This is a genomic window from Bradyrhizobium sp. SRS-191 (genome assembly GCF_024586915.1).
In the GTDB taxonomy this organism is placed as follows: domain Bacteria; phylum Pseudomonadota; class Alphaproteobacteria; order Rhizobiales; family Xanthobacteraceae; genus Bradyrhizobium.
Window position 1 is genome coordinate 56,099 of the sequence record NZ_JANBVS010000023.1, and the last position, 55,395, is coordinate 111,493.

Here is a 55,395-nt window from a genome sequence, read left to right on the forward strand (position 1 = left end):
GCGGCGAGGCCCAGCGGCGCCAGCAGCATGCCGACGCCGACGGGATCGGCGGGGAACATCTCGCCCAGCAAGGTGATCGTCGGCTTGTCGCCGCGCGGCGCGCGTGGCGCCTGCACCGGCCCCTGCTCCGCCTCGCGCCGCGCATAGTTCAGCATCGCACCCGCAAGCACGTCCTTGGCCTCGGCATGGGTCGGCACGCCGAAGCCGGGCACGTCGATGCCGATCACGCGCACGCCGTTGATCTCCTTCGGGAGAATCTGCAGCGGCACGCCGGAGGCGGTGGGAACGCAGAGATTGATGATGACGACGCAGTCGTAGTTCGCAGGGTCCGCGAGCTTGAACACCGCGTCGCGGATGTCCTCGAACAGTTTTCCGGTGACCAGCGTCTCCGAGTTGAACGGGACGTAGCCGACGCTGCGCCGCGCGCCGTAGAAATGCGAGGTGAAGGTCAGGCCATAGACGCAGCAGGCCGAGCCCGACAGCACGGTCGCGGTGCGCCGCATGCGCAAGCCGACGCGCAGCGAGCCGAACGCCGGGCACATGCTCTGCGGCTGGTCATGCGGCCCGGCCGGATAGTCGGCCGCGTAGCGCGCGAGCACCTCGCTCTTGCCGGCCGCCTCGGCGGCCTTCTTGAGCTCGGCCTTGCCGGCGTGGCAGCCAAGCGCCTCGGGCTGCGCCGGCATGACTGCCACCGCGCCGCTCTCCACGCTTACCGCCTGATGGACCACTGCATCGCTCATTGCACGAGATTCCACTACTCAATTCCGCTGCTCAGAACGCACCCATCACACATTGTCGTAGATCACTTCGAGCGAGGGCTTGGCGACCGCCGTGCTGCCGCACATGTCCTCGAGCGTCGCCTGCTCCAGCACCACGTCGCGGCCGACCTCCGAGGCCTTGAACAGGCCGAGCAGGCCGTCCTGCGTCAGGGGATGCGGATGCTGCGGCGGCGCCTCGGCGACGTTGGTCGCGAGCTGCTCGAACAGCGGCGCCCAGGCCGTGCCGGGCTTGCCGATGATCTGATAGCTCGCACTCTTGCGGCGGATGTCGTCATCGGCCGGGATCGAGGCCAGCACGGGGATGCCGACGGCATCCGCAAATGCCTGCGCCTCGCCGGTGCCGTCATCCTTGTTGATGACGATGCCGGCGACGCCGACATTGCCGCCGAGCTTGCGGAAATACTCCACCGCCGAGCAGACATTGTTGGCGACGTAGAGCGACTGCAGGTCGTTGGAGCCGACGATGATCACCTTCTGGCACATGTCGCGCGCGATCGGCAGGCCGAAGCCGCCGCAGACGACGTCGCCGAGGAAATCGAGCAGGACGTAGTCGAAACCCCAATCGTGGAAGCCGAGCTTCTCGATCAGCTCGAAGCCGTGGATGATGCCGCGCCCGCCGCAGCCGCGGCCGACCTCGGGCCCGCCGAGCTCCATTGCGAACACGCCGTCGCGCTTGAAGCAGACGTCCCCGATCTTCACCTCTTCGCCGGCGAGCTTCTTCTTCGACGAGGTCTCCAGGATGGTCGGGCAGGCGCGGCCGCCGAACAACAGCGACGTCGTGTCGCTTTTCGGGTCGCAACCGATCAGCAGCACCTTCTTGCCCTGCTGCGCCATCATGTAGGACAAATTGGCGAGCGTGAAGCTCTTGCCGATGCCGCCCTTGCCGTAGATCGCGATGATCTGCGTGGCCTTCTTCGGCGCAGCCGTCACCGGCGCATCCGGCTCGATCGCGGCCTCGGCACGCAGGGCATCCGTCATCGCAGCCATGTTGGCGCTGATCTTGGTCGGGGCGTTCATGCGGCTGCTCTCCAGTCCAGGACCATCTTGAGACATGACGGATCGTCGAACGCGGTCCGGTAGGCGCTCTCTGCGGAAGACGCTTCCGCGTGATGCGTGATCAGCCCGTCCAGCGACAGCCGGCCGGTGTCGATCAGATTGCGCACCGCGAGCAGATCCTCATGCTTCCATTCGGCGGCGACGCGGATCGCCGCCTCGCGCATGAAGGCCGGCGGATAGGAGAAGGTCAGCGGTGCGCTGTAGAAGCCGGCGAGGATGATCTCGCCCCGCGGCGCCAGACGCGCAATGAGACTGTCGAGCATGCCGGCATCGCCGCTGGCATCGAAGATCAGGCGGTAGTCGCGCTTTTGGTCGTGAGCAGGATCGATGACGCGATAGCCCATGGCGCCGACAGCGCGCTCGGGATTGCTCTCCCACACGACCGGCGGGTCGCCGCCCATCGCCACGATCAGCCGCGCGAGCAGACGACCGAGCACGCCATGACCCACCACGCATTCGGCCTGGCCGTCACCGCCGATCGACAGAGCATGATACGCGGTCGCCGCCAGCGCCATCAGCACGCCGCGCTCGCCGGTCGCCTCGTCGATCGCCACGATGCGTTGGGCTGGAACGGTGAGACGCGAGGCAGCCGCGCCGAACAGGCTCTTGACCTCGCCGAAGCAGCGCGCCGCGCCCGGCACAAACACCCGCTCGCCCTTCCGAAAACCGGAATGCGGTGCAGCCTGCGCGACGCGGCCCACGGCCTCGTAGCCCGGCACGAGCGGATAGCCCATGCCCGGGAACTGCGGCATACGCCCTTCGTACAGCAACCGCTCGGTGCCGGTGCTGATCGCGCTCCATTCGATGTCGACGGTCAGGCAGTCCGGGGCGTCTGCGAGCACCAGGTGCTGCAGCGACAATTGCCTCGGCCTCCCTAGTACGACGGCGATCGCGTCCATTGCCCAACTCCCCGGCGACGCCCGCTTAGTTACGGGTGTCAGGTTAGTCGGACCACACAAAGTGTCAATATAAATTTACATTCCAAGTGTCAGCTTTTCGCGACAATCACGCTGGCGATCAAGGGGATCCGCGTGCGAAGCACTCGCACCTGCGAAAAGCCTGCCAGATTCAGCAGCTCGCGCAGACGGTTCGCGCTGCGCGGCCGGCCCTGCCCCATCGCGCGGAGATAGATCTCGAAATAGGCGCTGACGCCGTCGCTGCCCCCGGCCGCGGCGCGCATCGGCTCGCCGAGCAGCAGCACCCCCTCATCGGGCAACGCCGCCCGCACCTTGGCAAGCAGGTGCGCCACCGCGTCGTCGTCGTGATCATGCACCACGCGAATCAGCGAGATCACGTCGGCGCCGGATGGCAGCGGATCGTCGTAGAAGCTGCCCGGCGTGATCGTCGTGCGATCGGCCAGCCCGGCCTTCGACAGGCGCTCCCCGGCAATCGCTGCGACCCCGGGCAGATCGAACAGCTGCAGTTGCAGCTGCGGCGCTGCCCGCGCGGCGGCGGCGAGGAAGCTGCCGTCACCGCCGCCGACATCGAGCAGGCAGCGATGGCCGGTCAACGGATAGGCTGACAGCACCAGATCCGCGATCATCGGCTGCGACGCCGCCATCAGCGCCGTGTAGGGCGCGACATCGTCGCGCGTGAGCGAGGCGCCGCCATGGTCGAGCGCATAGGGCCAGTAATGCGCGAGGCGACGCTCGCGATCATGGCCGCGCAGCAGCGTCAGGGGATCGCCGAGATCGGCGTAGAGCGCGGCGTGATGCCGGACCATCGCGGCAATACCGGGATTGCCGAGCAGCGCCGCACCGAGCGGCCCGAGGCCATAGCGGGCCGCGCCGCGACGCTCGAGCAACTGCAGGGCGCAGGCGGCCTCGCACAGGCTCTCCATCGACGCGACAGGGATCGCCCCGCGCGCGGCCAGCGCCGCGAGGTCGCGCGGTCCCGCACGCAGCGTCTCGAACAGATCGAGCTGCACGCAGGCGGAAAGCGTCTGCGAGTAGACGAAGCCGGCGCACAGATCGAACAGCTCCGCCGCCCGCCGGCGCGCGATCGGCCGCGTCAACGGAAACGCCGCAGCCCAGCGCTGGAACGCGGCACTCGCCAGCAGCGCATCGCGCCAGCCGCGCCAGCGATCTCCGAAGCTCTCCGGCGCCGGCGTGTCGTGGCGGATCGCGGCGGGCATCGCGCTTAAGGCTCCAACGAGAGAATCTGTGTCTGCGCTGGCTGGCGCGACTGATTGGCTCGAAAGGATCGACAAACGAAGCTGCCCACCCTCCCCTGGAGGGGGAGGGTCGTCGCGCGCAAAGCGCGCGGCGTGGTGGGGTGAGCCCGGAAATAAGTGCGGATGAGGCCAGCGGTTCTCAGTTCTGACTGTCTCCGGTCATGGGGCATCACGAGCACCGCGTGCGCCGATAGTCTGTCACCCCACCCCGGCGCGCATGCGCGCCGCCCCTCCCCCTCCAGGGGAGGGTGAACATCGCACGCGTGGCGGGACGTCAACATCCCGGTCCTGTTCTGATGCTCACGCCGCCGACGCCGCGAGGCGGCGCGGCACCAGGCGCTTGGCTTCCTGCTCCATCAGCATGCGCAGCTCGTGCGCGTGGGCGCAGGGCGGCATGGTGCGGATGCCCTCGGCGACGAGATCGTGCAGATAGGTGACAGCACCGCTGAGGCCATAGCGCAGCACCGCATTGGGCCGCCCGAGGGCTGCATCCTGCCCGACCGGCTTGCCCGCCTCCTCCTCGTCGCTGGCCGCATCACGAATGTCATCGGCGACCTGATAAGCCTCGCCGATGGTCTCGCCGAGCGTGCGCCACGCCTCCGGATTCTCATGACCCGCCGCGGCGGCGCCCGAGACGGTGGCGGCCGCAAACAAGGCGCCGGTCTTCGACCGGTGATAGCGCGACAGGTCGATCTCCGGTTCGCATTCCCAGGCCTGTCCGGCGGCGATGCCATGCGGCACGCCGACGGCATCGCCGATGGTAGCAATGAGCTGCGCCAACCGCAGCGGCGAGCAGCGTGACTTGGCAAGCGTCTGGAAGGCGAGCACGATCAGCGCGTCACCGGCGAGCACCGCGAGCGGCTCGCCGAACGCGGCATGCACCGATGGCCGGCCGCGCCGCAGCTTGGCATTGTCGAAGCACGGCAGATCGTCATGCACCAGCGAGGCGCAGTGCAACAGCTCGATCGCCGATCCCGCCGCGTCCGTCGCGGCCGGCTCGTCGTCGCCGCAAGCCGCGGCCACCGCGTGACAGAGTCGGGGCCGCACCCGAGCGCCCTTGGGAAAGACCGCCGCCTGCATCGCCGCTGAGAGCCGTGGCGGACATCCGGGCCGGTCGGCCAGCGCGACCGCAGCGACGAGGGATTTTTCGATCCGGGCCATCACGTCCATGCCAGCCTCCCCTGCCGCGAGGCCCAAGGTATCGAGGGCTCGCTATGTAAATTTCAGCTTACACCCATACTGTAAATCATGCTAGACATTTCCGGCGTCAAGTCCCGCGGACAGGAGTGCGAGCAATGGCCGATCACCGCGTGATCGTGGTTGGCGCCGGGATTGCCGGCCTCAGCGCTGCGCTCACCCTCGCCGCGCGAGGAGCCGAGGTGACGGTGCTGGAGCGCGCGCCCGCGCCCGGCGGCAAGATGCGGCAGGTCGCGATCGGACCCGCGCGCATCGACTCCGGTCCCACCGTGTTCACGATGCGCTGGGTGTTCGACGAGTTGTTCGACGAGATCGGCACCTCACTCGATGATCATCTCACGCTGACGCCGCTCGACATCCTCGCACGTCACACCTGGACCGATCGCCGCACGCTCGACCTGTTCGCCGACGAGGACCGCTCGGCTGACGCGATCGGCCATTTCGCCGGGCGCGGCGAGGCCGAGGGCTATCGCGCGTTCTGCCGCGACGCGCGCCGCATCTTCGAAACGCTCAGAGATCCCTTCATTCGCACGCCGGCGCCGAGCATGACGCATCTCCTGCGCAATGCCGGCTTCCGCGACCTCACGGCAATCCGTCCGTTCCAGACCTTGTGGAAGGCGCTCGGAGGTTATTTTCGCGATGCCCGACTGCAGCAGCTGTTCGGGCGCTACGCCACCTATTGCGGCTCGTCGCCGTTCCACGCACCGGCGACGCTGATGCTGGTCGCCCATGTCGAGCAGTCCGGCGTCTGGCTGATCGATGGCGGCATGCACGAGCTCGCTTCATGCTTGGCCGCGCTGGCGCGGCGCCACGCGGTCAGCATCCGCTATGACAGCGAGGTCGCCGGCATCGTCACGCAGAGCGGCCGCGCGACAGGTGTCCGGCTTGCCGATGGCGAGCAGATCGCGGCCGATGCCGTGATCGCAACCGCCGATGTCGCCGCGCTGGCGCAGGGCCTGTTCGGGACGGACGCGGCGCGCGCCCTGCCCGCGATCCCGGAGTCGGCGCGCTCGCTCTCGGCCATGACCTGGAGCTGCCTCGCGCGCGCCGACGGCTTTCCGCTCGTGCGACACAACGTGTTCTTCTCGCGCGACTACCGCGCCGAGTTCGACCAGCTGATCGAGCGCCTGATGATGCCGGCCGAGCCGACAGTCTACGTCTGCGCGCAGGACCGCGACGACCAGCCGCGCCAGCCCGGCACGAACGAGCCGCTGTTCGTGCTGATCAACGCGCCCGCGTCAGGTGATCATCATCGCTTCGCTCCCTCGGAGATCAGCCAATGTGCCCGCCAGACCTTCGACCTGTTGCAGCGCTGCGGCCTGAGCATCGCGACGACGCCGGAACTGACCCGCGTGACGACGCCGGCGGATTTCAACCGGATGTTTCCGGGCACGGGGGGCGCTCTGTACGGCCGCAGCTCGCACGGCTGGATGGCCTCGTTCCAGCGGCCGGGCGCGCAGACCAGGCTGCCGGGGCTCTATGTGGCGGGAGGCAGCGCGCATCCGGGACCGGGCGTGCCCATGGCGGCACTGTCGGGCCGGATGGCAGCCAGCAGGGTGATTCTGGACCTCGCTTCGATCGCCCCGTCCCGAAGGACGGCTATGCGTGGTGGTATGTCGACGCGCTGAGCGATGACGGCCGTTTCGGACTCACCATCATCGCCTTCGTCGGCAGCGTGTTCTCGCCGTATTATGCATGGGCGCGGCGACGCGGTCCGGCGGATCCGGAAAATCATTGCGCGCTCAACGTCGCGCTCTATGGCGAGCGCGCGCGGCGCTGGTCCATGACCGAGCGCGGCCGGGGCGCAATCGCGCGCGATCAGTCCCGCTTTGCCATCGGGCCGAGCAGCTTGAGCTGGAACGGCCGCGAGCTGTCGATCGACATCAGCGAGGTCACGGTGCCATGGCCGCTGCCTCTGCGCGGCAAGGTGCGCGTCGTCCCGACCGCGCTGAACCCGGTCGCGTTCACGCTCGATGCCGAAGGACGCCATCGCTGGCAGCCGATCGCGCCGTGCTGCCGCGTGGCGGTCGACTTCGATCATCCGGAGCTGCACTGGCGCGGCGACGGCTATTTCGACCTCAACCACGGCGACGCGCCGCTGGAGCGCGACTTCCAGAGCTGGCAATGGTCGCGCGCCGCAACGCGCACCGGCACGGTGATCTCCTACGACACCGTGGCACGCGCCGGCGCCGACAGGACGATCGCCCTGCACGTCGATCCCGACGCGCAGTTGAGGCGCATTGCGCCGCTGGTCGATACTCCTCTGCGCAAGACATTGTGGCGCGTCGACCGTAGCGCCCGCGCCGATGCGGAGACATCCGTGCGCGTGGCAAGCACCTTGGAGGACGCCCCCTTCTACGCCCGCAGCCACCTCGCCGCCCGCATCCATGGCGAGGACACAGCCATGATGCATGAAAGCCTCTCACTCGACCGCTTCCAGATGCCGATCGTCCAGGCCATGCTGCCGTTCAGGATGCCGCGGCGGGCGGGATGGAGAGGATGACGTTGATAGATTCGCGCCAACGCCACCGGCGCGCGCCACTCGGGTGGTAAACGCTGACTTGAGCGACAAACACTTACTTGTGCGACAAACACTCGCGTTCGCAACAAACAAAGCCGTCGTCCCGGACAAGCCGTGATGCGCGCCAGCGCGTCACGGCGCCGATCCGGGACCCATACGCCGCAGCGGACGTGACGGGCACAAAAGCTAATTGCCAGCGTGCCTCAAACATCTCCCTGGGGGTATGGGTCCCGGCTCAAGGCCGGGACGACAGCGGTGCATGTGGATGCGCCGGGGCCAATGCTGACAATTCCAGAGTGATGCTGCCGTAGTCCGTAGGGTGGGCAAAGGCGCGAGCGCGGCGAAGCCGCGGGCGCGACGTGCCCACCATCAGCATCAAACGTGGGGGACGGTGGGCACGGCGCGCGTGCCGATCTGCACTTACCGCCACCATACCGGCGCGCCTTTGCCCACCCTACGAGGACTTCTCGTGGGCGGCACGTTCCCTCGCCTCGCGCTCGGCGCGCTGGCGGTCGAGGCGGCGGCCCTGCCATTCGAGCACGAGCCAGCCGAGAACGCAGAGCGCGACGACGACGAATTCGAGCAGGCCGCCCATCTCGCTCATGATGTCCTACTCATGAAGCACGTCTCACGCGCTGTTGAGGCCGCCAGACCGTCAAGACGTCCGCGCCGAGCGCGACAATTGTTCACGCCGCTCCAGCCGCTCGAACAGGTCGATGACCCACAGCGCGCGGTCGTGCATCGTTCGTCGGGGCGGGGCGAGCGCATGGGGACGCTGCGCATCGGCTGCGACCACGGCGTCGATCAGGATCCGTGCCTCGGGGCGCAGCGGGGCGAGCGAAGGCTGCGCCTGCAGCAGCGAGACCGCGGCTGCCTTGCCGAGCAGTTGCAGCTTGCGCGACATCGAGACGAAGGCGCGCTGCGACATCGAATCGAACGCGACACGCGCCACTTCGCGGCCGATCTCGGCATAGATCAGCCGCGCGGCGTGAATACCCGGCCGGCAGGTCCACGGCAGGTCGGCAATGCCGGCCGCAGCGCGCGCATAGAACACGTCGGCGACAGCGAGCAGCCGGGCGGTAACGCGACCAATTCGGTCATCGAAGAACGGTGCGGCGCGCCAGGTCTCGACGTCGAGACCGGCCTCACGCAGCCATTGCTGCGGCAGATACAGCCGGCCATTGCGCGCATCCTCGCCGACGTCGCGGGCGATGTTGGTGAGCTGCATCGCAATGCCGAGATCACAGGCGCGCCCGATCGTCTCGGGGTCGCGCCGGTGCATCAGCAGCGACATCATCACGCCGACCGTCCCTGCGACGCGCACCGCATAAGCGAGCACGTCGCTCAAGGTCTCGTAGCGGCGCCCCTGCGCATCCCAGGCAAGACCTTCAAGCAGCGCCTCGGGCAGCCCGCGCGGAATGACGAAATGCGCGACGACGCCGGCGAGCGCCCGATCGACCGGATTGTCGTCTGGTGCGTCATCATAGATCCGGTCGAGCCGCTCATGCAGAACCTCGACGGCATCGACGCGTCGCGCGGGACCGTCGATCGCATCATCGGCCTCGCGGCAGAACGCGTAGAGCGCAATCGCTGGATCGCCGACCGATCGGGGCAAGACCTTCGATGCGGCAAAAAACGTCTTCGATCCGCCCCGCAACATCCGCCGACAGATCGCGATGTCCTCAGCCCAACTCATCGCCGCTCCAGCTCATGCGGCGCCGGTACGAGCTCATCGAGCACGCGCGCCGAGGACAACACGCCGGGCAGGCCTGCGCCGGGATGGGTGCCGGCGCCGACGAGGTACAGCCGCTCGACCTCTTCGCTCTTGTTGTGCGGCCTGAACCACGCGCTCTGCATCAACACCGGCTCGAGCCCGAACGCCGCTCCGCGATAGGACGACAGGCGATGCTCGAAATCGTCCGGCGTGAGCAAACGCGAGGTCACGATCTGGTTTGCAAGATCGGGCAATAGCGATTCGCTCAACGCGGTCTCGATCCGCCTGCGGAACGGCTCGGCGGCAACAGTCCAGTCAATGCCGCTTTCCTGATGCGGCACTGGCGACAGCACGTAGAACGCATCGCAGCCGTCGGGCGCCAGCGACGGGTCGGTCGCGGTCGGCCGGTGCAGATAGAGGCTGAAATCATCCGCCAGCACCTTGCGGCGGAAGATGTCGTCGAGCAGCTCGCGATAGCGCGGGCCGAGCAGGATGGTGTGATGCTCGACGTCGTCGTAGCGGCGCTTCGTGCCGAAATACCAGACGAACAGGCTCATCGAGTAGCGCGCGCGATCGATGCGCGCATCGGTCCAGCGCCGCCGCGGCACTGATGGCAGCAGATGCTTGTAGGTCCAGGCGGCGCAGCCGTTGGACACGACGACGTCGGCCGCGATCGCCTCGCCCGAGGCGAGCCGCACGCCGGTGGCGACACCGTTCCTGGTGGTGATCTCGGCCACGGGCGCCGAGCACCTCACCTTGCCGCCCTGCCCCTCGATGAGACCGACGAGACCCGTCACCAGCGCGCCGGTGCCGCCCATCGCGAAGTGCACGCCCCAGCGGCGTTCGAGATAGGCGATCAGGCAATAGATCGAGGTGGTCGTGAACGGATTGCCGCCGATGAGCAGCGGATGGAAGCTGAGGATGATTCGCAGCCGCTCGTCGCGCACATGCTGCGAGACGAGGCCGTAGACCGAGCGGAAGCTCTGCAGCTTGATCATTGCCGGTGCGATCTTGGCCATGTCGAGCAGCGACAGGAACGGCACGTCGCCGAGCTCCTCAAAACCCTTCTTGAAGATCGCCTCGCTCGCCTTCATGAAGCGCTCGTAGCCATCGACATCGCCGGGCGAGATCCTGTTCACCTCGGCGCGCATCGCAACCGGATCGGCCGAGCAGTCGAAGATCGTGCCGTCGTCGAAGCGGATGCGATAGAACGGCGAGATCGGCTTGAGCGTGACGTCGTCCGACATCCTGCGCCCGCAGAGCTGCCACAGCTCCTCGAACAGGAACGGCGCGGTGACGATGGTCGGTCCGGCATCGAAGGTGAAGCCGTCCTGGCGATGCACATAGGCGCGGCCGCCGGGCGCATCGAGCTGCTCGAACACGGTGACGCGATATCCGCGCGCGCCGAGCCGCACCGCCGTAGCGAGGCCGCCGAAGCCGGAGCCGATCACGACCGCATGCGGCCGGTCTCCGAGCGCAGCCGGAACAGCGGCCTTGATGGTGGAGACGTCGAGCATGGCCAAAGCGTAAATTGAAATTGACGCTTTCGCCAGCCAAAAATGTCAATCTAGTTTGACATTTCCTGCTGCGCTGCGAGCACGCCGGCGCGCTCCGCGGCCGCGACGATCAGCTCCGCGACCCGCGCCGGCTGCTCCTCATGCGCCAAATGGCCAAGTCCATCAAGGAGTTCGAGCTGCGCCTGCGGCACCAATTGGCGCACGCGCCGGGCGACGTCAGGCGTGATGGCGTGGTCGTGCGTGGCGGCGATCAGCAGCAGCGCCGTCTTCAATCGCGGCAGATCGCGCACCAGCGGATTGAGGTCCCAGTTCGCCATCATCTCCAGCGCGGCGCCCACGTGACCGGGGCTGCCGACGAGGCGGCGATACAGCCGCTCGCCATTGGCATCGAGCGTCGAGCCGGTCGCCTTGAGCAGCCGGTGCACCGCCGCCGGATCGCGGCCGCGCCAGGCGAACAGCCGCGGCACAAACGGGTTCAGCGCCATCATCTTGGCGAGCGGCGACAGGAACTGTGCCGCGACGCCGCCGAACGGCAGGTAGGCGCCATTGAGGCTGACGATCAGCTTGGGCGCGATCAGGCCGTCGAGCGTCATCCGGGTGAGGATCGCCGCGCCCGCGGAATGACCGATCGCGATCTCCGGCGAGATCGCGAGCTGCTCGCACAGCGTGGCGAGATCGCGCGACATGCCCGGCAGAGACAGCCGCTGCCAGCTCGGCGTCGAGGTGAAGCCATGGCCGGAGAGATCGGGCGCGATGATCGTGAAGTGCCTGGCCAGCAGCGGCGCGAGATCGCGCCAGGAATGGGTCGCCGCACCCGTGCCATGCGCCAGCAGCGCGACCGGACCCTCGCCCATCACCTGGACGTGCCAGCGTAGGCCGCCGGCGTCGACGAAGCGGCTTGCGTCGCGGTTAGGCCAGGTGCGGCCGTCGATGCTCCAACTCGGCTTGTCGCTCATGCCGACGACCTGTTCGGACGGCGCGCGCCCCCGCGCCGCTGCGGCTCACGCGCCGGCGGCGCGCGCCAGGAAATCATCGTAGCCCGCGATGACTTTATCAAGCTGTTCGAAATGCGGCATCGCCCCGGTTTGCATCACCTGGATGGTCCAGTTCGGCAGCCCCTCGACGGCGTGCTTGCCTTTGTAATCGACGAAATCGCCGCGCACGCCGTGCACCATCCAGACCGGCATCGCCAGTGCCTGGTAAAGCTTCAGGGCATGGGCGCTGAACAGATAGCCGGAGACGAAGGAATACGGCGCATTCTCCGCGCCCGGCTGATGCGTGGTGATGTAGTCGTACTCCAGAAGGCCCTCGTCGATGTCCTTGCGGCCGAAGGTCTTCTGCAGGAAGAAACGGATGCTGGCGCGTGACGTCAGCAGGGTGAAGAAGCCGTGCTTCCACAGCGGCACGTTGAGAATGTTGCGGACCCACGGCATGGCCCGCGTCGCATCCTTATTGCCCGCCTTCTTGGCTGCGGCCTCAGCGCGGCGGTCGAAGCCGGTCGGGCTGACCAGCGCCAGGGTGCGAAACAGGTTGGGTGCCTCGGTGCCGGCGCGAGCCGCGAATTCGCAGCTGAGCGACAGTGCGATCGCATCGATCGCGACATCGCCGTGACGGCGACGAATCTCATTGGCCGCGAGCAGGATCGCATCGGTCATGATGCGCGGCGTGTAGACGCGGTCGGCCCGGTCCGACAGGCCGAAGCCCGGCAGGTCGAGGGCGTAGACCGGACGCATCGTCCGATAATGCTCGAACAGCGGCCTCATCTCGTAGGCGGTCGCCGCCGCATTGACGCTGTGGATCAGCAGCAGCGGCCGTTGCTCGGAAGCTCCGGGAAGATCCTCGCCATAGCAGGTAATGCGGCCGACACGGGCGTCTGTGAGCTCGAAACGCGGCGCCGCCAGCGGCGGCGGCATCGTCACGGCGCGCGAGACCGCCGCAGGGTCACTCTGTGTGGTCGAGGCGACCTGCATGGCCTGCTCCTGTATGATGCATTCGTGTCGAGTGGCGCGATCATCGGCCGCCGAGACGGAGCATAGCGATGACTAGCCGGCTTGTCAGTCGTCGTTGGGAACGCGTCCTGACGCCAGGGGTTCCACGCTGCTCAGGCGCGGCCTGTTTCGGCCATGACGGCGCGCGACAATCGCGTGGCGTCGGCATGAGGAAGCGCGACATAGCGCGCATGCATCGCACCGGCGAGCTGCGCCGCCTTCTCCTGCGGGCGCGGCGAGGAATCGACCAGCACGACCGGGATGCCGGTGAGCGCGAGCTGCTTGGCGGCGACCAGCGCCTCCGCCTCGGCCTCACTGCGGCCGCCACCATTGCGCGCGACATTGCCGCGGCCGTCCGTCATAAGCACGATGGTCGGCGCCTGGCCCTTGGCCTTCACGGCGAGGGCGAGCTCGGTTGCGGCGAAGATCGCGGATGACAACGGCGTGCCGCCGCCGCCCGGCAAGCCGGCGAGGCTGCGCTTGGCGCGCGTCAGCGAGCGCGTCGGCGGCAGCAGCAGTTCGGCCGTCCTGCCGCGAAACGCGATCAGCGCCACCTCGTCACGGCGGATGTAGCATTCGGCGAGCAGCAGCTCGACGGCCCCCTTCACTTCGGCCAGCCGCTGCAGCGCCGACGAGCCGGAAGCGTCGACAACGAAAATGGTCGTGGTGCCGGAGCGCTGCTTGAAGCGGGTGATGCGGATGTCGTCCTTGTGCACGATCAGCCGGCCGCCCTTGCCCGCGCGTCGCGTCCTCCGCCGCAGCGGCTGCCACGGCGCTGCCGCGCGAAGAGTCTCGAGCACGTTGAGGCGCGCGCCGGCCCGCCACTCGCCGCGCCGCGCGCCGATCGGACGGCCGCGCTTCGGGGCCTTCTGCGCGGTGCCCTGCCGGCCGGCGCTGCTCGATCGCGTGCGCATCGCCCGCTCGTCCTGAAGGCGCTTCAAGAGATCGGCGGGAATGGCAGCCTGCGCTGCTTCGAGCACGCGGTCTTCGAGCGGACCGTCATCGCTGCGATCGTCCTCCGCGCTCTCGGCCTGATCGTTCTGCGGCTCCGGCGCCTCGTTGCTATCGGCATCGTCCTCATTGGCAGGCAGCCGCGTGGCGCGTGGCGCCAGCACCAGCCGCGCGGCGCAGGCGATGTGCTGCTCGGCGACGATCGTCTCGCCGTCGAGGGCGGCTGCGATGCGGGCCACACGACAGGCCAGCAACGGCGCGCGCAGCGAGTCGATGCCGAGCGCCACCGCCGTCGTCGTCAGCGCGACGATCGCGTCGTCGGACAGACGGACCTTCGACAGCAGCGCGCGCGCCGCGATGACGTCCGACGATGTGAACAGGCTCTCGCCGAGATCGGCACGGGCGACAATGCCGAGATCGAGATGGCAGGCCAAACGATCCGCCAAGGCAGGCGACACGCGCTCATCATCGATCCCTTCGTCGAGCGCGATCAGGCCGAAGCGCCCCGGCGCGCGCAGCGACAGCCCATCGCGCTCGATACTGATCCAGCCGGTGTCGAGCGCGACGGCGAGATGAGCAACCGTCGATGGCGAGATGCGTTCGGCCATCACGGCGATCAGCACGCCGCCATCAGTCTCGGCGAGCAACCCGCGCTGCATCACCGGACGTCCTGCCTGCAAGGTGGCGGCGAGATCGAGACCGCCCAGCAGGCGATCGTCGGAGATAGACGGCGGTAGCTTACGCAGCTGTACCGACGGCGGTATCAGCTCGCGCAAAAGCTCCAGCCATTGCTCGCGCACGGGACCTGCTCCTGCACGCACCAGCACCGATGCAGAACAGTCGATCGCGGCCAGCGCGGCCGCGATCATCGCATCGGCCCAGATCGCGGCACCGTCGCTCACGGCGCGAACAGCTCATTGAGCGCGCGCTCGACCCGTACCGACGAGCCGGAATCGTCGAGCGGATTGCGCCGGAGACGGTGCCGTAGCGCCATCGGTGCGACCGTCTTGAGATGGCTATCATCGACCGCCTTGGCCCCATCCAGCGCCGCTGCCGCGCGCGCCGCGCGCATCAGGGTGAGCTCGCCGCGTAGACCATCGGTGCCGAGTGCCATGCAGAGGCGTGCGGCCTGCTCCAGCTCGCGATCGGCGACCTTGACCGAACCGATATGCTCGCGCGCGGCGAGAATCCGCTTGCGCTGCTTGGCCTCCTCCTTCTCCCAATGCGCGACGAAGGCCGCGGAATCCGTCTCGAAGGAGTCGCGCCGCTTGATCACCTCGATGCGCGTCGGCAGATCGCCGGGCGTCTTCACCTCGACCGAAAGCCCGAACCGATCCAGCAGTTGCGGCCGCAACTCACCCTCCTCCGGATTGCCGGTGCCGACCAGCACGAGCCGCGCGGGGTGGCGGATGCTGAGACCGTCGCGCTCGACGACGTTCTCACCGGAGGCGGCGACGTCGAGCAGCAGGTCGACGAGATGATCCTCCAAGAGATTGACCTCGTCGATATAGAGAAAGCCGCGATTGGCGCGCGCGAGCAGCCCGGGCTCGAACGACTTCTCGCCATGCGCCAGTGCACGCTCCAGATCGAGCGCGCCGACGACGCGATCCTCGGTGGCGCCGAGCGGCAGGTCGATCACGGGCACGGGCACCTGATGCGCCTTCAGCGCGGCCGGCTTCTTGCCCTTGCCGGCTGGCTTGGAGCGCGCGCGGCATTGCGCGCATTGCGCGGCGGCATCGGCCGGATCGCATTGATAGGGGCAGCCGACCACGGCGCTCATCGGCGGCAAAAGCGCGGCCAGCGCACGCACGGCGGTGGACTTGCCGGCGCCGCGATCGCCGAATGCCAGCACGCCGCCGACCTTGGGATCGACGGCGGCAATCATCAGCGCCAGCTTCATCTCGTCCTGGCCGACAATGGCCGAGAACGGAAAGGCAATTCCCATGAGCGTCCCCTGCATCGCGGCATCTCGGCCGCGTTTGACGGCATGAGACCACAATCAGGGGCCGCTCTTCAACCCGTCAACGGTTAACGGGCGAGGCTCGGCAGATCGAGCCCGTTGGCCTCGGCGCAGGCGATGGCGTCCTCGTAGCCGGCATCGGCATGGCGCATCACGCCGGTCGCCGGATCATTCCACAGCACGCGCTCCAGCCGCCGCGCCGCGTCATCCGTGCCGTCGGCGACGATGACCATGCCGGCATGCTGCGAATAGCCGATGCCGACGCCGCCGCCATGATGCAGCGAGACCCAGGTCGCGCCGCTGGCGCAATTGAGCAGCGCGTTCAGCAACGGCCAGTCCGACACCGCATCCGAGCCGTCCTTCATCGCCTCGGTCTCGCGGTTCGGGCTCGCGACCGAGCCGGAATCGAGATGATCGCGGCCGATCACGATCGGCGCCTTCAATTCGCCGCGCGCCACCATCTCGTTGAAGGCAAGGCCAAGGCGATGGCGGTCGCCGAGCCCGACCCAGCAGATCCGCGCCGGCAGCCCCTGGAACTTGATCCGCTGCCGGGCCATGTCGAGCCAGTTGTGGAGATGCTTGTTATCCGGCAGCAGTTCCTTCACCTTGGCATCGGTCTTGTAGATGTCCTCGGGATCGCCCGACAGCGCCGCCCAGCGGAACGGACCGATGCCGCGGCAGAACAGCGGGCGAATATACGCCGGCACGAAGCCGGGGAAATCGAACGCATCGGCGAGGCCCATGTCCTTCGCCATCTGGCGGATGTTGTTGCCGTAGTCGAGCGTCGGAATGCCCATGGCATGGAAGTCCAGCATCGCCTGGACGTGCCCGACCATCGACGTCTTCGACGCCTGCTCCACCGCCTTGGGATCGGTGGCCCGCTTCGTCTCCCATTCGGCCAGCGTCCAGCCCTTCGGCAGATAGCCGTTGATCGGATCATGCGCGCTGGTCTGGTCGGTGACGATGTCGGGACGGACGCCGCGACGCACCAGCTCAGGAAAGATCTCCGCGGCGTTGCCGAGCAGGCCGACCGACACCGCCTTCTTCGTGGTCGCCGCTTCGGCCATCAACGCCAGCGCCTCGTCCAGCGTGGCCGCTTGGCGATCGAGATAACCGGTGCGCAGCCGCATCTCGATGCGGCTGGGCTGGCATTCGACCGCGAGCATCGAGGCGCCGGCCATCGTGGCCGCCAGCGGCTGCGCGCCGCCCATGCCGCCGAGGCCGGCGGTCAGAATCCACTTGCCTGAGAGATCGCCATGATAGTGGCGGCGGCCGACCTCCACGAACGTCTCATAGGTGCCCTGCACGATGCCCTGGCTGCCGATGTAGATCCAGGAGCCGGCCGTCATCTGGCCGTACATCATCAGGCCCATTTTATCGAGCGCGTTGAAGTGATCGAGCGTCGCCCAATGCGGCACGATGTTGGAGTTGGCGATCAGCACGCGCGGCGCATCGGGGTGGGTGCGGAAAATTCCGACCGGCTTGCCGGACTGCACCACCAATGTCTGATCCGCCTCGAGCTTGCGCAACGACGCGACGATGCGGTCAAAGCTGTCCCAGTCGCGGGCGGCGCGGCCGATGCCGCCATAGACGATCAGCTCGCTCGGCTTCTCGGCGACATCCGGATCGAGATTGTTCATCAGCATGCGCAACGGCGCTTCGGTGAGCCAGCTCTTGGCGCTGATGTCGCTGCCATGCGGCGCGCGGATCACCCTGTCATTGTCGAGGCGTCGGTTCATGGGTCCCTCTCATCCAAGCCTGGGAAACGGATCGCGTCCGAGCAAATCGGCAGCTGCGCGGGCCAGAGCGCCGGCCGCGACGAGCGCTGCGGCCTTCGCCAGATCGTCCGCCATGTAGCGGTCATTCTCCAGCGCCGGCACGTGCACGCGCAGCGCACCGATCACCGCCGAGAGCGCGGCGCTGGTGCCATGCGGCACGCGCAGCTCGATGCCTTGCGCTGCGACCAGCAGCTCGATGCCGACGATATGAGCAAGATTGTCGGCCATGTCATGCAGCCGCCGCGCGGCATGCGCGGCCATCGACACGTGATCTTCCTGGTTGGCGCTGGTCGGCGTGGAGTCGATGGAGCACGGCAGCGCGCGCTGCTTGTTCTCGGCGAACAGCGCCGCCGCGGTCACCTCGGCGATCATGAAGCCGGAGTTCAAGCCGGGCTCCGGCGTGAGGAACGGCGGCAGGCCGAAGTTCAGCGCGGGATCGACCAGCGTCGCAATCCGCCGCTCGCTGATCGCACCAAGCTCGGACAGCGCGAGCGCGATCTGGTCGGCGGCGAAGGCCACGGGCTCGGCGTGGAAATTTCCGCCCGAAATGATTTCGCCGGTCTCGACCAGCACCAGCGGATTGTCGGTGACCGCATTGGCCTCCGTGACGAGCGTGCGCGCCGCCTCGGTCAGCAGATCGAGCGCGGCGCCGGCGACCTGCGGCTGGCAGCGCAGGCAATACGGATCCTGCACGCGCTCGTCGCCCTCGAGATGCGACAGCCGGATGGCGCTGCCGTCGAGCAGCTCGGTGAGCACGCGGCCAGCCTCGATCTGGCCGGGATGACCGCGGAGCGCCTGGATTTCGGGGCGGAACGGCGCCGTCGAAGCCATGGCCGCATCGACCGAGAGCGCCCCGGTGACCAGCGCGGCGTTGAGCAGGTCATGCGCGCGGAACAGGCCGGCGAGCGCATAGGCCGTCGAGAACTGCGTGCCGTTGATCAGCGCCAGCCCTTCCTTCGGCCCGAGCGTGACCGGCGCAAGCCCTGCGCGCTCCAGCGCCTCGCGACCGGAGATCAGGCGGCCGTCGACGAACGCTTGCCCCTCGCCGATCATCACCGCCGCCATATGCGCGAGCGGCGCGAGATCGCCGGAGGCGCCCACCGACCCCTGCTGAGGCACGAACGGCAGCACGCCATGCGCAAGCATCGCCTGCAACTGCTCGATGATCTCACGCTGCACGCCGGAGGCGCCGCGGCCGAGCGAGATGATCTTCAGCGCAATCATCAGCCGGACGACCGGCTCCGGCGTCGCCGGGCCGACGCCGCAGCAATGCGACAAGATCAAGTTGCGCTGGAGCTGTGCGGTCTGATCCGGCGGAATGCGTTTGGAGGCGAGCTTGCCGAAGCCGGTGTTGATGCCATAGACCGGCTCGGCGCCCTGCGCAGCCTTGGCGACGATCGCTGCCGCAGCTTCGACCCGCGGCCAATAAGCGGGAGCCAGCGCGAGTGGCGCGCCCGCGCAGACGTGCAAGAGATCATCGAGGCTGACGCGGCCCGGCGCTGCAACGATCGTGCTCATTGGCCTCTCCACACACGCCGATGCAGCGGATTGAAGCCGATGCGATAGACCAGTTCCGCCGGGCGGCCGATGTCCCAGATCGCGAGATCGCACCATTTGCCGGCGTTCAGCGTGCCGGTCTCCCCCAATACGCCCAAGGCACGGGCGCCTTCGCGCGTGGCGCCGGCGATACATTCATCCACCGTGATACGGAACAGCGTCGCGGCCATGTTCATGGTCAGCAGCAGCGAGGTCAGCGGTGACGAGCCGGGATTGCAGTCGGTCGCAAGCGCGAGCTTCACGCCATGCTTGCGAAACAACTCGACCGGCGGCTTCTGCGTCTCGCGGATGAAGTAGAAGGCGCCGGGCAGCAGGACGGCGACGGTGCCGGCCTTCGCCATCGCTGCGGCGCCGGCGTCGTCGGTGTGCTCGAGATGATCGGCCGACAGCGCGCCGAACCCGGCCGCAAGCGCCGCGCCGCCGAGGTTCGAAAGCTGATCGGCATGCAGCTTGACCCGAAGGCCGAGCGCGGTGGCCGCAGCAAATACGCGCGAGGTCTGCTCCGCGGAGAAGGCGATGTTCTCCATGAAAGCGTCGACCGCATCGGCAAGCTCCGACTTGGCAACCGCCGGCAGCATCTCGTTGCAGACGAGATCGATGTAGCGGTCCTTGTCATCATCGGCCTCGACCGGCAGCGCGTGGGCACCGAGAAAGCTGGTGCGCACGCTGATCGGCCGCTTGCTGCCGAGCGCACGGGCTGCGGACAATTGTCGCAGCTCCGTCGCGGTCTCCAGCCCATAGCCCGACTTGATCTCGATCGTGGTGACGCCTTCGGCGAGCAACGCATCGAGCCGCGGCAGCGCGCTGGCGATCAGCACGCCCTCGCTTGCCGCGCGCGTTGCGGCTACGGTCGACACGATGCCGCCGCCGGCGCGCGCGATTTCCTCATAGCTCGCGCCGGCCAGGCGCAGTTCGAATTCGTGGGCACGGTCGCCGCCATAGACCAGATGGGTGTGGCAGTCGACGAGGCCCGGCGTGATCCAGCGCCCCTCGCAATCGATGCGTTCGGGCGCGTCGGCATCCGTTGGAAACTCGGATTGCGGACCGGCGAAGGCGATGCGCCCGTCGCGGGCGGCGATCACGCCCTGCTCGATGACGCCGAGACCTGGTTGTCCCTCGCGCAAGGTCGCGAGCCGCGCATTGCGCCAGATCCGGTCGAAACGCTCGGCCATGTGGCCTCCCCCCTTCACGAAAGCTTGACGGGCGATATGTCTATACATAAACTCAGCTCTGCCGTCCTGTCCAGCGGGTCTCTCGATCATGGCGTCACTGCACTTCGCATCCGCGCTTCTGCCCCATGGCTGGGCTGAGGACGTGCAGGTCGTCATCGGCAACGGCGTGATCACACAGGTCTCCGCGGGCGTGCCGCCGACCTTCGACGACGAGCAGCACGAGGTCGCGATCCCCGGCATCGCCAGCCTGCACAGCCACGCGTTCCAGCGCGGCATGGCCGGGCTGGCCGAGATCAGCGGTCCCTCGACTGATACGTTCTGGACGTGGCGCGAGACGATGTACCGCTTCGCGCTGTCGATGCGCCCGGAGGATGTCGAGGCGGTCGCCACCTTGCTCTATGTCGAGATGCTCGAGCGCGGCTTCACGCGGGTTGGCGAATTCCATTATCTGCACCACGATCGCGACGGCACGCCCTACGCTGATATCGCCGAGATGGCCGGCCGGATCGCCGCGTCGGCCCAGACCTCCGGCATCGGCCTGACCCTGCTGCCGAGCTTCTACGCGCATGGCGGCTTCGGCGGCGCCGCGCCGCATGACGGCCAGCGGCGCTTCATCTGCGACGTCGATCAGTTCGCCAAGCTGCTGACGGCGTCCCGCAAGGCAATCAGCTCGCTTCCCGGCGCCAATCTCGGCATCGCGCCGCACAGCCTGCGCGCCGTCGCGCCGGATGAGCTGACGGCGCTGCTGCCGCTCGCCGACGGCGGCCCGGTCCACATCCACGCCGCCGAACAGGTGAAAGAGGTCGAGGACTGCCTCGCCTGGTCGAGTCGGCGTCCGGTGCAATGGCTGCTCGATCATCATGCCGTCGATGCGCGCTGGTGCCTGATCCATGCGACGCACATGACATCGGACGAGACGGCCGCGCTCGCGCGAAGCGGCGCGACCGCCGGCCTCTGCCCGGTCACCGAGGCGAGCCTCGGCGACGGCATCTTCCCGGCGCGCGACTATCTGCGCGCGGGCGGGCGCATCGGCATCGGCACCGACTCCAACGTGCTGGTCGGCGTCAGCGACGAGCTGCGCCAGCTCGAATACGGCCAGCGGCTGACGCATCGCGAGCGCAACGTGCTGACATCGGGTCCGGATGCGTCAACCGGCCGCACGCTGTTCGACGCAGCTCTCGCCGGCGGCACGCAGGCGCTGGCGCAATCCCACGCCGGGCTGCAGGTCGGCGGCCGCGCCGATATCGTCACGCTCGATCTGTCGCATCCCTCGCTCGCGGGGCGGACGCAGGATGCGCTGCTCGACGGCTGGATCTTCGCGACGTCGCACGAGGCGATCGACTGCGTCTGGTCAGGCGGCGCCAAGGTGGTCCAGGGCGGCCATCATCGGTCGCGCGAGGCGGCGCGGCGCGGCTTCAACACAGCCGTGCGGAGGCTGCTCGCATGAGCCTCGCCGAGGATCGGACGAAGCCGGGCGCCGGCACGCTCTACAAGACGATCCGGCAGGACATCGAGCGCCGCATCCTCACCGGCGAATGGCCGCCGGGTCATCGCATCCCGTTCGAGCACGAGATCATGGAGCATTATGGCTGCTCGCGCATGACCGTGAACAAGGCGCTGTCGGAACTCGCGCAGGCCGACCTGATCGAGCGCCGCCGCCGCGCCGGCAGCTTCGTGCGTCGGCCGCAATTCCTGTCGGCGGTGCTGAAGATCCCCGACATCCGCGCCGAGATCGGCGCGCTCGGCCGCGCTTACGGCTATGAGCTGATCTCATCGGTGCGACGCGCCGCGAATGCGTCGGATCGCGAGCGCCTCGGTGTGAAGAAGCCGTGCAAGGTGATCGCGATCCGCTGCCGCCACAGCGCAGATAACGTGCCGTTCGCGATCGAAGACCGCCTGATCGACCTCGACGCTGTGCCCGACGCAGCGAAGGCGAACTTCAAGATCGACCCGCCCGGCTCATGGCTGCTGCATCACGTGCCGTGGACCGAGGCTGAGCATGCGATCAGCGCCATCGTCGCCGACGACGCGATTGCCGACGGTCTCCACATCGCCGTCGGCGCACCGTGCCTCGTGATCGAGCGACATACCTGGCGCCAGGGCCAACCGCTCACGGCCGTCCGGCTGGTCTATCCCGGCGAGCAGCACCGCCTCGTGGCGCGGTTCAGGGGCAGCGAATGACAGCTGCGCCAAAACTGAGCACGAGATTTGCACGAGCGGCGACGAACATGGCGCCGAACACGCTGAAACAAATGCGCTCCCTGCAACCCATTCCGACAACTTCTTTCAACAGCAAAGGATGATGACGATGCGCAAATTCGGACTTCTTACCCTGACGGCTGCGCTGCTGGCCTCCACCGCGGCCTTTGCCGACGACGTCAAGGTCGGCATCGGCATCTCCGGCTGGACCGGTTTTGCGCCGCTGACGCTCGCGAAGGAGGCCGGCATCTTCAAGAAGAACGGCCTCGACGTCACCATCAAGAAGATCCCGCAGAAGGACCGTCACCTCGCGATCGCCGCCGGCGACGTGCAGTGCGCGGCGACCACGGTCGAGACCTGGATCTCCTGGAACGCCAACGGTGTCGCCACCAAGCAGATCTTCCAGCTCGACAAGAGCTACGGCGCCGACGGCATGGTCGTGCGCAACGACATCGCGGCGATCAAGGACCTGAAGGGCAAGACGGTCGCAGCATCTGCGCCGGGCACCTCGCCCTATTTCGGTCTGGCGTGGATGCTGAAGAAGAACGGACTGACGGTGAAGGACGTCACCGTCGTCAACATGGAGCCGGGCCCCGCGGCGCAGGCTTTCGTGGCCGGCCAGAACGATGCGGCGATGACCTATGAGCCGTATCTCTCGACGGTGCGCGCCGCCCCCGACAAGGGCAAGATCATCGCCACCACGCTCGACTATCCGATGGTGATGGACACGTTCGGCTGCACGCCGAAATTCCTCACCGAGAACCCGAAGGCCGCCAAGGCGCTCGCCGACAGCTACTACGAGGCGCTCGACATGATCGCCAAGGACCAGGCCAAGGCCTATGAGATCATGGGCGCGGACGTCAAGCAGAGCGGCGAGCAGTTCGGCAACTCGGCCAAATATCTGCGCTGGCAGGACAAGGCCGCGAGCCAGAAGTTCTTCGAAACGGAGTTCAAGACCTTCAACAAGGACGCGGCCGAGCTGCTGCTCGAAGTCGGCATCATCAAGCAGATCCCGAATGTCGAGGATCTGTATGACGCGAGCTTCATCAAGTAGCCGCTGAAGCCTGCTCAGCCGTCATTGCGAGCGCAGCGACGTGTCCGCCGAAGCTCGAAGAGCGAAGGCGGAAGCAATCCAGGAGCCCAGGGTGCCACTCTGGATTGCTTCGTCGCTGAGCCTGTCATCGGGCCGCGCTTCGCGCGGACCCGTTGGCTCCTCGCAATGACGGTGTTGATGCATCAAGCCCAAAACTGCGTCTGTCTTATTTAGAGCTTCCTCGAACGCCCCCGCACCAGCCCACGAAAGCCTTCTCCGTGATCCGTCCTCTCGATCCCGTCAGCGCCAGATCAAGAACCGCTCTCGGCCTCGCCTTCTTTGTGCTTTTCGTCGCGGCATGGTCGCTGGCGACGTTCGGCGGCTATGTCTCGAAGACGTTCCTTGCCGATCCGCTGACCATGCTGCGCGAGGGCTGGGATCTGCTCGTCAAATTCGGCTTCCTCTATGATATCGGCATGACCGTCTGGCGCGTGGTCGGCGGCTTCGTGCTCGCGGCTGCCGTCGCCGTGCCGCTCGGCCTGCTGATGGGTGCCTACAAGCCGGTCGAGGCCTTCCTCGAACCGTTCGTCTCGTTCGCACGCTATCTGCCCGCCTCCGCCTTCATCCCCTTGCTGATCCTGTGGGCCGGCATCGGCGAGTTGCAGAAGCTCTTGATCATCTTCATCGGCTCGGTGTTCCAGATCATCCTGATGATCACGGTCACCGTCGGCAACACGCGGCGCGACCTGGTCGAAGCCGCTTACACGCTCGGCGCCGGCGACCGCGGCATAATCGCCCGGGTGCTGCTGCCTTCGGCTGCGCCCGATATCGCCGAGGTCCTGCGTCTCGTGCTCGGCTGGGCCTGGACCTATGTCATCGTCGCCGAGCTGATCGGCTCCTCCTCCGGCATCGGCCACATGATCACCGACAGCCAGGCGCTGCTCAACACCGGGCAGATCATCTTCGGCATCATCATCATTGGCCTGATCGGGCTGATCTCGGATTTCCTGTTCAAGGCGTTCAACGCCTGGCTGTTCCCGTGGAAGCTCGCATGACCACGCTCGTCATCGATCAGGTCACCCGCACCTTCCCGGCGCGCCAGGGCCACGCGCCGACGCGCGCGCTGGAGCCGGTCGAACTCACCATCGGCAACAACGACTTCGTCACCATCCTCGGCCCCTCCGGCTGCGGCAAGTCGACCCTGCTGCGCATCGTCGCCGGGCTCGATCATCCGACCAGCGGCAAGGTGCTGCTCGACGGCCGCGAGGTCGAAGGCCCCGGCGCCGATCGCGGCATGGTGTTCCAGTCCTACACGCTGTTTCCCTGGCTCACCGTGCGCGAGAACATCGCCTTCGGCCTGCGCGAGCGCGGGGTGCCCGAGGACAAGCGCAATGCGGTGGCCGACCGCTTCATCCAGCAGATCGGCCTGAAGGGGTTCGAGAACCACTGGCCCAAGCAGCTCTCGGGCGGCATGCAGCAGCGCTGCGCCATCGCCCGCGCCCTTGCCAATGATCCAAAAATCCTGCTGCTCGACGAGCCGTTCGGCGCGCTCGACAACCAGACCCGCGTGCTGATGCAGGAGATGCTGCTCGGCATCTGGGAGCGCGACCAGAAGACGGTGCTGTTCGTGACCCATGACATCGAGGAGGCGATCTTCCTCGGCAGCCGCGTGCTGGTGATGAGCGCCCGCCCCGGCCGCATCAAGGCGGATATCAAGATCGACCTGCCGCATCCGCGGTCGTACAAGATCAAGACCTCGCCGGAGTTCGTCGCGCTGAAGGAGCGGCTGGTGGAGGAGATCCGCGCGGAGGCGTTGAAGGTGGCGGCGGAGGCGTGAGAGGCGCGTCTCAGCCGAAGTCAGTGCGGGGATGAGACCCTCTCGCAGCGAAGTTCGCGGAGACATACCCCTCACCTAAGCGAGTATGCCGCTCTGTCCTACATGCCCTCTCCCGCAAGGGGAGAGGGCGCAGTCACGGGCACCGCGCGCTAGGCGATCATAAGCTATCGCGTTCCCAATAGGTGCTGCAGCAAGACTGCGCAATGCAGTGCCCTCGCCCCCAAGCGAAGCGGAGCTTCGCAAGGCGGGAGAGGGCATCGCCAGCCTCTCCGCGAGCTCGCTCGGGTGAGGGCTTCTCTCCGCAAGCGATACTCGTCGACACACAGCCAACCCAGCCTTCAACAAATCAGGCGTCATCCTGACGCCATCTCTGCAAGCCTGCCACGCGCTTCACCCACGGCACCAGGTGAAACCCGCTCATCAGGAGATACATCACCGTCATGCTGCCGAGCGGGGCCCCGGCCGGCATGGCCGAGCAGATCACATCTGCCCGGCCGTCCCGGCCCATGGCGTTCAGCACGGCCATCACCGCGAAGGTCGGCGACGCGGCGAGGCGGAGAGCATCGGCGACATCCGGCATCACGCGCCGCTTGGACAAAAAGAACGCCATGGCTCCACTTCCTTCTGTTAGCGTGCCGCGTATTCGTCGCGCCGCCGCCACCACACGCCCTGCTCGTTGCGCCCCTTCGGCGCGCGGTCGAGCCACTGATAGGCGCCCCACAGGCCGTCGAGACCGCGGGCGTAGCTCGAATAGGTGTGATAGACGACACCGTCTTCGACGATGAACGCGCTCATGCCGGGACGATCGCGCATGAACGTTGCTCCATCCGTGCCGGCCGTGGCGGCGATCTCGGAGACCATCGGCGGCACATCGGACGCGTTCATCGGCGGGCTGGTGCGATAGTTGTACTCGGTGCCGCCCTGGCGCTGCTGCTCCTCGGTGATCGCGACATTGAAGTCGAAGTTGAAATCGCTGCTGGCCGACGACGCCCATGGAAAGCTCCAGCCCATGCGGCTCCTGTAGGCCTTCAGCTTCGCCAGCGGGGCGCGCGACACCGCCCACAGCATCACGTCGTGATTGGCGAGATGCACCTGGAAGCCGTTGAAGCCGTCGGCGATCATCGAGCAGGATGGGCAGCCGGCCTGGAAGTCGGGCCCGAACATGAAGTGATAAACGAGCAGCTGCGAGCGGCCCTTGAACAGATCGGGCAGCGTCGCCGGCCCCTCCTCCGTGTCGAAACGATAGCTCTTGTCGACGCGAACCCATGGCAGTTCCTGGCGGCGTCGCGCCAGTTCGTCGCCGCGGCGCGTAAAGTCCTTTTCCGCCTGCAGCAGATCGAGCCGCGCCTTGAGCCAGTCTTTGCGAGTTCCGATGAGATGCATGGTCATGTCCGTCTCCTTTTGCGTATTGACCGCAACTGAGACTAGGATCGGCGCCGGAGGAGCCGGGAGTGACAAGTTTGGCGGGATTTGCATGGACTCGCTGATCTCAGCAGCGGCGCAGGCGCTCGCCGCGGGTGATCCGCTCGGCGCACTCAATCGCGTTGCGCTGCGCGACGATCCGCTGGCGCTGGCGCTGCGCGGGATCGCGATGGCCAGGCTCGGTGACGTCGTGCGGGCGAAGACGCTGCTGCGTCAGGCCGCGCGAAGCTTCGGTCCGAAGGCGGCGTTGGCGCGCGCCCGCTGCGCGGTCGCCGAGGCCGAGATCGCGCTTGCGGCACGCGATCTGTCATGGCCGACCAAGGCGCTGGCAGAGGCGCGCGAGATCCTGGAGCAGCACGGCGACCGCACCAATGCCGCCTACGCCCGCAGCCTCGAGATCCGGCGGATGGTCCTCATCGGGCATCTCGACGACGCTGAGCGTGGCCTCGCCGAGCTCGACCCCTCGCCGCTGCAGCCGGCGGCACGCACGATCTACGAGCTGATCGTCGGAGGCCTGGCACTCCGCCGTCTGCAGACCAAGACCGCACAAGCCGCGCTGGAGCGCGCCGCGCGCACCGCCCGGCTGTCGCGCAGTCCGGAATTGTATGCGGAAGTCGGCCGGCTATCGGCGAGTCTGTCCGCGCCGGCCGCTCGTCTCATCCAGGAAGGCGAGCAGCGGATGCTGCAGCTCGATCAGGTCGAGGCGCTGTTCCGGTCGGACGCCTTGATCGTCGACGCCTGCCGGCTGGCGGTCCGGCGGGGCAACCGCATCGTGCCGTTGGCGCGACGCCCGGTGTTGTTCGCTCTCGCCCGCCGGCTGGCGGAGAGCGCGCCGGATGATGTCGGGCGATCCGAGCTGATCGCGCACGCGTTTCGCGGCAGGGAGGCCGACGAGTCGCATCGCGCGCGTCTGCGTGTCGAGATCGGGCGCTTGCGTCACCTGCTGAAGGACCTGGCGGACGTCAACGCCACGCGCGACGGATTTGGCTTGCTGCCGGGCGCAGGCAGCGACGTCGTCGTGCTGGCGCAGCCGATCGAGGACGAGAATGCGTCCGTGCTGGCGTGCCTCGCCGACGGCGAGGCGTGGTCGAGCTCCGGCCTTGCGCTGGCGCTCGGCGCCAGCCAGCGCACAGTGCAGCGTGCGCTCGACGCGCTCGCGCTGTCGGGCAAGGTTCAATCATTCGGCCGCGGCCGGGCGCAGCGCTGGACCTGTCCGGTGGTGCCGGAATTCGCGACCAGCTTGTTACTCCCGGCGTGGTCGTCGCTCGACTAGCGTGCGGCCGTCAGCAACGGAATGGATCACCACATGACACGCGCACCTGCAGAGATCATTCGCGAATATGGCCCGTTCGACGACGCAGACCGCGTGAACGGCGTCAGCTTTGACGGCGAGCGGGTGTGGATCGCGACCGGCGGCAGCATCAAGGCGTTCGATCCCGCCGATGGCACGGTGCGCAAGTCGCTGGATGTGCCCTCCCATGCCGGCACGGCCTTCGACGGCCGGCACCTTTATCAGATCGCCGAGGATCGCATTCACAAGGTCGATCCCGTCAGCGGCCGCGTGCTCGCGACGATCCCCGCGCCCTCCGGCGGCGGCGATTCCGGGCTCGCCTGGGCGGAAGGCTCGCTGTGGGTCGGCGCCTATCGCGATCGCAAGATCCACCAGATCGATCCCGCGACGGGACAGATCCTGCGCAGCATCCCCTGCACGCGCTTCGTCACCGGCGTCACCTGGGTCGATGGCGAGCTCTGGCACGGCACCTGGGAGGACGATATCAGCGACATCAGGCGGATCGATCCGGAGACGGGCGAGGTGCTCGATCAGCTCGACATGCCCCAGGGCACCGGAGTGTCGGGCATGGAATCCGACGGCCGCGAGATGCTGTATTGCGGCGGCGGCGGCAGCGGCAAGGTGCGCGCTGTCAGGCGTCCAAAGGCCTCACGCGGCTGAGCGGGTGGACTCCGGCCGTAGAGCTGCTCGAACAGCTCCGCGGACGCCTACTTGCCGATTGACGTATACGCCGCCTTGCGGAAGTTGGCGTTGGCCTCCTCGCGCGTCTGCAGCTGCTGGCCGGTGCCGCCGCCGACCGGCTTGGTCGGCGTGATCACCGAGAACAGCACGAAGCCGCCGGCCTTGCGCGGGAAGATGAAGTACTCGGCGATATCCGATTTCTCGCTGTCCTCGCAGGAGGACATGCCGCGGAACACCACCGCGCTGTCGACCAGTTCGCTGTTGCGCGCCGAGATGAACTTGCCTTTGCAGTCGCGTGCGTCGTTGCCGATGATCGTGGCGGCGACCTCGAGGCCGTCGAGATTGCGCTGCGGCGGCACGATGCGGACGAAACCGGTGGCGTTGTCCGACTTCCAGGCGACGCCGCCCGCCGTCAGCCACACCGGCCGTTCGCCGCCGCCCAGGATCGCGGGATGCGACAGCGCAGCCTTGAGGATGAAGTTGGAGGCGATCTGCATGGCTTCGAGCTGCAGCTCGGGAGAATCCTCCGAGGCTCGTGCCGGCTGAACGCTGGCCACTGCAGCAGGCGCGGTCGTGGCGGGCGGCGCGGCCGGACGCTGCGCCGTGGCAGCGTTGGGCTGCACAGTGAAGTTCGTCGCTGCTGCCATTCCACCGGCATTGATCATGCGTACGCAATTGGCGAGCGACAGCAGCATCACGGAGGTGCCGTTGAGATCGAACTGGAACAGGTTGCCTTGCGCGAAAGCCGACATCGTCCGTGCCGCCCGGAACGTCTTGATCAGCGTCGAGTCATTCGGCATCGGCACGACGACCATGTTGGCCGACCACACAGAGCCTTCGACATTGTAGGAATTTCGTCCATCGAAGCTGAGCACGATGGGAAACTTCTGTCCCTGCGTGAGCGACCAACCGGGATGGATGAACGCGAGCGCCCAATTGTAGGTCGGCAGCGCGAGCACGCCGAAACTGATGCCGCTCTTGTAGCTTGCGGACGCGATACAGCTCGAGAACTTGCCGGTGTTGTCGTCGGTATAGGCGCCGCCCGACCAGCCTGCCACTGAGATCGTGCCATAAGGACCTTTGGCATACGCCGGCTCGATCAGCGCGGCCGACGCCAGCCCAAGAACCGAAAGCATCGCTGCAAAGATCGCCCGCCGCACCGTCATCTGACATCCCCTTTTTCGCCGCATTGTTGCAATTCCGGCGGCCACGTCAAGTAGATGCGTAGAGCGACTTTCTACTCAAGGGATAGACCGGCTGCGCCCGATCGCGGGCAGGTACACACAACATGTCGCGGTCGCCGTCCACAGTCCTTCATGGGAACGTCATCGAACTCCGCTAGCGCTCACGAGGTCTCAAGAAGGGATCTCGCCAAATGTCCGCCACGCTGCCCGTCCTGGGCGCCGCCCTCTCCGTCAAATCGATTCCGGCCCACACCGACTGGCTGCTCGAGTGCCAGCGCGATCTCGAGATCCAGGATTTCTTCCGCGCCGACCTGCTCGACAGCGACTGGCGCAGCACGGCCAAGGAGATCAAGTCGATGCTCTCGGGCCATACCGGCCGGCTCGGCATCCACGGCCCGTTCTGGGGCTTCACCATCGCCAGCCACGACCCGATGATCCGCCGCGCCGTGACCAAGCGGCTGCTGCAAGGTCTGGAAGTTGCCGAGTTCCTCGGCGCCACGCAGATGGTGATCCACTCGCCCTACACGACCTGGGACTACAACAACATCGACATGCTGCCGGACAATCGCGAGGCGCTGATCGAGCGTGTTCGTGCGACCTTGTCGGACGTGATCGCCTCCGCCGAGCAGGCCAATTGCGAGCTTGTGATCGAGAACATCGAGGACAAGAATCCGCTGGATCGCGTCGGCCTCGCCAAGGCGCTGGGCAGCAACAAGGTGCGGGTATCGCTCGACACCGGCCACGCCAACTACGCGCATCATTCCACCGGCGCTCCGCCGGTCGACTATTATGTCGATGCCGCCGGCGACATGCTGGCGCATGTGCATCTCCAGGATACCGACGGCTATGCCGACCGCCACTGGGCCCCCGGCGAAGGCAATATCCGCTGGATTGCCGTGTTCCGCGCGCTGGCGAAGCTCTCTTCCAATCCGCGCCTGATCCTCGAGCTGCGCAACCACGATCACGTCAAGCTCGGCGCGGCGCATCTCGCCTCGCTCGGCCTCGCCCAATAAGCAACGACCTCTTTTCCTGACAACCTCAAGAGAGATTGCCATGACCAAGCTCACCCGCCGCGGCCTGCTCGGCGCCGGCGCCGCGATCGGCGGCAGCTTCATCCTGCCGCGCGTCTCGATCGCGCAGGCCGACAACCGTCCCTCCGTCACCATTGCCGTGCAGAAGGTGACCAACTCGAACGTGCTCGACGTGCTGCGCGAGCAGTCCAATGTCGGCGAGCGCGTGTTCTACTCCTCGCTGTGGGAAAGCCTGATCTCGAAGAACTTCCGCGGCAATCTCGAAGCCGTCCCCGGCCTCGCCACCGAGTGGAAGCGGATCGACGACCAGACCGTCGAGCTGAAGCTGCGCCAGGGCGTCAAGTTCCACAACGGAGACGAGATGACGTCCGAGGACGTCGTGTTCTCGTTCAGCCGCGAGCGCATGTTCGGCGACAGCGAAGCGAAGAGCCGCAGCACCATCAAGGCGTTCGAGAAGATCCCGACGCCGCGCCCCGGCAAGGAGCTGCCGCCGGACGTGATCGGCGTCGCGCGCCGGATGTGGCCGGACCTCGTCCGCGTCGACGCGGTCGACAAATACACCGTGCGCTTCGTCAACGCGACGCCTGACGTGACCATCGAAGGCCGCCTGATGCGCTATGGCTCCGACATCATGAGCCGGCGCGGCTGGGAGGAGGCGGCGAGCTATCTCGACTGGGCGCGCAAGCCGATCACCACCGGTCCCTACAAGATCGTCGAGTTCAAGCCCGACGTGTCGCTGACGCTCGAAGCCCATGACGAATATTGGGGCGGCCGTCCGCCGCTGAAGCGCATCCGCTTCCTCGAAGTGCCTGAAGTCGCGAGCCGCATCAATGGTCTCTTGTCCGGCGAATATCAGTTCGCCTGCGACATCCCGCCGGACCAGATCGCCGGCATCGAGAAGAACACGGCGTTCGAAGTCCAGGGCGGCACCATCCTCAATCACCGCCTCACCGTGTTCGACAAGAACCATCCGCAGCTCGCCAATCCCTTGGTGCGACGCGCCTTCACCCACGCGATCGACCGCCAGGCCATCGTCGACAGCCTGTGGGCCGGCCGCACCCGCGTGCCGAAGGGCCTGCAATGGGAGTTCTACGGCGACATGTTCATCGCCGACTGGAGCGTGCCGGCGTTCGACCCGAAGCTGGCGCAGGACCTGCTGAAGCAGGCCGGCTACAAGGGCGATCCGATCCCCTACCGCCTGCTCAACAACTACTACACCAACCAGACCGCGACCGCGCAGGTGCTGGTCGAGATGTGGCAGGCCGTCGGCCTCAACGTGCAGATCGAGACCAAGGAGAACTGGTCGCAGATCCTGGAGCGCGCGCCGAACCGCGCCGTGCGCGACTGGTCGAACTCGGCGGCCTTCAACGATCCTGTCTCCTCGCTGGTCGCCCAGCACGGCCCGAACGGCCAGCAGCAGCAGGTCGGCGAATGGACCAATGCCGAGCTGAACAAGCTGTCGGAGTTCCTGGAGACCTCGACCGATCGCGCGGCGCGCAAGAAGGCGTTCGGCCGCATGCTGGAAATCGCCGAGCGCGAGGACCCGGCCTACACGGTGCTGCACCAGAACGCGACCTTCACCGCCAAGCCGAAGTCGATCAAGTGGAAGGCCTCGCCGGCCTTCGCGATGGACTTCCGCACCGGCAATTACGGAGTCTGATGCCGTGGCGCCGCTAGTCAGCATCTCCGGCCTGAAAGTCGCCTTCAACGGCACCCCTGTGCTGCATGGCATCGATCTCGACATCGACAAGGGCGAGGCCGTGGGTCTCGTCGGCGAGTCCGGATCCGGCAAGTCGGTGACCTGGCTCGCGGCGCTCGGCCTCCTGCCCGCCAAGGCGAAGGTCGCCGGCTCCGCCACGCTCGACGGCCGCGAGCTGATCGGGGCCGATGGCAAGGTGCTGGACCAGGTCCGGGGCCGGCGCATCGCGATGATCTTTCAGGATCCCGCGAGCGCGCTCAATCCCGTGCTCACGATCCGGCGCCAACTGTGCGAGAGCCTCGCTCTGCATCGCGGCCTGCGCGGCGAGGCCGCGCGGATCGAGGCGCTCCGGCTGCTCGATCTCGTCGGCATTCCCGATGCGAACAGGCGGCTGTCGGCCTATCCGCACGAATTCTCCGGCGGCCAGGTCCAACGCATCATGATTGCGATCGCGCTCGCCGGCCAGCCGCACCTGCTGATCGCGGACGAGCCGACCACCGCGCTCGATGCCACCATCCAGGCGCAGATCCTCGACCTGCTGGCGGCCGTGCGCCGCGAGTTCAACATGGCGATGGTGCTGATCAGCCACGACCTCGGCGTCGTCGCCGAGAATTGCGATCGTGTCTGCGTGATGTATGCCGGCCGCATCGTCGAGCGCGCGCCGGCCACGCGTCTGTTCGATGATCCCTGGCATCCTTACGCGCAAGGCCTGATCGGCGCGCTGCCGCCGCTGGATGGCGCGCGCCGGCGATTGCAGGCGATTCCCGGCACGGTGCCCGATCCGCGCGCGTTGCCGAGCGGTTGCGCCTTCGCGCCACGCTGCAGTTTCGCCGGCGACGGCTGTCATGCCGGCGTGCCGCTGCTGGCGCCGATCGTGCAGGATCGCGCGGTCGCCTGCCTGCGGCCGCAGCGGCTGCCGGTGGAGCTCGCCGCCGAATGACCACGCCGCTGGTCGAGATCAACCAGATCTCGCGAACCTATCGGATGCGGACCGGCCTGTTCGGGCGCACGACTTCAGTCCACGCCGTCGACGGCTTGAGCTTCTCCATCGTCAAAGGCGAGACGCTCGGCATCGTCGGCGAGTCCGGCTCCGGCAAATCCACCACAGGCCGCATGGTGCTCGGACTCGAGCCGCCGGACGCGGGCACGGTCCGCTTCGACGGCGCGCCGATTGCCGCGCCGGGCACGGCCGCATGGCGCGCTCAGCGCGCGCGCATGCAGATGATCTTCCAGGATCCGCTCGGCGCGCTCGATCGCAGGCTTCCCGTCGCCGAGCAGATCCGCGAGCCGCTCGATATCCACGACATCGGCACCAAGGACGAGCGCGACGCGCGCGTGCGCGAGCTGCTGCTGTCAGTCGATCTCAATGACAGCCATGGCCGCCGCTATCCCGGCGCGCTCTCCGGCGGCCAGCGCCAGCGCATCGTGCTGGCGCGCGCGCTCGCGACGAGGCCCGACTTCCTGGTTTGCGACGAGCCGGTCAGCGCGCTCGACGTCTCGATCCAGGCGCAGGTCGTGAACCTGCTGGTCGACCTCCAGGCGCGGCTCGGCCTGACCATGCTGTTCATCAGCCACGATCTCCGAGTCATTCGCCAGATCAGCAGCAAGGTCGCGGTGATGTATCTCGGCCGCATTGTCGAATATGGCGATGCCGACGATCTGTTCGCCAAGCCGCAGCATCCCTACACACAGGCGCTGGTGTCAGCCTCGCCGGCCCCGGGCCGCCGCAGCATCGGTCGCATCGTGCTGACGGGCGATCCGCCCAATCCGGCCGCGCGTCCCTCCGGCTGCGCCTTCCATCCGCGCTGCCGCCATGCGAGCGCGCGTTGCGCCATCGAGGTGCCCGCACTCGCTGCGCTCGATGCGCAGCGCCAGGTCGCCTGCCACCTTGTGACGGGTTCACAATCGCACACCCAGGACGCCGCGTGATGCTCCGCTTCTTCGCGATCCGCATTGCCCGCGCGCTGCTGACGATCGCGCTCGTCGTGACCTTTGCGTTCATCGTGCTGCGGCTCTCCGGCGATCCCGGGCTGATGATCATGGGGCCCGAGGCGCCGCCGGAAGTCATCGAAGCGTTCCGCAAGGCGTGGGGCCTCGATCATCCGATCTGGGTGCAATATCTCGACTACTTCAAGGCGATCGGCCAGGGTGAGCTCGGCCGCTCGATGCGCGACGGCCGTCCGGCAATCCAGCTCGTGCTTGAGCGCATCCCCGCCACGCTCGCGCTGACGATTCCGGCGTTCCTCGTGAAGGTGCTGCTCGGCATCCCCGCCGGCATCTACGCCGCCCTGCGTCGGGGATCTGCGATCGACCGCGCCGTGATGATCACGGCGGTCGCCGGCTTCACGGTCCCCAGCTTCGTGCTGGCGCTGCTGCTGGTGCTGATCTTCGCCGTGCAGCTCGGCTGGCTGCCATCGGGCGGACAGGACTCGTGGCGTCACGCCATCCTGCCGATCGTGACGCTCGGCTTCGGCGGCGCCGCCGTGCTCGCCCGCTTCACGCGCAGCGCGATGCTGGAGATTCTCGGCCAGCCCTACATCCGCACGGCGTCCGCGAAGGGCGTGCCCTGGCGCCGCGTCATTACCGATCACGCGCTGCCGAACGCCGCGATACCCACCGTCACGATCCTCGGCTTCATGGTCGGCAGCCTCATCGCAGGCGCCGTGGTGGTCGAGAGCGTGTTCTCCTGGCCCGGGGTCGGCCGGCTGCTCGTCGTCGCCGTCGCCAATCGCGACCTCGCCGTCGTGCAATGCATCCTGCTGCTGGTGGCGATGACGATGGTGACGTCGAACCTGATCGTCGATTTCCTCTACGGCCTGCTCGATCCGCGGCTGCGCAGCAAGGGAGCCGAGGCATGACCGATGTCGCGATGAAAGCGCCGGCCGCAAGGCGGCCGCGTTGGCCGAACATCCCCGTCTCCGTCAGCATTGCGATCGGCTGGATCGCCGCGATGCTCGTGCTGGCCATCTTCGCCGATCAGATCGCGCCTTACGGCTTCACCAAGTTCGACCTGCGCAACCGCCTCTCCTTGCCAGGAAATCCCGCCCATTGGCTCGGCACCGACGAGCTCGGTCGCGATGTCCTCTCCCGCCTGATCGTCTCGATCCGCATCTCGCTGCTGATCGCGTTCGGAGCGACCGCCATCTCGGCGATTGCCGGCACCACGCTCGGCTTTCTCGCCGCGCATTTCCGTGGCCTCGTCGAGCAGTTCGTGCTGATGCTCGCCGACTTCCAGGCCAGCATGCCGTTCCTGATCCTCGCGCTCGCCGTGCTCGCCTTCTTCGGCAACTCGCTGCCGCTGCTGATCGGTCTGATGGGCCTGTTCGGCTGGGAGCGCTACGCGCGCATCGCCCGCGGGCTCGCGATCTCCGCCAATGCTCAGGGATATGCCGCCGCCGTGCGCCAGCTCGGCGCCACGCCGCAGCGCGTCTATCTCAGGCACATCCTGCCCAACATCGCCTCGACCTTGATCGTATCGATGACTCTGGTGTTTCCGGAAGTCATCCTGCTGGAATCAGGCCTGTCGTTCCTGGGCCTCGGCGTACAGCCGCCAATGACCAGCCTCGGCAACATGGTCGGCTATGGCCGCGAGTATCTCACGCGCGCCCCGTGGATCATGCTCGCCCCGGCGGCCACCATCGTGGTGACGACGCTCGCGGTCTCGGTGATCGGCGACTGGCTTCGCGACAAGCTTGATCCGACGCTGCAATGATCCCGTTCAGCGGCGGGCGTCGGGGCTCGCCGCGGCGTGATCGCAGACGATCAGGGCATGCCCCGCCTGCTCACCGGCGAGCGCCATCCATTTCGACGCCTGCTGCAGCCAGAGATCACGCCGGGCGGGATCACGCTCGGCCTCCTCACGGCAGCTGGACGCAGCTGCCAAACATGCCGACTTCCTGTCCATGGGTCATGGTCCGACACGTCAACGTCAACGGCAACGGCACTCACATACGATATCGCGATTTCAGGTTGCGATCAATTTCGCTCGCGGATTGATCGCCCGTTTCCGCGTAGCGCATTGGCAGCGAATGATGGGCGTGGCATGCCGCGACTGCAGCATGACCAAACGCGACCGCGATCTGATGCAGGTCGGTGACGACATCGCCGATGCCATAGAGCCCTTCGACGCCGCAACGCTGCTTGGCATCAACGTCCAGAAAGCCCTCCGACGTATGCCGCGCGCCGAGCCTGATCGCGAGGTCGGACCGAACATCAGCGCCCATCGCCGGATACACGATCTCGAACCGTTCGCTGCGGCCGTCTGCGAACGCGGCCGCGATCGCGTGCTCCTCACGATGCAGCGCCTGAAGCGTCGGCGTGATGCGGACGCCCGCGGCCTGCAGCTCTCGGCGCTTGTCGTCGTTCTGTTCGTCGCCGACGGGGATCAGCGTGACGTCGGAACTGTAGACGCGCATGAACAGCGCCTTGCCGGCGGCATGTCCGAGCGGCCCAACGATGGCGATCTTGCCGCCGCGGGCCTCAAAGCCGTCGCAGACGGGGCAGTAGCGTAGCTGGCCATCGCGCACGGCCGATGTCCAGTCGGCCAGCGGCGTCTGTTTGTCGACGATCCCCGTGGCCAGAATAGCGCGCTGTGCCACAATCGAATCGCCCTGATGCGAGGCGATGATCGCTCCGTCCCGCTGCTCGAGCGCGGTCACCGTACCGGTGATGATGGGCACGCCGAGCTCCTCGGTCTGCCGCTGCATTCGTGCGAGCAGCTCGGTTCCGGGAAGGCCGTTCGGAAACCCTGGCAGATTGTGGCTTCGAGGAATGAGCGCCGCGCGTGATGCCCCGCTATCGACGACCACGACATGGCGCCGGAACCGGGCCAGATAGATTGCGGCCATCAGTCCCGCAGGACCGCCGCCGATAACCAGAACTTCGGTGCGCATCGCCGCCCTCGCATTGGATCGACGGAACCAAATGCCGAAGGACGGAACGGTTCCTGTTACACGACGCGTCAATCAAACCGGACACAGGGAACACAAATGGAACCATTTGCGGCAGGGAACGTTAACCTATGTCGCTGCCGCGGCGGAAAAGCCGTGCAAACTTGGCAGCGAGGGGGATCTGTTGCGAGGGCGCGTGGATGCGATTTGTGAATTCGACTGATGAAAGCTTGATGGCGTACTACGAAAGTGTTCGCAAGCAGGTGGCCGCTGACAGCCGGATCGGGGGACCCTACCGGCTGATCGGCGACCGGGCGAAGCAATACGCCCAGGAGCTTCAGGCCGAGATGCGGCGCCGGCAATTGCGGTTCACGCCGATCGAATGGCCGAATTGAACTGATAGAACAACGCGAGGTGGATCCACGGCTAGACGCCAATTGTGATCCAGGCGCGCTGGCAGTTACTGCGCCCTCTCCCCTTGCGGGAGAGGGCATGTAGAACAGAGCGGCAAACTGGCTCGGGTGAGGGGTATCTCTCGGCGCGCGCCGCTCACGGATAGATACCCCTCACCCAAGCTCGTGCGCGGATAGGCCTGCGATGCCCTCTCCCGCAAGGGGAGAGGGCTTTGTATCTGGCAGCGTCACTGCGGCGTCGTGCGAACAGCCGTAACACTCACTCCCAACTCCAGCTCGAGAAATCATTCTCGAACTGCGGGACGTCCTTCCAGACGCCCTTCAGCTTCTTGTTGATCACGGTGATCCATTGCGGCTGGAACAGGAAGCCGGCAGCGGCGTCGGTCGCCAGCATGCGCTGGGCGTCGCCGAGCAGCTTGGCGCGATCGGCCTCGTTGGGGGTGTCGACGATCTTCTGATAGAGCTTGTCGAACGCTTCGGACTGATAGCCGAAATAGTAGCTCTTCTCGGTGAACTTCACGAGGTCGAACGGCTCGACATGCGATACGATCGTGAGATCGAAATCGTGCGGGCCGTTGAACACCTGCGACAGCCATGCGGCCCATTCGAGGTTCTCGATCTTGGCGACGATGCCGACCTTGGCCAGCTGCGCCGCGAGCACCTCACCGCCCTGCCGCGCATAGGCCGGCGGCGGCAGCCGAAGTGACAGCTGCAGCGGCGTGGTGACGCCGGCTTCCGCGAGCAGCTTCTTGGCCTTCTCCGGATCGTAGGGGTTGATGTCCGTGGTGTCGACGTAGCCGAGCGAGCCCGGCACGTAGAAGCTGCCGATCGGCGTCCCCAATCCATCGACGGCGCCCTCGATCATCGCCTTGCGGTCGATGGCTGCGAGGATGGCGCGACGGACGCGGACGTCGTCGAGCGGTTTCTTCTTGTTGTTGATGGTGACGATGGTCTTCGCCTTGGAGCCGCCGATCAGCACCGTGAAGCGCGGGTCGGACTTGAACTGCGCGATGGTGCGCGCGGTGGTGCCGCGCGGGAAGGCGTCGACATCACCCGACAGCAAGGCTGCGACCTGCGCCGCCGGATCGGAGATGAAGCGGATCGTCACCTTCGACAGCTTCACGGAAGCGGCGTTGCGATAGTCGGGCCATTTGGCCAGGGTCAGCGATGACCCCTTGGCCCAGGCGCCGAGCGTATACGGCCCGGTGCCGACTGGCTGGGTCGCATTGGTCGGCGCGCTCTTCGGCTCGACGATCGAGGCCGTCGCTTGACCGAGCAGGAACGGCAGGTTGGGCTCGGCATATTTCAGCTTGATCTCGATGGTCTCGGCGTCGGGGGCGTTGACCGCCTCCATCGCCTGGAACAGCGCCTTGTCCTTGTTGGTGCTGTTCGCCGCGCCGGCGCGCTCGAACGAGAACTTCACCGCGGCGGAATCGAACGCCTCGCCGTTCTGGAATTTGACGCCCTTGACGAGCTTGAACGTGTAGCTCTTGAGGTCGGACGTCGCCTGCCAGCTCGCGGCCAACAGCGGCGACACCGAACCGTCCTCGTTGATCTTGGTCAGCGTCTCATAGACATTGTAGAGCGTGACCTCGGCAATCGCGGCCGCCGCCGCGCTGGTCGGATCGAGCCCCGGCGGCTCCAGGGTCATGCCGACGATGACGCTGTCCTTCTTGCTCTGCGCCGAGGCCGGCGCGACAACCGCGACGAGCGCGGTCAAGGCGATGATGGATAGTTTTTTCAACATCTGTTTGTTTCTCCCGGACGGAACCAAATTACGCGTCAAAGCGGCTTCGAGACAAGAGGCGGAAGTTCCGCGGTGGCCGGCGCCGGCAGCGCCATGACGCTTTCCGCATGGTGGCAGGCAGCCGAATGTTGCCCCGTGAGCGCCCGCAAGGCAGGGGCGGTCGCGCGGCAATGAGAATCGGCGAGCGGACACCGCGGCGCGTAGGCGCAGCCGACCGTGCCCAGGGACTGCGAGGCGATCGCAACATCCGCGCGCCGGCGCCTGGCAGCACCGGCCTGCGCCCGTGGCACCGCCTCCAGCAGCGCGCGCGTATAGGGGTGCGCGCATTGGCCGAACAGGTCCTCGGGACGTCCCCGCTCGACGATGCGGCCCAGATACATCACCGCGACCTCGTCGCAGAGATAATCGACCACCGCGAGATCATGGCTGATCAGGACGTAGCTGAGACCGAACTGCTCCTGCAAATCCTGCATCAGATTCAGCACCTGCGCCTGCACGGAGACGTCGAGCGCCGAGACCGGCTCGTCGGCGACGATCAGCTTCGGCTGTGTCATCAGCGCACGCGCGATTGCGATACGCTGGCGCTGGCCGCCGGAGAATTCGTGCGGATATTTATCCATGTCGGCATCGCGCAGGCCGACCTGCCGCAGCGCGGCGGCCACCCGTGCGCGCAAGGAGTCGCGATCAGGTCTTTCCAGGACAGTCAGCGGCTCGGCGACAATCCGGGCGATGGTCTGGCGCGGATCGAGCGAGCCATACGGGTCCTGGAACACCATCTGGAAGTCGCGCCGCGCGCGGCGCAGCTCGTCCGCCGAGAGCTCGTTCAGATCGCGCCCGGCCATCAGCACCGAGCCCGATGACGGCCGCTCCAGCGCCATGATCAGCCGCGCCAGTGTCGACTTGCCCGAGCCGGACTCGCCGACGATGCCGAGGCTCTTGCCTGCCATCAGCGAGAGCGAAACACCGTTCAGCGCAAGCACCTGCCCCCGCGGCCGCAACAGGCTCTCGCGCGGCAGCGTATAGCGCTGCACGAGATCGCGAACCTCGAGCAGCGGCGTCGCTGCATGCTGCTGTGCGACGACGCTCACGCGACCACTCCCACCGGAACGCGCGCGAGCGCGGCATCGGTCCGGATGCAGCGGGCCTGGTGCCCATCACCGATTTCGATCGCCGGCGGCAGCGCCGCGCGGCAGGCGTCGATGACCAGATCGCAGCGATCGGCGAACGGACAGCCGGCGGGCAGATCCGCGAGCTCCGGAACGGTGCCGGCGATGGTCGCAAGCCGCATGCCCTTGCGCGCGCCGAGCCGCGGCCGCGCGCGAAACAGGCCCTGCGTGTAGGGATGGCCCATGCGCGAGAACACAGCGTCCGTGCTGCCGCTCTCGACGACCGTGCCGCCATACATCACGATCATGCGCTGCACGTTTTCGGCGATGACGCCGAGATCGTGCGAGATCAGGATCATCGCCATGCCCTGCTCGGCGACGAGGTCGGCGATGAGGTCGAGGATCTGGCGCTGTATGGTGACGTCGAGCGCGGTGGTCGGCTCGTCGGCGATCAGCACGTCGGGCTTGCAGGCAAGCGCCATCGCGATCGTGATGCGCTGGCGCTGGCCGCCGGAGAACTGATGCGGATAGGCGTCGAAGCGCCTGACAGGGTCCGGCAATCCGACACGGTCGAGCAGCGCGATCGCCTCGCGTTTCGCCTCCGCAGCCGAACAGCCGGTGTGGCGCAGCAGCGGCTCGGCCACCTGATGACCGATCGTGTGCATCGGGTTGAGCGCGGTCATCGGCTCCTGGAAGATCATGCTGATCCGGTTGCCGCGCAGCTTGCAATAGTCGGCGTCCTCGAGCCCGACCAGTTCACGCCCGTCGAGCCTGATGCTGCCGCTGACGACCGCGCTGTCGGGCAGCAGCCCGAGCAGCGCGAGCGCGGTGATCGACTTGCCGCAGCCGGACTCGCCGACGATACCGAGCGTCTCGCCGCGCTTCAGCGCGAACGAGACCTCGCGCACGGCCTGCGCCGGACCGCGACTGGTGTTGAGCCGGATGCCGAGACCGGAGACGTCAAGCAGAGGATGATCGTTCGCGCTCATCGCTGCCTCGCCAGCCGCGGATCGAGCAGGTCGCGCAGACCATCGCCGAGCAGGTTGAGGCCGAGCACCGCGAGCGCGATGGCGGCGCCCGGATAAACGGCCAGGCTCGGCGACTGGAACAGCAGGGTCTGCGCGTCGTTCAGCATGCGTCCCCAAGACGGCTGCGGCGGCTGCGTGCCCAGGCCGAGATAGGACAATGCGGCCTCCGCCAGGATCGCCAGCGCGAACTGGATCGTCGCCTGCACGATCAGGATCGACAGGATGTTCGGCAGCACGTGCTCGACGGTGATGCGGAAGCGGCCCTTGCCGGCGGCGCGCGCCGCCAGGATGAACTCGCGTGCCCAGATCGCACCGGCCGAGCCGCGGGTGACGCGGACGAACACCGGGATCTGGAAGATGCCGATCGCGGTGATCGAGGTCACCATGCCCGGCCCGATCACGGCCGCCAGCATGATCGCCGAGAGCACCGCGGGAAAAGCAAAGGTGAAGTCGCTGAAGCGCATGATCAGCTCTTCGCTCCAGCCGCGCTGAGCGGCGGCGACGAGCCCGAGGGCAACGCCGCAGGTCAGCCCGATACCGACCGCGATGACGCCGACGAGAATGGTCGCGCGGGCGCCGACCAGCAGCAGCGAGACGATGTCGCGGCCGAGCACGTCGGTGCCGAGCCAATGCGCTGATGACGGCGGCCGCAGCTTCGAGGCGACGTCGATCTCATAGGCCGACCACGGCGTCCACACCAGCGACAGCAGCGCGGCGCCGAGCACGACGAGGCAGAGCAGCGCGCCGACGGTGAAGCTGCGATGCCGCAGCGCCCGGCGCCAGAACGCGTTCGGCGCAGGCGCGCCGGCTTGAACCATCACCGACGCACTCACAGCTCGTGCACCTTGATGCGCGGATCGATCACCGCATAGAGCACGTCGACCACGAAGTTGACGATGATCACCATGGCGGCCAGCAGCATCACGCAGTTGCGGACGACGATCAGGTCGCGGTTGGCGATCGACTGGAAGATGAGGCGGCCGAGACCCGGCAGATAGAACACGTTCTCGATCACGATGGTGCCGGCCAGCAGATTGGCGAATTGCAGCCCCATCACGGTGAGCACCGGGATCATCGCGTTGCGCAGCACGTGCTGCCACAGCACCTCGCGCTTGCTGAGGCCCTTGGCGCGCGCCGTGCGCACGAAATCCTCGCGCAGCACGTCGAGCACCGCGGAGCGCGTCACCCGCGCCAGGATCGCGGCCTGTACCACCGCGAGCGCCACCGCCGGCAGCAGCAGCGAGCGCAGCCCCGGCCAGATGCCGTCCTCCCAGCCGGGAAAGCCGCCCGCCGACAGCCATTGCAGCTTCACCGCGAACAGCAGGATCAGGAGAATGGCGAACCAGAAGTTCGGCAGCGCGATGCCGATCTGGGTCAGCGACATCACGCCGACATCGCCGATGCGGTTGTGGTTGGCGGCCGTGTAGATGCCGGCCGCGAGCGCGAGCACCGTCGTCAGTGCCATCGCGAGGATCGCCAGCGGGATCGTCATCGCGAGCCGCTCGCGGATCAGCTCCGCCACCGGGGTGCCATAGGCATAGCTGTTGCCGAGATTGCCGGTGGCGAGCCCGCCGAGCCATTGCAGGTAGCGCAGCGCCAGCGGCTGATCGAGCCCGAGCTTGATCGTCAGCGCCCTCACGGCATCGGGCGAGGCGTCGGCGCCCATCAGCATCTGCGCCGCGTTGCCCGGCAGGGCATCGAGCACCAGGAAAATGATCAGCGACGCACCGACCAGGGTCGCGAGCAAAGTCAGGCATCGCCGCAGCAGAAACACGCTCATTCGAGCCGAAACTCCTCATTCTCGGCGGCCGCACGTTCTACAGCTTTGGCCCGGGATGCAAGCCCGTTGCCTGCATGATCGCCCCCCGCAAGCGCAGGACACCGCCGAGACGCTTGATCCCCGTCAACGGCCCGACGGCCGCGATCGGCATCATCCGCCCGACCGCAGCAACGCAGGCACTCTTCCATCATGACCACACGTCCGAACTTCGTCTGGGGCGCCTCGACCTCGGCCTTCCAGATCGAAGGGGCGGCCCATCTCGGCGGCCGCGCCGACAGCATCTGGGACGTCTATCTGCGCGCGCCGGGCCGCATCAAAGGCAATGAGACCGCGGAGGTCGCCTGCGACCACTATCATCGCTATCCCGAGGACGTCGCGCTGATGCGCACGCTCGGGCTCAACGCCTACCGGTTCTCGATCGCATGGCCGCGCGTGCTGCCGCAGGGACACGGCGCGGCCAACGAGGCCGGCCTCGCCTTCTACGACCGCCTGATCGACGCGCTGCTGGCCGCAGAGATAGAGCCCTGGCTGTGCCTCTACCACTGGGATCTGCCCCAGGCGCTGGAAGCGCTCGGCGGCTGGCAGAACCGCGACATCGCAGGCTGGTTCGCCGACTACACCGCGCTGGTCGCGCGTCGCTATGGCGACCGGGTCAAGCGCTTCGCCACCTTCAACGAACCCTGCGTGTTCACGCTGTTCGGCTATGGCCTCGGCTGGCATGCCCCGGGGATCGCCGACAAAGCAGCGCTGCACAGAGCCATTCACTACGTCAACTTGAGCCATGGCCGCGCCGTCGACGTGCTGCGCAGAGATGTCGTCGGCGCTTCGATCGGCGCCATTCACAATCGCCAGCCGTGCTATCCCGCGACCGACCGCCCCGAGGACGCTAAGGCAGCGTTGCGTCTCGCCGCCTATTGGAACGACGCCTTCCCCTTCCCGCAGGCGTTCGCCTGCTATCCACCAGGGCTGCAGGACGCGGTTGCGCCCTTTATCGAGCCCGGCGACATGGCCGACATCGCGCGGCCCGTCGACTGGTTCGGGCTGAACCACTACTCGCCGCATTACGTGAAGGCCGACACCAACCTGATCGGCGCCGGCTTCGGCCCCGCCCCGGCGACCGTGCGGCGCAGCGCCATCGGCTGGCCGGTGGTGCCCGACGCATTCCGCGACACGCTGACGGACATTCATCAAAGGTTCCATCTGCCGATCTACGTGCTGGAGAACGGAACGGCCGCGAACGACGTGATCGATGCCGCGGGTGGCATCCCGGACGAGGACCGGATCGGCTACCTGAAGGCCTATACCGCGGCGATGGAACAGGCGATCGCCGCCGGCGCTGACGTGCGCGGCTATTTCGTCTGGTCGCTGCTCGATAATTTTGAATGGGGAGCGGGCTATTCGCAGCGCTTCGGCATTGTCTATGTCGATCACGCCACGCAGCGCCGCATTCCCAAGGCATCGGCGCGGTGGTATGCGGAGAAGATTGCGGCTCACCGGGCATCCGACGATCCCGCCGGGCGGCACAACCGGGCGGAAGAGTGAGGAATGAGCGAGCGCGTTCTCCTGGGCGACATCGGCGGCACCAATGCGCGGTTCGCGCTGCTGACGGACGGCACGATCAGCGACGTCGCGCATCTGAAGGTCGCGGACTTCCCGACCATCGCCGATGCGATCACCGACTTCCTGTCGCGCCACGCCGGCGGCGGCCCGCCGACCGCGGCCGTGCTCGACATCGCCGGCCCGATCGAGCGCAACCGCGGCATGCTGACCAACTCGACCTGGGTGATCGACGGCGCCGAGCTGGCGACGCGGTTCAATCTTCGCTCCGCAAAACTCCTCAACGATTTCGAGGCCGTCGGCTGGTCCCTGCCCGCCTTGCATCCGGATGATCTCTTTTCCCTCGGCGGCACCGCGGCTGTGGAGGGCGCGCCGATGCTGGTGATCGGCCCGGGCACCGGATTCGGCGCGGCCTGCTACCTCCCCGGCGACGGCCGTCCGACGGTCGCGGTCACCGAAGCCGGCCATGCGACCCTGCCAGCGACGACGGCGCGCGAGGCCGAGGTGCTCGCCAAGATGCGCGAGCGGTTCGGCCACGTCTCGATCGAGCGCGCGCTGTCCGGCATGGGGCTCGAGAACGTCTACCAGGCGATCGCAGCCGTCGACGGCGCCGCCGTGCCGAAGCGTGATGCGGCGGCGATCACGCATGCCGCGCTCGACGGCAGCTGCGCCACCAGCCGCGCCACGCTCGACATGTTCTGCGCCTGGCTCGGCGCCGTCGCCGGCAATCTGGCGCTGACCTTCTGCGCCCGCGGCGGCGTCTACATCGCCGGCGGCATCCCGCCGCGCTTTCCCGACGCGTTCGCCAGGTCCGACTTCCGCCGGCAGTTCGAGAGCAAGGGCCGCTACGACAGCTACCTGCGCCCGATCCCGGTGCACCTCGTCACCAAGCCTGATATCAGCTTCCTCGGCCTCAAATCCTTCCACGAGTCCGGCATCACTACGAGCGGCGGGTCCTCCGCGAACTGATCCATGAGCGACATCATCACGATCACGCCGAACCCGGCGGTCGACGTCTCGACGACGGTCGAGACCATCGTGCCGGTGGCGAAGCTGCGCGGCACCACGCAGCGGCGCGATCCCGGCGGCGGCGGCATCAATGTCGCGCGCGTCATCACCCGGCTCGGCGGCGACGTGACGGCGCTCTATCCGGTCGGCGGCCCGACCGGAGTGCTGCTGAAGCAGCTGGTCGACAGCGAGGGCGTCATCAGCCGCACCTGGACGACATCAGAGGATACGCGCGAGGACTTCTTCGTGCAGGAGCGCAGCACCGGCCAGCCTTATCGCTTCATCCTGCCGGGGCCGACGCTCAGCGAGGCGGAATGGCAGGCCGGTCTCGCGCTCGTGAGCGCACTCGATCCGTTTCCGCGCTTCGTCATCGGCAGCGGCAGCCTGCCGCGGGGCGTGCCGAGCGACTACTACGCGCGCCTCTCGGCAATCGCGCGGGCGCGGGGCGCGCAATTCATTCTCGACACCTCCGGGCCGGCTCTGGCGGCGGCTGTCGCCGGCGGCGTCGATCTGATCAAGCCGTCGCTGCGCGAGATGCATGATCTCGTCGGCGGCGATCTGCCGGATGCGGCGGCCTGGGAAGCCGCGGCGCGAACGCTGGTCACCAGCGGCAAGGCACGAATTGTCGCGCTCACCATGGGCCATCTCGGCGCTCTGCTGGTGACGTCGGATCGCGTGCTACGCGCGCAGCCGCTGACGATGGTGCCCGTCAACGCCGTCGGCGCCGGCGACAGTTTTCTCGGCGCCTTGATCGCCAAGCTCGCCGCCGGCGAGCTCATCGACGAGTCGTTCCGCTTTGCGGTCGCAGCCGGTGCCGCCGCGCTGCTACGCACGGGCACAGCGCTGTGCGATCCCGCCGACATCAGCCGTCTGCTGGCTGACGTTCGGCTGCAGACAGCGTGACCTTTTCGACGGCATCACCATTCAGCTCGTCGAGCGACAGCAGCAGACCGCCGACCCGCTCCAGCGACGACATCCAGTCGGCCACGCGGCCGTAATTGTCGACCAGCCAGTTGAACGAGCCCTGCACCAGCGTGAACGCCGCCGCTGCCTGCGTCAGCTCACCGAGCGTCATCTGGCCATCGAGGAATTTCGGCGCGCACAGCACGAGGCCGATGATCGGCGCGACCAGCGAGTTGGTGTGCGACACCAGCGTCATGCGCATCAGCCGCCAGCACAGCCGCCGCCATTGCCGGATGGTGCGGTCGAGCGCCTGCCACAACGCGGCGATCACGCCGCGCCTGTCCTCCTTCGGCGTCACGCCCTCGCCGATGTCGCGCAGCCGATGCGCCGCCGTGATCAGCTCCGACTCCGCCTGGTTCTTGACCTGGATGACATGCGTGAGCGGCGCGCCGACCCACAGCATCGCGCCGGTGACGAGCGCGGAATAGGCGATGACGCTGACGACGAGATAGCCGGGAATCCACAGCCGAAGGCCGGCGACGGAGAAGCCGATCGGGCCGCCGACCTGCCACAGCACCTGGAGGAAGATGATTGCCGTCAGAAGCGAGGAGATCACGTTGACGGCGAAGTCGACCGGCGCGTCGGTGGCGATGCGGACGTCCTCGGCAATGCGGTATTCGGGAATCTTCTGATCCCCCTGCACCAAGGCCAGCCGCGCATAGCGGTCGTTCTCGATCCAATAGTCGATCACCCTGGCTGCCAGCCATTGGCGCCAATTGCGCTGCATGGCCATTCGGCCCCAGACGGAGGCGACCGCCAGAGCCACGCTCGCGAGACACAACGGCGCGAGCAGGGCGGCCTGCTCGCGCAGCCGCGCGGGGTCACGCCCCTCCAGCGCATTGAAGAAGTCGCGGTTCCAGGTGTTGAAGCGGAACTGCACATAGAGTTGCAGCATGACGATGCCGACGAGAATTGCGCAGAGCAGCCAGACCCGCCACGCCGGCCATCCGCACCAGAAATTCCGCGCCGTCAGCCAGAACCGCGACCATTCGCGATTGCTGTCCTCATTGCCGTCCTCGGACAGGCCGGCGGAGCGGAGGTCGTCGGGTTCATCGGCAGCGAACGGATCTCGCCGGGGAACTTTTGTCATGGGGGCATCTAAGAAGGCCCGACGGCCTGGCGCTTGATCTTGCGCAAGTCGGCTGCCGCGCGACGCGACAAACTATGGTCTGCGCTGCGATGCGGGAGACAGGCCATGACGGCATCCGGTTACATCCGCTGGTTCAAGGATCTTCGGATCGAGGACGTGCCGGAGGTCGGCGGCAAGACGGCCTCGCTCGGCGAGCTGTATTCTGCGCTGACCTCGCAGGGGGTGCGCGTGCCCAACGGCTTCGCGCTGACGGCGGCGAGCTATCGCGATGCGCTGCGCGCCACGGGTGCCGACGACGAACTACGCAAGCTGCTCGCCGGCCTCGACAAGCGCCGCATCGCCGATCTTGCCAAACGCGCTGCGAAAGCGCGCGCCATCGTCTTCGAAGCCACCGATCGCGATGACCTGCGGCACGAGGTGGCGAAGGCCTATAAGCAGCTCGAGCAGCAATATGGCCGGGGTGTCGCGGTCGCCGTGCGCAGCTCGGCCACGGCGGAGGACCTGCCGAATGCGAGCTTCGCCGGCCAGCACGAGAGCTTTCTCAACATCCGCGGTGCGACGGATCTGTTCGAGACCTGCCGCCGCTGCTTCGCCTCGCTCTACACCGATCGCGCGATCTCCTACCGCATCGACAACGGTTTTGCGCATGACAAGGTCGCGCTGTCGGTCGCCGTCATGAAGATGGTACGCTCGGATCTCGGCGCCAGCGGCGTGATGTTCTCGCTCGACACCGAAAGCGGCTTTCGCGACGTCGCGTTCATCACCGGCGTGTATGGGCTCGGCGAGACCATCGTGCAGGGCGCGGTCGATCCTGACGAGTTCTACGTCCACAAGCCGACCTTCGCGGCCGGCTTCCGCAGCGTGCTGTCACGCCGGCTCGGCGCCAAGAGCAAGCGCATGGTCTACGCCAAAGCCGGCGCGCGCGGCGCCACCACGCGCATCGAGGCGACGCCGCCGGCCGACCGCGCCAAATTCTGCATCGATGACACCGATGTGCTGGAGCTGGCCCAGGCCACCATCACGGTCGAACAGCACTACTCGCAGAAGGCCGGGCGTCCCACGCCGATGGACATCGAATGGGCCAAGGACGGCCGCGACGGCGCGCTCTACATCATCCAGGCGCGGCCCGAGACCGTGGCCTCGCAACGCCGGCCGGAGTCGGTCGAGACCTATGTGCTGAAGAAGGCAGGCAAGGTGCTCGCCGCAGGACGCGCCGTCGGCGAGAAGATCGCCGCCGGCAAGATCCGCCTGATCAAATCAGCCAAGGACCTGCGCGCGTTCAAGCCCGGCGAGGTGCTGGTCGCGGCCTCGACCAGTCCGGACTGGGAGCCGGTCATGAAGACCGCGGCTGCGATCGTCACCGATCATGGCGGCCGGACCTGTCATGCCGCGATCATCGCCCGCGAGCTCGGCGTGCCCGCGGTGGTCGGCACCGAGGATTTTGCGAAGCGCGCCAGGACGGGGACGACGGTCACGGTGTGCTGCGCCGAGGGCGATGCCGGTCACGTCTATGAGGGCGCCCTGCCCTTCGAGGTCGAGCGCCTCGCGATCGACAGACTGGACAAACCGCACACCCACATCATGGTCAACCTCGGCAATCCCGAGCTCGCCTTCAAGACCGCGCTGCAGCCGAACGACGGCGTCGGCCTGGCGCGCATGGAGTTCATCATCAACCAGTCGATCGGCATCCATCCGATGGCACTGGCCGCGCCCAGCAAGGTGAATTCGGCCAAGGACCGCGCGACGATCAAGCGCCTCACGGCGCGCTACAAGAAGCCGGCGGACTTCTTCGTCGAGCGGCTGTCGGAAGGCGTCGGCACCATTGCCGCCGCCTTCTATCCGCGTCCCGTCATCGTCAGGCTGTCGGACTTCAAGACCAACGAATATGCCAGCCTGATCGGCGGCGCCGATTTCGAGCCGAGAGAAGAGAACCCGATGCTCGGCTTCCGCGGCGCCTCGCGCTATGCGCATCCGGCCTATGCGGCCGGCTTCGCGCTGGAATGCGCCGCTCTCAAGCGCGTGCGCGATGCGATGGGGCTTACCAACCTGAAGATCATGATCCCGTTCTGCCGCCGCGTCGAGGAAGCGCGCAAGGTGATCGCGGCGATGGCGGAGCACGGCCTCGTCCGCGGCGAGAACGGACTCGAGATCTACATGATGTGCGAGATCCCGAACAACGTCATCCTGATCGACGAGTTCGCCAAGCAGTTCGACGGCTTCTCAATCGGCTCCAACGATCTCACCCAGCTCACCCTCGGCGTCGACCGCGATTCCGACATCGTCGCATTCGATTTCGACGAGCGCGATCCCGGGCTGCTTGCGATGCTCAAGCTCGCGATCGAGGGCGCGCATCGCAACCGCCGCCATGTCGGCATCTGCGGCGAGGCGCCGGCCAACTATCCGGACGTCGCGCGCTATCTCGCCGAGCTCGGCATCGACTCCATCAGCGTCAATCCCGCGAGCCTCGTGCGCACGATGGAGATCGTCCGCGCTGCGGAGCAGGAAGTGGTCGCACGGACTCCGCAGGCGCTGGCAAGCTAGGACGAGGGGCAGCGCCGCGGAGCGTGTCGTCAATGGCTGCGCGGGCGGGGATCGTCCGTGGGCGCGCCGCCGTCGTCGCGGTCGCAGACATCGGCGATGGCGCGCTCGGCCTCGGCAATCAGCTGGCGGATCGGACGCGACTGCTCGCTTGGAACGGCATGGCCGTCGGCCTTGGCAAGCTCGTCGAGCCGGCCGAGGATCTGCCGCCACGCATCGAGCGTCCGCCTGAGCTGCCCGAGCTGGATCGCAACCGCCATCTCGAGCGCGCGGTCGATCCGCTTCGCGCGCGCGATCCGCACTGCTGCCGTCGGGAATGGGATGATGTCAGCCAACGGCGCTCCATGACATGCCCTGCAGCACGGCTGCCGATTCACCGGATGTGAACCGCCGCCGACTCCGCATGGCCGCGTTCTCCGTTGAAGCGGCCCAGGGCAGATTGCGGCGCATTGTCGTCAGGGAGCTTAAAGAACCCTGTACTTTCGTCGCCCGTGGAACTCCGGGCGAACGCACGATAGCGATCAGATCCCGTAGCCCTGCGGGGATGAAATCACTCTGTCGTCATCGTTGCACGCCGCGCTGGTGCCGCCACACCGTCATGAGGCCGCCCTCGACCGCCAAGCCCGCACCAACTGATAGCAGAACATCGCGCACAGCGCGGCGAAGACGAACTGCGAGGCTTCGACATTCGCGAACGCGCAATCCGGCCCGTAGCTCGGTTGAACCCACCATGCGGGATGACCTGCCGCGAGCAGCGGCGCTGTGATGACCAGCAACGAGCGAGGCCGGCGCCTGATATCAACGATGACGACGGCGGCTGCCACGAGCACGCTCGCGAGCCACCAGGCTTCCGCGGCAAGAACGGCATCCGCGATCGATGTCTTGACGTCGACCAGCGAGCAGGCAGACGCCGTGCGAGGCAACAGGCTGATGCCGAGCTGGCCTATGGCGAGTGCTGAAAGCCGTCCTCGCAGGCACGCCGCAATCATCATCGACCCGCATCCCGCAAGGCCGCGTCACCGCGCTTCTTCGAAGCCCGCCAGCACGGCCGTCAGGTTCTGCCCGAGAATGTCGGAGAGATAGCCGCCCTCCTGCACGAACACCGTGGGCAAACCGAGCCGCGCGATCGCAGCCCCGATGCGCCGGAAGCCCGGCGTCGTCACTGCGAGACCTTTCAGCGGATCATGCTCGGACGCGTCGAGGCCGAGGGCGACGACCAGCGCGCCGGGCGCGAAGGCGTGGATGGTCTTGGCCGCCGTCTCGAACGCCTTGAGATAGGTGTCGTCGCCGCTCTTCAGGGCCAGGGGAATGTTGAGATTGGCGCCGAGCCCCGCGCCCGCGCCTCGCTCATGTGCATAGCCCCATACGAACGGATAGTAGTGCGTCGGATCGGCGTGGATCGAGATCGTGAGCACGTCGGGCCGCTCGTAGAAGATGCCCTGCGTGCCGTTGCCGTGATGGACGTCGACATCGAGGATCGCCACGCGCTCGTGGCGCTGGCGCAGATGCGCCGCCGCGATCGCGGAATTGTTCATGAAGCAGAAGCCGGAGGCGATATCGCGATAGGCGTGATGCCCCGGCGGACGGCACAGCGCGTAGACGGCATCCTCGCCGTCGAGCAGCAGCTGCGCCGCGGTCGCGGCCACGTCGGTGGCGGCGCAGGCGCCCTCCCACGTCCCCGGCCCGATCGGCGCCGAGGTGTCGGTCGTGTGCCAGCCGAGCCGTCCGACGATGTGGGTCGGATAGGTGGCGGCGTTGCGCACGGGGTGCATGTTCGGGATCATCTCTGTGCCGGCATCGCCGAGCGCGGCCCAGGCCTCCCACGCCTCTTCCAGAAAGGTCAGATATTCCGGACTGTGGACGCGGGCGCGCGCCTCCTGGCCGAAATGCAGCGGCGCCACCAGCTCGTGATTGCCCGCTTTCACCCCCGCAAGCAGACGATCAGCCCGTTCAGGCTGCTCGGTGGTCCGCTTCACGACTCCGCGCACGAGATAGAATTGCGGATCGTGGCTGCGATGCAGCTCGGTGTAGACGGCCTTCACGCGTCGGGACTCCTGTTTGGTCGCGAACATGATTGTGCATGGAGCTGCCGTCGAGACAAGCACAGATGGTTTGCATTCCCGTCGTTCCGCGCAGGCAGCTTCCAGCCGGCGGAACGGATCGCGGCGTCCTCTCCGTGAAGACGCCTCTCGGCGTGGTCATGGTCCGGTGTGCAGTGCCCCTTGGCGCTGGAGACTCATGATGTCGACACCGAGTTCGCCGGCATCAAGGCGATCCGGCGCGTGAGACACGGTGGATGTGGGGAGAGATCCGTCCGCCATTCAGCCGGCTGCGGGGGCCATCAGGGAAAATGCGTCGAGACCTCGGCAAAACCCGAGCGTGCAAGCCTGACCAGCTCATGCGTTACAGAGCGGCCAGAGCCAGGGCATCAAATGACGCTCCGCCATCGCCGGTATGAACACCCCACGATCAATCCAAAACTTGCATCAATCGATACAGGCTTCGGTTTGGACCCGGACCGGTCACCTCATCTAGGACAATCCTTGAGGAACGTTTAAGAGAGGTAGAGCGCATGAGCGCAATCGTAACTACGGCCGAATTGCGCCGATCGCGCGTGCGGCTGTTCATCGTGACCATGCTGTTCCTGGTCACGACCGTGAACTACGCCGACCGCGCGACGCTATCGATCGCGGGCCCTTCGCTCTCCAAGGAGTTGCATCTCGATCCCGTCGCCATGGGCTACGTGTTCTCCGCCTTCGGCTGGTCCTATGTGCTCGCACAGGTGCCGGGCGGCTGGCTGCTCGATCGCTTCGGCTCGCGCTGGGTCTATGCCTGCAGCATCGTCGTCTGGTCGCTCTTCACCATGCTGCAGGGCTGGATCGGCTTCTTCTCCGGCGCGGCTGCCGTCACCGCGCTGTTCGCGCTCCGCTTCCTCGTCGGCCTCGCCGAGGCGCCGAGCTTCCCGGCCAATGCCCGCATCGTCGCCGCCTGGTTTCCGAGCAACGAGCGCGGCACGGCGTCGGCCTTCTTCAACTCCGGGCAATATTTCGCCACCGTGATCTTCGCGCCGCTGATGGGCTGGATCGCGCATGAATTCGGCTGGCGTCACGTCTTCACCGTGATGGGCGCGCTCGGCATCATCATGGGCCTGATCTGGATCAAGACCATGTACGGGCCGAAGGAGCACCCCGGCGTCAACGAGGCCGAGCTCGACTACATCAAGCAAGGCGGCGCGCTGGTCGACATGGAAGGCGCGAAGGACAAGACGGCCCAGGGCGGACCGACCTGGTCGCATATCGGCCAGCTGCTGTCGAACCGCATGATGCTCGGCGTCTATATCGGCCAATACTGCATCAACACGCTGACCTACTTCTTCCTGACCTGGTTTCCGGTCTATCTCGTCAAGGAGCGCGGCCTGTCGATCCTGCAGGCGGGCTTCGTCGCCACCTTGCCCGCGCTGTGCGGCTTCATCGGCGGCGTGCTCGGCGGCTTCATCTCCGACGCCATCCTGCGCAAGACCGGATCTCTGACGCTCGCGCGCAAGATCCCGATCGTCGGCGGCATGCTGCTGTCGATGGCCATCATCGGCTGCAACTATGTCGACGGCCAGGCGCTGGTGGTCGGCCTGATGGCGCTCGCCTTCTTCGGCAAGGGCATCGGCGCGCTCGGCTGGGCTGTTGTTTCCGACACCTCGCCGAAGGAAGCCGGCGGCGTCTCCGGCGGCCTGTTCAACACCTTCGGCAACCTCTCCAGCATCACGACCCCGATCGTGATCGGCTACATCCTGTCGGCCACCGGCTCCTTCAACGGCGCGCTGGTGTTCGTCGGCCTGAACGCTCTCGTCGCGGCGTTCGCCTATCTCTTCATCGTCGGCCGCATCCAGCGCGTCCAACTCCGAGCCTCCTGAGCACCACGCCCCCTTGCGTGGTCTCAAACTCGAACGGCGGCCTCGGGCCGCCGTTTTTTTTTGCGCTTCGTATGAGGCCCGCGAAGCCTGCCGCAAAGACCGTGCGCTCCCCTCCCCCTTGCGGGGAGGGGTCGGGGGTGGGGGGTCCACGAGTCCGCTTCGCGTGATGCGCACTGATCTCGCTGAGCATCTCAAGTGAGCGCTTGAAGACGTATCGTTCGACGCATCTCACTGAGTTCAGCGCCCGGAGACCCCCACCCCCGCCCCCTCCCCGCAAGGGGAGGGGAGCCGGCCGCCGCCGGGGCAGATGCTGCAAAACAAAATCTTCTTGCTATTTTTCGGAATTCATGATCATCTCCCCGCATCCCGCCTCATCGCAGTAGGGGCGTAGCGCGCGATCGTCACGACACGCGAGGCGGGGATGCGGTGGCCGCGAGAGATCGCAGCGCCCTCTCGCGAGGGCGCGGACGAACGATCTGTTGCGGACGTGAAGTCGCAGCGTCCTGACACCCCGAAGCTGGTGTCCCGCGCGATGCGCGAGAGCGCGTCGTCGCGAATGGTGGCCAACAAGCCGGGCACCAGGGAGACTGCGTATAAGCGTGAAGACCACCGCGCAGGGAATGCCGGCG

General features: G+C 67.1%; 50 protein-coding genes (1 of these 50 running past the window's edge). 21 read left to right on the forward strand and 29 right to left on the reverse strand.

What is annotated here, in order from left to right:
• The 5 genes from bchY to NLR35_RS29935 all read right to left on the reverse strand — a co-directional run.
• On the reverse strand, nucleotides 1-740 hold the 5' end (the start) of the coding sequence (gene bchY / locus NLR35_RS29915; RefSeq protein WP_257170133.1) for a chlorophyllide a reductase subunit Y. Its footprint begins 808 nt before the window's first position; only the first 740 of its 1,548 coding nucleotides appear in the window; the start codon lies at nucleotides 738-740; the stop codon falls past the left edge of the window.
• Nucleotides 741-785: 45 nt separating this feature from the next.
• Nucleotides 786-1,796 carry a chlorophyllide a reductase iron protein subunit X gene (locus NLR35_RS29920; protein ID WP_257170134.1) on the reverse strand — a complete coding sequence of 337 codons (1,011 nt, stop codon included), beginning with the start codon at nucleotides 1,794-1,796 and terminating at the stop codon, nucleotides 786-788.
• Entirely contained in the window at nucleotides 1,793-2,734 is a 942-nt protein-coding gene (gene bchC / locus NLR35_RS29925) for a chlorophyll synthesis pathway protein BchC (protein WP_257170135.1), read from the reverse strand. Before bchC ends, NLR35_RS29920 begins: the two co-directional genes overlap by 4 nt.
• A gap of 89 nt (nucleotides 2,735-2,823) precedes the next feature.
• Nucleotides 2,824-3,969, reverse strand: a complete 1,146-nt coding sequence (locus NLR35_RS29930; protein WP_257170136.1) for an acetylserotonin O-methyltransferase — start codon at nucleotides 3,967-3,969, stop codon at nucleotides 2,824-2,826.
• Nucleotides 3,970-4,308: 339 nt separating this feature from the next.
• Nucleotides 4,309-5,178 (reverse strand): polyprenyl synthetase family protein, encoded by an 870-nt coding sequence (locus NLR35_RS29935; RefSeq protein ID WP_257170137.1) that lies wholly within the window; start codon nucleotides 5,176-5,178, stop codon nucleotides 4,309-4,311.
• 116 nt (nucleotides 5,179-5,294) lie between these two features.
• On the opposite strand from NLR35_RS29935, the gene crtD reads away from it, so the two are divergent.
• Both crtD and NLR35_RS29945 read left to right on the forward strand, forming a co-directional pair.
• Nucleotides 5,295-6,833 (forward strand): 1-hydroxycarotenoid 3,4-desaturase CrtD, encoded by a 1,539-nt coding sequence (crtD, locus tag NLR35_RS29940; protein ID WP_257170138.1) that lies wholly within the window; start codon nucleotides 5,295-5,297, stop codon nucleotides 6,831-6,833.
• A gap of 155 nt (nucleotides 6,834-6,988) precedes the next feature.
• Complete coding sequence (locus tag NLR35_RS29945) at nucleotides 6,989-7,708, forward strand: hydratase (RefSeq protein ID WP_306577793.1); 720 nt, start codon at nucleotides 6,989-6,991, stop codon at nucleotides 7,706-7,708.
• A 472-nt stretch (nucleotides 7,709-8,180) separates the two neighbouring features.
• Here NLR35_RS29945 and NLR35_RS29950 read toward each other — a convergent pair whose 3' ends face one another.
• The 10 genes from NLR35_RS29950 to hutI form a co-directional block, all read right to left on the reverse strand.
• Nucleotides 8,181-8,330: a hypothetical protein gene (locus tag NLR35_RS29950; protein WP_257170139.1), complete on the reverse strand. Its 150-nt coding sequence runs from the start codon at nucleotides 8,328-8,330 to the stop codon at nucleotides 8,181-8,183.
• A 51-nt stretch (nucleotides 8,331-8,381) separates the two neighbouring features.
• On the reverse strand, nucleotides 8,382-9,422 hold the full coding sequence (locus tag NLR35_RS29955) for a phytoene/squalene synthase family protein (RefSeq protein WP_257170140.1): 1,041 nt from the start codon (nucleotides 9,420-9,422) through the stop codon (nucleotides 8,382-8,384).
• Entirely contained in the window at nucleotides 9,419-10,957 is a 1,539-nt protein-coding gene (locus NLR35_RS29960) for a phytoene desaturase (RefSeq protein WP_257170141.1), read from the reverse strand. The genes NLR35_RS29955 and NLR35_RS29960 overlap by 4 nt, the downstream gene beginning before the upstream one ends.
• A gap of 50 nt (nucleotides 10,958-11,007) precedes the next feature.
• Entirely contained in the window at nucleotides 11,008-11,913 is a 906-nt protein-coding gene (gene bchO / locus NLR35_RS29965; protein WP_257170142.1) for an alpha/beta fold hydrolase BchO, read from the reverse strand.
• A 45-nt stretch (nucleotides 11,914-11,958) separates the two neighbouring features.
• Complete coding sequence (locus tag NLR35_RS29970; protein WP_257170143.1) at nucleotides 11,959-12,927, reverse strand: alpha/beta fold hydrolase; 969 nt, start codon at nucleotides 12,925-12,927, stop codon at nucleotides 11,959-11,961.
• A 131-nt stretch (nucleotides 12,928-13,058) separates the two neighbouring features.
• A complete protein-coding gene (locus NLR35_RS29975; RefSeq protein WP_257170144.1) occupies nucleotides 13,059-14,798 on the reverse strand; it encodes a magnesium chelatase subunit D in 1,740 nt (579 codons plus the stop codon).
• Nucleotides 14,795-15,841, reverse strand: coding sequence for a magnesium chelatase ATPase subunit I (bchI, locus tag NLR35_RS29980; RefSeq protein ID WP_257170145.1), 1,047 nt, complete (start codon nucleotides 15,839-15,841; stop codon nucleotides 14,795-14,797). Before bchI ends, NLR35_RS29975 begins: the two co-directional genes overlap by 4 nt.
• A gap of 83 nt (nucleotides 15,842-15,924) precedes the next feature.
• Nucleotides 15,925-17,595 (reverse strand): urocanate hydratase, encoded by a 1,671-nt coding sequence (gene hutU / locus NLR35_RS29985; protein ID WP_257170146.1) that lies wholly within the window; start codon nucleotides 17,593-17,595, stop codon nucleotides 15,925-15,927.
• A gap of 9 nt (nucleotides 17,596-17,604) precedes the next feature.
• Nucleotides 17,605-19,152, reverse strand: a complete 1,548-nt coding sequence (hutH, locus tag NLR35_RS29990; protein WP_257170147.1) for a histidine ammonia-lyase — start codon at nucleotides 19,150-19,152, stop codon at nucleotides 17,605-17,607.
• Nucleotides 19,149-20,363, reverse strand: coding sequence for an imidazolonepropionase (gene hutI, locus NLR35_RS29995; RefSeq protein WP_257170148.1), 1,215 nt, complete (start codon nucleotides 20,361-20,363; stop codon nucleotides 19,149-19,151). Before hutI ends, hutH begins: the two co-directional genes overlap by 4 nt.
• An 88-nt stretch (nucleotides 20,364-20,451) precedes the next feature.
• Between hutI and NLR35_RS30000 the strand changes: the two genes are divergently transcribed.
• The 5 genes from NLR35_RS30000 (at nucleotide 20,452) to NLR35_RS30020 (ending at nucleotide 25,432) form a co-directional block, all read left to right on the forward strand.
• Nucleotides 20,452-21,810, forward strand: coding sequence for a formimidoylglutamate deiminase (locus NLR35_RS30000; RefSeq protein WP_257170149.1), 1,359 nt, complete (start codon nucleotides 20,452-20,454; stop codon nucleotides 21,808-21,810).
• Complete coding sequence (gene hutC, locus NLR35_RS30005; protein WP_257170150.1) at nucleotides 21,807-22,544, forward strand: histidine utilization repressor; 738 nt, start codon at nucleotides 21,807-21,809, stop codon at nucleotides 22,542-22,544. Before NLR35_RS30000 ends, hutC begins: the two co-directional genes overlap by 4 nt.
• A gap of 127 nt (nucleotides 22,545-22,671) precedes the next feature.
• Nucleotides 22,672-23,616, forward strand: coding sequence for an ABC transporter substrate-binding protein (locus NLR35_RS30010; RefSeq protein ID WP_257170151.1), 945 nt, complete (start codon nucleotides 22,672-22,674; stop codon nucleotides 23,614-23,616).
• Between the two features lie 260 nt (nucleotides 23,617-23,876).
• On the forward strand, nucleotides 23,877-24,650 hold the full coding sequence (locus tag NLR35_RS30015) for an ABC transporter permease (protein WP_257170182.1): 774 nt from the start codon (nucleotides 23,877-23,879) through the stop codon (nucleotides 24,648-24,650).
• The gene (locus NLR35_RS30020) at nucleotides 24,647-25,432 is read left to right on the forward strand and encodes an ABC transporter ATP-binding protein (protein WP_257170152.1); all 786 of its coding nucleotides are present in this window, start codon (nucleotides 24,647-24,649) and stop codon (nucleotides 25,430-25,432) included. The genes NLR35_RS30015 and NLR35_RS30020 overlap by 4 nt, the downstream gene beginning before the upstream one ends.
• A 346-nt stretch (nucleotides 25,433-25,778) precedes the next feature.
• Here the strand turns inward: NLR35_RS30020 and NLR35_RS30025 are convergent, their stop codons facing one another.
• Both NLR35_RS30025 and NLR35_RS30030 read right to left on the reverse strand, forming a co-directional pair.
• Entirely contained in the window at nucleotides 25,779-26,042 is a 264-nt protein-coding gene (locus NLR35_RS30025; protein WP_257170153.1) for a hypothetical protein, read from the reverse strand.
• 17 nt (nucleotides 26,043-26,059) lie between these two features.
• Entirely contained in the window at nucleotides 26,060-26,821 is a 762-nt protein-coding gene (locus NLR35_RS30030) for a DUF899 domain-containing protein (protein WP_257170154.1), read from the reverse strand.
• Nucleotides 26,822-26,906: 85 nt separating this feature from the next.
• On the opposite strand from NLR35_RS30030, the gene NLR35_RS30035 reads away from it, so the two are divergent.
• Nucleotides 26,907-28,127, forward strand: coding sequence for a helix-turn-helix domain-containing protein (locus NLR35_RS30035; RefSeq protein ID WP_257170155.1), 1,221 nt, complete (start codon nucleotides 26,907-26,909; stop codon nucleotides 28,125-28,127).
• 33 nt (nucleotides 28,128-28,160) lie between these two features.
• On the forward strand, nucleotides 28,161-28,805 hold the full coding sequence (locus NLR35_RS30040) for a hypothetical protein (RefSeq protein ID WP_257170156.1): 645 nt from the start codon (nucleotides 28,161-28,163) through the stop codon (nucleotides 28,803-28,805).
• A gap of 47 nt (nucleotides 28,806-28,852) precedes the next feature.
• Here NLR35_RS30040 and NLR35_RS30045 read toward each other — a convergent pair whose 3' ends face one another.
• A complete protein-coding gene (locus tag NLR35_RS30045; RefSeq protein ID WP_257170157.1) occupies nucleotides 28,853-29,992 on the reverse strand; it encodes a hypothetical protein in 1,140 nt (379 codons plus the stop codon).
• 209 nt (nucleotides 29,993-30,201) lie between these two features.
• Between NLR35_RS30045 and NLR35_RS30050 the strand changes: the two genes are divergently transcribed.
• Genes NLR35_RS30050 through NLR35_RS30075 form a run of 6 tightly spaced genes read left to right on the forward strand, consistent with a single transcriptional unit; the run spans nucleotide 30,202 to nucleotide 36,452 of the window.
• On the forward strand, nucleotides 30,202-31,023 hold the full coding sequence (locus NLR35_RS30050; RefSeq protein ID WP_257170158.1) for a sugar phosphate isomerase/epimerase: 822 nt from the start codon (nucleotides 30,202-30,204) through the stop codon (nucleotides 31,021-31,023).
• Between the two features lie 40 nt (nucleotides 31,024-31,063).
• Nucleotides 31,064-32,701, forward strand: a complete 1,638-nt coding sequence (locus tag NLR35_RS30055) for an ABC transporter substrate-binding protein (protein ID WP_257170159.1) — start codon at nucleotides 31,064-31,066, stop codon at nucleotides 32,699-32,701.
• Nucleotides 32,702-32,705: 4 nt separating this feature from the next.
• A complete protein-coding gene (locus NLR35_RS30060; protein WP_257170160.1) occupies nucleotides 32,706-33,680 on the forward strand; it encodes an ABC transporter ATP-binding protein in 975 nt (324 codons plus the stop codon).
• Nucleotides 33,677-34,669 carry an ABC transporter ATP-binding protein gene (locus NLR35_RS30065; RefSeq protein WP_257170161.1) on the forward strand — a complete coding sequence of 331 codons (993 nt, stop codon included), beginning with the start codon at nucleotides 33,677-33,679 and terminating at the stop codon, nucleotides 34,667-34,669. The genes NLR35_RS30060 and NLR35_RS30065 overlap by 4 nt, the downstream gene beginning before the upstream one ends.
• Nucleotides 34,669-35,598 (forward strand): ABC transporter permease, encoded by a 930-nt coding sequence (locus NLR35_RS30070; RefSeq protein ID WP_257170162.1) that lies wholly within the window; start codon nucleotides 34,669-34,671, stop codon nucleotides 35,596-35,598. The genes NLR35_RS30065 and NLR35_RS30070 overlap by 1 nt, the downstream gene beginning before the upstream one ends.
• 11 nt (nucleotides 35,599-35,609) lie before the next feature.
• The gene (locus tag NLR35_RS30075) at nucleotides 35,610-36,452 is read left to right on the forward strand and encodes an ABC transporter permease (protein WP_374940874.1); all 843 of its coding nucleotides are present in this window, start codon (nucleotides 35,610-35,612) and stop codon (nucleotides 36,450-36,452) included.
• A 6-nt stretch (nucleotides 36,453-36,458) separates the two neighbouring features.
• On the opposite strand, the gene NLR35_RS30080 is transcribed toward NLR35_RS30075, so the two are convergent.
• Both NLR35_RS30080 and NLR35_RS30085 read right to left on the reverse strand, forming a co-directional pair.
• Complete coding sequence (locus tag NLR35_RS30080; RefSeq protein WP_257170164.1) at nucleotides 36,459-36,623, reverse strand: hypothetical protein; 165 nt, start codon at nucleotides 36,621-36,623, stop codon at nucleotides 36,459-36,461.
• A 61-nt stretch (nucleotides 36,624-36,684) separates the two neighbouring features.
• Nucleotides 36,685-37,632 (reverse strand): NAD(P)/FAD-dependent oxidoreductase, encoded by a 948-nt coding sequence (locus tag NLR35_RS30085; RefSeq protein WP_257170165.1) that lies wholly within the window; start codon nucleotides 37,630-37,632, stop codon nucleotides 36,685-36,687.
• A 230-nt stretch (nucleotides 37,633-37,862) separates the two neighbouring features.
• Between NLR35_RS30085 and NLR35_RS30090 the strand changes: the two genes are divergently transcribed.
• Complete coding sequence (locus NLR35_RS30090; protein ID WP_257170166.1) at nucleotides 37,863-38,024, forward strand: hypothetical protein; 162 nt, start codon at nucleotides 37,863-37,865, stop codon at nucleotides 38,022-38,024.
• Between the two features lie 277 nt (nucleotides 38,025-38,301).
• Here the strand turns inward: NLR35_RS30090 and NLR35_RS30095 are convergent, their stop codons facing one another.
• Genes NLR35_RS30095 through NLR35_RS30115 form a run of 5 tightly spaced genes read right to left on the reverse strand, consistent with a single transcriptional unit; the run spans nucleotide 38,302 to nucleotide 43,703 of the window.
• The gene (locus tag NLR35_RS30095) at nucleotides 38,302-39,789 is read right to left on the reverse strand and encodes an ABC transporter substrate-binding protein (protein ID WP_257170167.1); all 1,488 of its coding nucleotides are present in this window, start codon (nucleotides 39,787-39,789) and stop codon (nucleotides 38,302-38,304) included.
• Nucleotides 39,790-39,824: 35 nt separating this feature from the next.
• Nucleotides 39,825-40,877, reverse strand: coding sequence for an ABC transporter ATP-binding protein (locus NLR35_RS30100; RefSeq protein WP_257170168.1), 1,053 nt, complete (start codon nucleotides 40,875-40,877; stop codon nucleotides 39,825-39,827).
• On the reverse strand, nucleotides 40,874-41,884 hold the full coding sequence (locus tag NLR35_RS30105) for an ABC transporter ATP-binding protein (protein WP_257170169.1): 1,011 nt from the start codon (nucleotides 41,882-41,884) through the stop codon (nucleotides 40,874-40,876). Before NLR35_RS30105 ends, NLR35_RS30100 begins: the two co-directional genes overlap by 4 nt.
• On the reverse strand, nucleotides 41,881-42,741 hold the full coding sequence (locus NLR35_RS30110) for an ABC transporter permease (RefSeq protein ID WP_257170183.1): 861 nt from the start codon (nucleotides 42,739-42,741) through the stop codon (nucleotides 41,881-41,883). The genes NLR35_RS30105 and NLR35_RS30110 overlap by 4 nt, the downstream gene beginning before the upstream one ends.
• Before the next feature lie 11 nt (nucleotides 42,742-42,752).
• Nucleotides 42,753-43,703 carry an ABC transporter permease gene (locus NLR35_RS30115; protein ID WP_257170170.1) on the reverse strand — a complete coding sequence of 317 codons (951 nt, stop codon included), beginning with the start codon at nucleotides 43,701-43,703 and terminating at the stop codon, nucleotides 42,753-42,755.
• A gap of 189 nt (nucleotides 43,704-43,892) precedes the next feature.
• On the opposite strand from NLR35_RS30115, the gene NLR35_RS30120 reads away from it, so the two are divergent.
• The 3 genes from NLR35_RS30120 to NLR35_RS30130 are packed head-to-tail and all read left to right on the forward strand — an operon-like array spanning nucleotide 43,893 to nucleotide 47,171.
• A complete protein-coding gene (locus NLR35_RS30120; RefSeq protein WP_257170171.1) occupies nucleotides 43,893-45,245 on the forward strand; it encodes a GH1 family beta-glucosidase in 1,353 nt (450 codons plus the stop codon).
• A 3-nt stretch (nucleotides 45,246-45,248) separates the two neighbouring features.
• Entirely contained in the window at nucleotides 45,249-46,229 is a 981-nt protein-coding gene (gene glk / locus NLR35_RS30125; protein WP_257170172.1) for a glucokinase, read from the forward strand.
• 3 nt (nucleotides 46,230-46,232) lie between these two features.
• On the forward strand, nucleotides 46,233-47,171 hold the full coding sequence (locus tag NLR35_RS30130) for a 1-phosphofructokinase family hexose kinase (protein ID WP_257170173.1): 939 nt from the start codon (nucleotides 46,233-46,235) through the stop codon (nucleotides 47,169-47,171).
• On the opposite strand, the gene NLR35_RS30135 is transcribed toward NLR35_RS30130, so the two are convergent.
• Complete coding sequence (locus NLR35_RS30135) at nucleotides 47,131-48,321, reverse strand: SbmA/BacA-like family transporter (RefSeq protein ID WP_257170174.1); 1,191 nt, start codon at nucleotides 48,319-48,321, stop codon at nucleotides 47,131-47,133. The two genes, NLR35_RS30130 and NLR35_RS30135, sit on opposite strands and share 41 nt — an antisense overlap.
• Before the next feature lie 105 nt (nucleotides 48,322-48,426).
• On the opposite strand from NLR35_RS30135, the gene ppsA reads away from it, so the two are divergent.
• Nucleotides 48,427-50,862, forward strand: a complete 2,436-nt coding sequence (gene ppsA / locus NLR35_RS30140) for a phosphoenolpyruvate synthase (protein WP_257170175.1) — start codon at nucleotides 48,427-48,429, stop codon at nucleotides 50,860-50,862.
• A 29-nt stretch (nucleotides 50,863-50,891) separates the two neighbouring features.
• On the opposite strand, the gene NLR35_RS30145 is transcribed toward ppsA, so the two are convergent.
• The 3 genes from NLR35_RS30145 to NLR35_RS30155 all read right to left on the reverse strand — a co-directional run bounded on the left by NLR35_RS30145 (nucleotide 50,892) and on the right by NLR35_RS30155 (nucleotide 52,901).
• Nucleotides 50,892-51,194, reverse strand: a complete 303-nt coding sequence (locus tag NLR35_RS30145; RefSeq protein ID WP_257170176.1) for a hypothetical protein — start codon at nucleotides 51,192-51,194, stop codon at nucleotides 50,892-50,894.
• 261 nt (nucleotides 51,195-51,455) lie between these two features.
• A complete protein-coding gene (locus tag NLR35_RS30150; protein WP_257170177.1) occupies nucleotides 51,456-51,851 on the reverse strand; it encodes a hypothetical protein in 396 nt (131 codons plus the stop codon).
• A 24-nt stretch (nucleotides 51,852-51,875) separates the two neighbouring features.
• Nucleotides 51,876-52,901 carry a histone deacetylase family protein gene (locus NLR35_RS30155; RefSeq protein ID WP_257170178.1) on the reverse strand — a complete coding sequence of 342 codons (1,026 nt, stop codon included), beginning with the start codon at nucleotides 52,899-52,901 and terminating at the stop codon, nucleotides 51,876-51,878.
• A gap of 530 nt (nucleotides 52,902-53,431) precedes the next feature.
• Between NLR35_RS30155 and NLR35_RS30160 the strand changes: the two genes are divergently transcribed.
• Nucleotides 53,432-54,766 carry an MFS transporter gene (locus NLR35_RS30160; protein ID WP_257170179.1) on the forward strand — a complete coding sequence of 445 codons (1,335 nt, stop codon included), beginning with the start codon at nucleotides 53,432-53,434 and terminating at the stop codon, nucleotides 54,764-54,766.
• Nucleotides 54,767-55,395: the final 629 nt, after the last annotated feature.

Excerpts from the sequence above, each read along its gene's own strand:
- NLR35_RS29920 (WP_257170134.1), bottom strand. The coding sequence starts at position 1,796 with ATGAACGCCCCGACCAAGATCAGCGCCAACATGGCTGCGATGACGGAT.
- bchC (WP_257170135.1), bottom strand. The coding sequence starts at position 2,734 with ATGGACGCGATCGCCGTCGTACTAGGGAGGCCGAGGCAATTGTCGCTG.
- NLR35_RS29930 (WP_257170136.1), bottom strand. The coding sequence starts at position 3,969 with ATGCCCGCCGCGATCCGCCACGACACGCCGGCGCCGGAGAGCTTCGGA.
- NLR35_RS29935 (WP_257170137.1), bottom strand. The coding sequence starts at position 5,178 with ATGGACGTGATGGCCCGGATCGAAAAATCCCTCGTCGCTGCGGTCGCG.
- NLR35_RS29945 (WP_306577793.1), top strand. The coding sequence starts at position 6,989 with ATGACCGAGCGCGGCCGGGGCGCAATCGCGCGCGATCAGTCCCGCTTT.
- NLR35_RS29950 (WP_257170139.1), bottom strand. The coding sequence starts at position 8,330 with ATGAGCGAGATGGGCGGCCTGCTCGAATTCGTCGTCGTCGCGCTCTGC.
- NLR35_RS29955 (WP_257170140.1), bottom strand. The coding sequence starts at position 9,422 with ATGAGTTGGGCTGAGGACATCGCGATCTGTCGGCGGATGTTGCGGGGC.
- NLR35_RS29960 (WP_257170141.1), bottom strand. The coding sequence starts at position 10,957 with ATGCTCGACGTCTCCACCATCAAGGCCGCTGTTCCGGCTGCGCTCGGA.
- bchO (WP_257170142.1), bottom strand. The coding sequence starts at position 11,913 with ATGAGCGACAAGCCGAGTTGGAGCATCGACGGCCGCACCTGGCCTAAC.
- NLR35_RS29970 (WP_257170143.1), bottom strand. The coding sequence starts at position 12,927 with ATGCAGGTCGCCTCGACCACACAGAGTGACCCTGCGGCGGTCTCGCGC.
- bchI (WP_257170145.1), bottom strand. The coding sequence starts at position 15,841 with ATGGGAATTGCCTTTCCGTTCTCGGCCATTGTCGGCCAGGACGAGATG.
- hutU (WP_257170146.1), bottom strand. The coding sequence starts at position 17,595 with ATGAACCGACGCCTCGACAATGACAGGGTGATCCGCGCGCCGCATGGC.
- hutH (WP_257170147.1), bottom strand. The coding sequence starts at position 19,152 with ATGAGCACGATCGTTGCAGCGCCGGGCCGCGTCAGCCTCGATGATCTC.
- hutI (WP_257170148.1), bottom strand. The coding sequence starts at position 20,363 with ATGGCCGAGCGTTTCGACCGGATCTGGCGCAATGCGCGGCTCGCGACC.
- NLR35_RS30000 (WP_257170149.1), top strand. The coding sequence starts at position 20,452 with ATGGCGTCACTGCACTTCGCATCCGCGCTTCTGCCCCATGGCTGGGCT.
- hutC (WP_257170150.1), top strand. The coding sequence starts at position 21,807 with ATGAGCCTCGCCGAGGATCGGACGAAGCCGGGCGCCGGCACGCTCTAC.
- NLR35_RS30010 (WP_257170151.1), top strand. The coding sequence starts at position 22,672 with ATGCGCAAATTCGGACTTCTTACCCTGACGGCTGCGCTGCTGGCCTCC.
- NLR35_RS30020 (WP_257170152.1), top strand. The coding sequence starts at position 24,647 with ATGACCACGCTCGTCATCGATCAGGTCACCCGCACCTTCCCGGCGCGC.
- NLR35_RS30025 (WP_257170153.1), bottom strand. The coding sequence starts at position 26,042 with ATGGCGTTCTTTTTGTCCAAGCGGCGCGTGATGCCGGATGTCGCCGAT.
- NLR35_RS30030 (WP_257170154.1), bottom strand. The coding sequence starts at position 26,821 with ATGACCATGCATCTCATCGGAACTCGCAAAGACTGGCTCAAGGCGCGG.
- NLR35_RS30035 (WP_257170155.1), top strand. The coding sequence starts at position 26,907 with ATGGACTCGCTGATCTCAGCAGCGGCGCAGGCGCTCGCCGCGGGTGAT.
- NLR35_RS30040 (WP_257170156.1), top strand. The coding sequence starts at position 28,161 with ATGACACGCGCACCTGCAGAGATCATTCGCGAATATGGCCCGTTCGAC.
- NLR35_RS30045 (WP_257170157.1), bottom strand. The coding sequence starts at position 29,992 with ATGACGGTGCGGCGGGCGATCTTTGCAGCGATGCTTTCGGTTCTTGGG.
- NLR35_RS30050 (WP_257170158.1), top strand. The coding sequence starts at position 30,202 with ATGTCCGCCACGCTGCCCGTCCTGGGCGCCGCCCTCTCCGTCAAATCG.
- NLR35_RS30055 (WP_257170159.1), top strand. The coding sequence starts at position 31,064 with ATGACCAAGCTCACCCGCCGCGGCCTGCTCGGCGCCGGCGCCGCGATC.
- NLR35_RS30065 (WP_257170161.1), top strand. The coding sequence starts at position 33,677 with ATGACCACGCCGCTGGTCGAGATCAACCAGATCTCGCGAACCTATCGG.
- NLR35_RS30070 (WP_257170162.1), top strand. The coding sequence starts at position 34,669 with ATGCTCCGCTTCTTCGCGATCCGCATTGCCCGCGCGCTGCTGACGATC.
- NLR35_RS30075 (WP_374940874.1), top strand. The coding sequence starts at position 35,610 with ATGAAAGCGCCGGCCGCAAGGCGGCCGCGTTGGCCGAACATCCCCGTC.
- NLR35_RS30085 (WP_257170165.1), bottom strand. The coding sequence starts at position 37,632 with ATGCGCACCGAAGTTCTGGTTATCGGCGGCGGTCCTGCGGGACTGATG.
- NLR35_RS30090 (WP_257170166.1), top strand. The coding sequence starts at position 37,863 with ATGGCGTACTACGAAAGTGTTCGCAAGCAGGTGGCCGCTGACAGCCGG.
- NLR35_RS30095 (WP_257170167.1), bottom strand. The coding sequence starts at position 39,789 with ATGTTGAAAAAACTATCCATCATCGCCTTGACCGCGCTCGTCGCGGTT.
- NLR35_RS30105 (WP_257170169.1), bottom strand. The coding sequence starts at position 41,884 with ATGAGCGCGAACGATCATCCTCTGCTTGACGTCTCCGGTCTCGGCATC.
- NLR35_RS30110 (WP_257170183.1), bottom strand. The coding sequence starts at position 42,741 with ATGGTTCAAGCCGGCGCGCCTGCGCCGAACGCGTTCTGGCGCCGGGCG.
- NLR35_RS30115 (WP_257170170.1), bottom strand. The coding sequence starts at position 43,703 with ATGAGCGTGTTTCTGCTGCGGCGATGCCTGACTTTGCTCGCGACCCTG.
- NLR35_RS30120 (WP_257170171.1), top strand. The coding sequence starts at position 43,893 with ATGACCACACGTCCGAACTTCGTCTGGGGCGCCTCGACCTCGGCCTTC.
- glk (WP_257170172.1), top strand. The coding sequence starts at position 45,249 with ATGAGCGAGCGCGTTCTCCTGGGCGACATCGGCGGCACCAATGCGCGG.
- NLR35_RS30130 (WP_257170173.1), top strand. The coding sequence starts at position 46,233 with ATGAGCGACATCATCACGATCACGCCGAACCCGGCGGTCGACGTCTCG.
- NLR35_RS30135 (WP_257170174.1), bottom strand. The coding sequence starts at position 48,321 with ATGACAAAAGTTCCCCGGCGAGATCCGTTCGCTGCCGATGAACCCGAC.
- ppsA (WP_257170175.1), top strand. The coding sequence starts at position 48,427 with ATGACGGCATCCGGTTACATCCGCTGGTTCAAGGATCTTCGGATCGAG.
- NLR35_RS30150 (WP_257170177.1), bottom strand. The coding sequence starts at position 51,851 with ATGATGATTGCGGCGTGCCTGCGAGGACGGCTTTCAGCACTCGCCATA.
- NLR35_RS30160 (WP_257170179.1), top strand. The coding sequence starts at position 53,432 with ATGAGCGCAATCGTAACTACGGCCGAATTGCGCCGATCGCGCGTGCGG.